At 59.7% G+C, this 55634-nt stretch carries 54 protein-coding genes, 1 tRNA gene, 1 pseudogene and 1 riboswitch (1 of these 57 running past the window's edge); of the genes and pseudogenes, 26 read left to right on the top strand and 30 right to left on the bottom strand.

From position 1 onward, the window contains the following. Together KGB27_RS05890 and KGB27_RS05895 are read right to left on the bottom strand one after the other, a co-directional pair. On the bottom strand, nt 1–879 hold an 879-nt coding region (locus KGB27_RS05890; protein WP_223553548.1), incomplete at its 3' end, for a dihydrodipicolinate synthase family protein. A gap of 29 nt (nt 880–908) precedes the next feature. Then, on the bottom strand, nt 909–1691 hold the full coding sequence (locus tag KGB27_RS05895; RefSeq protein WP_223481020.1) for an aldolase: 783 nt from the start codon (nt 1689–1691) through the stop codon (nt 909–911). A 158-nt stretch (nt 1692–1849) separates the two neighbouring features. Between KGB27_RS05895 and KGB27_RS05900 the strand changes: the two genes are divergently transcribed. After that, nucleotides 1850–2392, top strand: coding sequence for a helix-turn-helix domain-containing protein (locus KGB27_RS05900; protein WP_008039507.1), 543 nt, complete (start codon nt 1850–1852; stop codon nt 2390–2392). 121 nt (nt 2393–2513) lie between these two features. Here the strand turns inward: KGB27_RS05900 and KGB27_RS05905 are convergent, their stop codons facing one another. Continuing rightward, nucleotides 2514–3533 carry a DUF4917 family protein gene (locus tag KGB27_RS05905; protein WP_008025718.1) on the bottom strand — a complete coding sequence of 340 codons (1020 nt, stop codon included), beginning with the start codon at nt 3531–3533 and terminating at the stop codon, nt 2514–2516. A 156-nt stretch (nt 3534–3689) separates the two neighbouring features. On the opposite strand from KGB27_RS05905, the gene yiaY reads away from it, so the two are divergent. Then, on the top strand, nt 3690–4838 hold the full coding sequence (gene yiaY, locus KGB27_RS05910) for an L-threonine dehydrogenase (RefSeq protein ID WP_223436983.1): 1149 nt from the start codon (nt 3690–3692) through the stop codon (nt 4836–4838). Here yiaY and KGB27_RS05915 read toward each other — a convergent pair. Together KGB27_RS05915 and KGB27_RS05920 are read right to left on the bottom strand one after the other, a co-directional pair. Further along, the gene (locus KGB27_RS05915) at nt 4835–6001 is read right to left on the bottom strand and encodes an MFS transporter (protein WP_223553550.1); all 1167 of its coding nucleotides are present in this window, start codon (nt 5999–6001) and stop codon (nt 4835–4837) included. The two genes, yiaY and KGB27_RS05915, sit on opposite strands and share 4 nt — an antisense overlap. Before the next feature lie 15 nt (nt 6002–6016). Continuing rightward, on the bottom strand, nt 6017–7252 hold the full coding sequence (locus tag KGB27_RS05920) for an aminotransferase class I/II-fold pyridoxal phosphate-dependent enzyme (RefSeq protein WP_223553553.1): 1236 nt from the start codon (nt 7250–7252) through the stop codon (nt 6017–6019). A gap of 243 nt (nt 7253–7495) precedes the next feature. On the opposite strand from KGB27_RS05920, the gene KGB27_RS05925 reads away from it, so the two are divergent. The 11 genes from KGB27_RS05925 (at nt 7496) to KGB27_RS05975 (ending at nt 18670) form a co-directional block, all read left to right on the top strand. Further along, nucleotides 7496–8404, top strand: a complete 909-nt coding sequence (locus KGB27_RS05925) for a LysR family transcriptional regulator (RefSeq protein ID WP_008025723.1) — start codon at nt 7496–7498, stop codon at nt 8402–8404. 224 nt (nt 8405–8628) lie between these two features. Next, nucleotides 8629–9822, top strand: a complete 1194-nt coding sequence (locus KGB27_RS05930) for a CaiB/BaiF CoA transferase family protein (protein WP_223553555.1) — start codon at nt 8629–8631, stop codon at nt 9820–9822. Continuing rightward, nucleotides 9819–10745 carry a hydroxymethylglutaryl-CoA lyase gene (locus KGB27_RS05935; RefSeq protein WP_223553558.1) on the top strand — a complete coding sequence of 309 codons (927 nt, stop codon included), beginning with the start codon at nt 9819–9821 and terminating at the stop codon, nt 10743–10745. Before KGB27_RS05930 ends, KGB27_RS05935 begins: the two co-directional genes overlap by 4 nt. Nucleotides 10746–10920: 175 nt before the next feature. Beyond that, nucleotides 10921–12252 carry an MFS transporter gene (locus KGB27_RS05940; RefSeq protein WP_223553560.1) on the top strand — a complete coding sequence of 444 codons (1332 nt, stop codon included), beginning with the start codon at nt 10921–10923 and terminating at the stop codon, nt 12250–12252. A gap of 748 nt (nt 12253–13000) precedes the next feature. After that, complete coding sequence (locus KGB27_RS05945) at nt 13001–13735, top strand: hypothetical protein (protein ID WP_223553563.1); 735 nt, start codon at nt 13001–13003, stop codon at nt 13733–13735. A 23-nt stretch (nt 13736–13758) separates the two neighbouring features. Then, nucleotides 13759–14223, top strand: a complete 465-nt coding sequence (gene fos, locus KGB27_RS05950; RefSeq protein ID WP_223553566.1) for a fosfomycin resistance glutathione transferase — start codon at nt 13759–13761, stop codon at nt 14221–14223. A gap of 17 nt (nt 14224–14240) precedes the next feature. Continuing rightward, nucleotides 14241–14879 (top strand): LysE family translocator, encoded by a 639-nt coding sequence (locus KGB27_RS05955; protein ID WP_192420580.1) that lies wholly within the window; start codon nt 14241–14243, stop codon nt 14877–14879. Between the two features lie 87 nt (nt 14880–14966). Continuing rightward, nucleotides 14967–16316, top strand: a complete 1350-nt coding sequence (locus KGB27_RS05960) for a bifunctional diguanylate cyclase/phosphodiesterase (RefSeq protein ID WP_008036168.1) — start codon at nt 14967–14969, stop codon at nt 16314–16316. A 118-nt stretch (nt 16317–16434) separates the two neighbouring features. After that, a complete protein-coding gene (locus KGB27_RS05965) occupies nt 16435–16593 on the top strand; it encodes a KGG domain-containing protein (protein ID WP_008025734.1) in 159 nt (52 codons plus the stop codon). 73 nt (nt 16594–16666) lie between these two features. Next, nucleotides 16667–17170, top strand: coding sequence for a DUF4142 domain-containing protein (locus KGB27_RS05970; RefSeq protein ID WP_223553567.1), 504 nt, complete (start codon nt 16667–16669; stop codon nt 17168–17170). 414 nt (nt 17171–17584) lie between these two features. Beyond that, nucleotides 17585–18670, top strand: coding sequence for a type I restriction endonuclease (locus KGB27_RS05975; protein WP_223436967.1), 1086 nt, complete (start codon nt 17585–17587; stop codon nt 18668–18670). 54 nt (nt 18671–18724) lie between these two features. On the opposite strand, the gene KGB27_RS05980 is transcribed toward KGB27_RS05975, so the two are convergent. Further along, nucleotides 18725–19264, bottom strand: a complete 540-nt coding sequence (locus tag KGB27_RS05980) for an AidA/PixA family protein (RefSeq protein WP_223553614.1) — start codon at nt 19262–19264, stop codon at nt 18725–18727. A 126-nt stretch (nt 19265–19390) separates the two neighbouring features. Then, the gene (locus tag KGB27_RS05985) at nt 19391–19894 is read right to left on the bottom strand and encodes an inclusion body family protein (RefSeq protein ID WP_008036175.1); all 504 of its coding nucleotides are present in this window, start codon (nt 19892–19894) and stop codon (nt 19391–19393) included. Nucleotides 19895–20287: 393 nt separating this feature from the next. Between KGB27_RS05985 and tam the strand changes: the two genes are divergently transcribed. Continuing rightward, nucleotides 20288–21058 carry a trans-aconitate 2-methyltransferase gene (gene tam, locus KGB27_RS05990; protein WP_223553568.1) on the top strand — a complete coding sequence of 257 codons (771 nt, stop codon included), beginning with the start codon at nt 20288–20290 and terminating at the stop codon, nt 21056–21058. 277 nt (nt 21059–21335) lie between these two features. On the opposite strand, the pseudogene KGB27_RS05995 reads toward tam, so the two are convergent. From KGB27_RS05995 to KGB27_RS06005, 3 genes and pseudogenes are all read right to left on the bottom strand, one after another. Continuing rightward, nucleotides 21336–21593, bottom strand: a pseudogene (locus tag KGB27_RS05995) (type II toxin-antitoxin system HicB family antitoxin); the annotation flags it as partial. A 77-nt stretch (nt 21594–21670) separates the two neighbouring features. Next, nucleotides 21671–21940: a short-chain dehydrogenase gene (locus KGB27_RS06000; protein WP_223416122.1), complete on the bottom strand. Its 270-nt coding sequence runs from the start codon at nt 21938–21940 to the stop codon at nt 21671–21673. 615 nt (nt 21941–22555) lie between these two features. Next, a complete protein-coding gene (locus KGB27_RS06005; RefSeq protein WP_223553569.1) occupies nt 22556–22894 on the bottom strand; it encodes a hypothetical protein in 339 nt (112 codons plus the stop codon). Between the two features lie 455 nt (nt 22895–23349). On the opposite strand from KGB27_RS06005, the gene KGB27_RS06010 reads away from it, so the two are divergent. The 5 genes from KGB27_RS06010 to KGB27_RS06030 are packed head-to-tail and all read left to right on the top strand — an operon-like array spanning nt 23350 to nt 28425. Continuing rightward, nucleotides 23350–24828: a cytochrome c oxidase subunit II gene (locus KGB27_RS06010; protein WP_223553570.1), complete on the top strand. Its 1479-nt coding sequence runs from the start codon at nt 23350–23352 to the stop codon at nt 24826–24828. Nucleotides 24829–24871: 43 nt separating this feature from the next. Continuing rightward, a complete protein-coding gene (gene ctaD / locus KGB27_RS06015) occupies nt 24872–26647 on the top strand; it encodes a cytochrome c oxidase subunit I (RefSeq protein WP_223553617.1) in 1776 nt (591 codons plus the stop codon). After that, a complete protein-coding gene (locus KGB27_RS06020; protein ID WP_008036190.1) occupies nt 26644–27336 on the top strand; it encodes a cytochrome c oxidase subunit 3 in 693 nt (230 codons plus the stop codon). Before ctaD ends, KGB27_RS06020 begins: the two co-directional genes overlap by 4 nt. Before the next feature lie 6 nt (nt 27337–27342). Beyond that, a complete protein-coding gene (locus KGB27_RS06025) occupies nt 27343–28053 on the top strand; it encodes a heme-copper oxidase subunit III family protein (RefSeq protein WP_207286107.1) in 711 nt (236 codons plus the stop codon). 54 nt (nt 28054–28107) lie between these two features. Next, nucleotides 28108–28425, top strand: a complete 318-nt coding sequence (locus KGB27_RS06030) for a cytochrome C oxidase subunit IV family protein (RefSeq protein ID WP_007988247.1) — start codon at nt 28108–28110, stop codon at nt 28423–28425. 52 nt (nt 28426–28477) lie between these two features. Here KGB27_RS06030 and KGB27_RS06035 read toward each other — a convergent pair whose 3' ends face one another. The 13 genes from KGB27_RS06035 to KGB27_RS06095 all read right to left on the bottom strand — a co-directional run bounded on the left by KGB27_RS06035 (nt 28478) and on the right by KGB27_RS06095 (nt 43176). After that, entirely contained in the window at nt 28478–29032 is a 555-nt protein-coding gene (locus KGB27_RS06035; RefSeq protein ID WP_008036193.1) for a hypothetical protein, read from the bottom strand. A gap of 290 nt (nt 29033–29322) precedes the next feature. Beyond that, nucleotides 29323–29396: transfer RNA gene (locus tag KGB27_RS06040), tRNA-Gly, on the bottom strand. 180 nt (nt 29397–29576) lie between these two features. Next, on the bottom strand, nt 29577–30461 hold the full coding sequence (locus tag KGB27_RS06045) for an alpha/beta fold hydrolase (RefSeq protein WP_008036199.1): 885 nt from the start codon (nt 30459–30461) through the stop codon (nt 29577–29579). Nucleotides 30462–30774: 313 nt separating this feature from the next. Then, nucleotides 30775–31467, bottom strand: coding sequence for a pseudouridine synthase (locus KGB27_RS06050; protein WP_223436957.1), 693 nt, complete (start codon nt 31465–31467; stop codon nt 30775–30777). 57 nt (nt 31468–31524) lie between these two features. Then, entirely contained in the window at nt 31525–31719 is a 195-nt protein-coding gene (locus tag KGB27_RS06055; protein WP_223553572.1) for a cysteine-rich CWC family protein, read from the bottom strand. A 6-nt stretch (nt 31720–31725) separates the two neighbouring features. Continuing rightward, a complete protein-coding gene (locus KGB27_RS06060) occupies nt 31726–33213 on the bottom strand; it encodes a sensor domain-containing diguanylate cyclase (RefSeq protein ID WP_223553574.1) in 1488 nt (495 codons plus the stop codon). Nucleotides 33214–33406: 193 nt separating this feature from the next. Continuing rightward, nucleotides 33407–35173: an allophanate hydrolase gene (atzF, locus tag KGB27_RS06065; protein WP_223553576.1), complete on the bottom strand. Its 1767-nt coding sequence runs from the start codon at nt 35171–35173 to the stop codon at nt 33407–33409. Between the two features lie 25 nt (nt 35174–35198). Next, a complete protein-coding gene (gene uca / locus KGB27_RS06070; RefSeq protein ID WP_223553578.1) occupies nt 35199–38816 on the bottom strand; it encodes an urea carboxylase in 3618 nt (1205 codons plus the stop codon). A gap of 284 nt (nt 38817–39100) precedes the next feature. After that, nucleotides 39101–39742: an urea amidolyase associated protein UAAP2 gene (locus KGB27_RS06075; RefSeq protein ID WP_017336948.1), complete on the bottom strand. Its 642-nt coding sequence runs from the start codon at nt 39740–39742 to the stop codon at nt 39101–39103. Between the two features lie 11 nt (nt 39743–39753). Further along, nucleotides 39754–40479: an urea amidolyase associated protein UAAP1 gene (locus KGB27_RS06080; RefSeq protein ID WP_214381258.1), complete on the bottom strand. Its 726-nt coding sequence runs from the start codon at nt 40477–40479 to the stop codon at nt 39754–39756. Between the two features lie 13 nt (nt 40480–40492). Beyond that, nucleotides 40493–41281: an ABC transporter ATP-binding protein gene (locus KGB27_RS06085; protein ID WP_008036214.1), complete on the bottom strand. Its 789-nt coding sequence runs from the start codon at nt 41279–41281 to the stop codon at nt 40493–40495. After that, nucleotides 41278–42093, bottom strand: a complete 816-nt coding sequence (locus tag KGB27_RS06090; RefSeq protein ID WP_008025776.1) for an ABC transporter permease — start codon at nt 42091–42093, stop codon at nt 41278–41280. The genes KGB27_RS06085 and KGB27_RS06090 overlap by 4 nt, the downstream gene beginning before the upstream one ends. A gap of 15 nt (nt 42094–42108) precedes the next feature. Further along, nucleotides 42109–43176 (bottom strand): putative urea ABC transporter substrate-binding protein, encoded by a 1068-nt coding sequence (locus KGB27_RS06095; protein ID WP_008025779.1) that lies wholly within the window; start codon nt 43174–43176, stop codon nt 42109–42111. Between the two features lie 61 nt (nt 43177–43237). Continuing rightward, nucleotides 43238–43338: riboswitch (guanidine-I (ykkC/yxkD leader) on the bottom strand. Between the two features lie 276 nt (nt 43339–43614). On the opposite strand from KGB27_RS06095, the gene KGB27_RS06100 reads away from it, so the two are divergent. Continuing rightward, nucleotides 43615–43857, top strand: a complete 243-nt coding sequence (locus KGB27_RS06100) for a hypothetical protein (protein ID WP_008025780.1) — start codon at nt 43615–43617, stop codon at nt 43855–43857. Nucleotides 43858–44024: 167 nt separating this feature from the next. Next, nucleotides 44025–44492: a hypothetical protein gene (locus KGB27_RS06105; protein ID WP_008036217.1), complete on the top strand. Its 468-nt coding sequence runs from the start codon at nt 44025–44027 to the stop codon at nt 44490–44492. Nucleotides 44493–44551: 59 nt separating this feature from the next. Here KGB27_RS06105 and KGB27_RS06110 read toward each other — a convergent pair whose 3' ends face one another. Continuing rightward, nucleotides 44552–45655, bottom strand: coding sequence for an enoyl-CoA hydratase/isomerase family protein (locus KGB27_RS06110; RefSeq protein WP_223553581.1), 1104 nt, complete (start codon nt 45653–45655; stop codon nt 44552–44554). A gap of 132 nt (nt 45656–45787) precedes the next feature. On the opposite strand from KGB27_RS06110, the gene ung reads away from it, so the two are divergent. After that, nucleotides 45788–46480, top strand: a complete 693-nt coding sequence (ung, locus tag KGB27_RS06115) for a uracil-DNA glycosylase (protein ID WP_223553584.1) — start codon at nt 45788–45790, stop codon at nt 46478–46480. Nucleotides 46481–46607: 127 nt separating this feature from the next. Here ung and KGB27_RS06120 read toward each other — a convergent pair whose 3' ends face one another. From KGB27_RS06120 to KGB27_RS06135, 4 genes are read right to left on the bottom strand one after another with little or no spacing between them, the layout of a single operon-like run. Then, nucleotides 46608–47648 (bottom strand): AbrB family transcriptional regulator, encoded by a 1041-nt coding sequence (locus tag KGB27_RS06120; RefSeq protein WP_223553586.1) that lies wholly within the window; start codon nt 47646–47648, stop codon nt 46608–46610. After that, nucleotides 47641–49155, bottom strand: a complete 1515-nt coding sequence (locus KGB27_RS06125; protein WP_008034898.1) for a tripartite tricarboxylate transporter permease — start codon at nt 49153–49155, stop codon at nt 47641–47643. The genes KGB27_RS06120 and KGB27_RS06125 overlap by 8 nt, the downstream gene beginning before the upstream one ends. 1 nt (nt 49156) lies before the next feature. Further along, complete coding sequence (locus tag KGB27_RS06130; protein ID WP_008034905.1) at nt 49157–49615, bottom strand: tripartite tricarboxylate transporter TctB family protein; 459 nt, start codon at nt 49613–49615, stop codon at nt 49157–49159. A 58-nt stretch (nt 49616–49673) separates the two neighbouring features. Continuing rightward, nucleotides 49674–50651 carry a Bug family tripartite tricarboxylate transporter substrate binding protein gene (locus KGB27_RS06135; protein WP_008036010.1) on the bottom strand — a complete coding sequence of 326 codons (978 nt, stop codon included), beginning with the start codon at nt 50649–50651 and terminating at the stop codon, nt 49674–49676. 390 nt (nt 50652–51041) lie between these two features. Between KGB27_RS06135 and KGB27_RS06140 the strand changes: the two genes are divergently transcribed. Further along, entirely contained in the window at nt 51042–51713 is a 672-nt protein-coding gene (locus KGB27_RS06140; RefSeq protein ID WP_008034908.1) for a response regulator, read from the top strand. Continuing rightward, the gene (locus KGB27_RS06145) at nt 51706–53094 is read left to right on the top strand and encodes a sensor histidine kinase (RefSeq protein WP_223553589.1); all 1389 of its coding nucleotides are present in this window, start codon (nt 51706–51708) and stop codon (nt 53092–53094) included. The genes KGB27_RS06140 and KGB27_RS06145 overlap by 8 nt, the downstream gene beginning before the upstream one ends. Before the next feature lie 89 nt (nt 53095–53183). On the opposite strand, the gene KGB27_RS06150 is transcribed toward KGB27_RS06145, so the two are convergent. Both KGB27_RS06150 and KGB27_RS06155 read right to left on the bottom strand, forming a co-directional pair. After that, nucleotides 53184–54005 (bottom strand): HDOD domain-containing protein, encoded by an 822-nt coding sequence (locus KGB27_RS06150; RefSeq protein ID WP_008036012.1) that lies wholly within the window; start codon nt 54003–54005, stop codon nt 53184–53186. Between the two features lie 35 nt (nt 54006–54040). Then, nucleotides 54041–54982 (bottom strand): YgfZ/GcvT domain-containing protein, encoded by a 942-nt coding sequence (locus KGB27_RS06155; RefSeq protein ID WP_223437292.1) that lies wholly within the window; start codon nt 54980–54982, stop codon nt 54041–54043. A 150-nt stretch (nt 54983–55132) separates the two neighbouring features. On the opposite strand from KGB27_RS06155, the gene KGB27_RS06160 reads away from it, so the two are divergent. Both KGB27_RS06160 and KGB27_RS06165 read left to right on the top strand, forming a co-directional pair. Beyond that, complete coding sequence (locus KGB27_RS06160) at nt 55133–55387, top strand: succinate dehydrogenase assembly factor 2 (RefSeq protein WP_007944081.1); 255 nt, start codon at nt 55133–55135, stop codon at nt 55385–55387. Next, nucleotides 55371–55634, top strand: partial view of a protein YgfX gene (locus KGB27_RS06165; RefSeq protein ID WP_223553592.1) — the 5' portion only. 189 nt of this gene lie beyond the right edge of the window; the window shows 264 of its 453 coding nt (coding positions 1–264); the start codon lies at nt 55371–55373; its stop codon lies off the right edge, out of view. Before KGB27_RS06160 ends, KGB27_RS06165 begins: the two co-directional genes overlap by 17 nt.

Here is a 55634-nt window from a genome sequence, read left to right on the forward strand (position 1 = left end):
CGCGTTCAGCAGTGCCTGCAACTGACTCTGCCCAGCCTCACCCAACGGAAACACCGGCAATCGCGGATCGCCCACTTCCAGCCCGGTCGCACGCAAACCGGCCTTGATCGTCGCCGGCAACCCACCCTTCAAAATGAAGTCCAGCAACGGCAACTGGCGATAGAACAGTTCACGCGCCTTGCTCAGATCATTGGCCAAAACCGCTTCATACAAATCGAGATTGAGCTGCGCAATCAGGTTCGGCGCCGCCGTGCACCAGCCTTTCGCACCCGCTGCAAAAGCCTCCAGCGCCAGCGGATTGCAGCCGTTGTAGAACGGCACCTGACCCTCGCCGAGCCGTTGCAATTGGTGCATGCGCTGGATGTCGCCGGTGCTCTCCTTGACCATGGTCACGTTGTCCACGGCGTTGACGATGCGCAGGATCAGGTCGACCGACATGTCCGTGCCGCTGGTAGCCGGGTTGTTGTAGAGCATGATCGGTACGCCGATGCTGTCGCCGATGGCGCGGTAATGGGCGAGGATTTCCGCCTCGCTGAGTTTCCAGTAAGACGTCGGCAAGACCATCACCACGTCGGCGCCATGGGCTTCGGCGAAACGTGCGCGGCGCACCGCTTTGGCGGTGGTCAGGTCGGATACGCTGACGATGGTCGGCACCCGTTTGGCCACGTGCTTGATGCTGAACTCGCTGACCTGGTCCCACTCCGCGTCGCTCAGGTAAGCGCCTTCGCCGGTGCTGCCCAGCGGCGCGATCGAGTGTACGCCGTCGTCGATCAGGCGGTCGATGGAACGTCCGAGCGCGTCGAGATCTACGCCTTCGCCATTGGCGGTGAACGGGGTGATGGTGTAGCCGATGATGCCGTGAATCGTTGGGGTCGACATGGCGACGCTCCTCTTGAAAATGCGTGGGTTCAGTTCAGGCAATCGGCGTGTTGGCGCAGGTTCTGCCGAGCGTAGTAGTTGAACGCAGCGCCATGGCGCTTGGGTTTCGAGATCCAGTCGTGGGCTTCACGGCCCAGTTCCGGAATGATCGGCTTGATGGTCCCGGCGCTCATCGCCAACAGTTGCAGCTTCGCGGCGCGTTCGATCAGTTGCGCGATCACACAGGCTTCTTCGATGCTCGTGCCGGTGGACAACTGACCGTGGTGCGACAGCAGGACCGCGCGCTTGTCGCCGAGGGCGCCGGCAATCAGCTCGCCTTCTTCGTTACCGACCGGCACACCCGGCCAGCCTTCAAGAAACGCGCAATCGTCGTAGAGCGGGCAGAGGTCCATGTGGGAAATCTGCAGCGGCACTTCGAGCATCGACAGCGCCGCGACGTGCGTCGGGTGCGTGTGGATGATGCAATTCACGTCCGGCCGGGCGCGGTACACCCAACTGTGGAAACGGTTGGCCGGGTTGGGCATGCCGTGGCCTTCAAGCACTTCCAGGTCTTCGTTGACCAGCAGCAGGTTGCTGGCGGTGATTTCGTCGAAACCCAGGCCCAGTTGTTGAGTGTAGTAAGTGCCGGGCTGCGGGCCACGGGCGGTGATCTGCCCGGCCAGGCCGGAGTCGTGGCCGTGCTCGAACAGAATGCGGCAGGTCAGGGCCAGCTTTTGCCGGTCGGTCCACGTATTATCTGCCAGGGTATTTTGCATCTGGGTCAGCGCTTGCTTGACCAGTTGCTCTTTGGGTAATGCTAAGGTCTTGGCCATATCGGTGTCCTTTGGATGGTTCAATGGACGTCGGATTTGCCGTTCACTCGTTGCTCGCAAGGCCTTGGTGAATGCAAATGACACAAATGATGCTATATGACACTTTGTGTCATTGGCAAGGATGAATCGTCGCCTCCTTGATGGATTAATCGTTCTGCATGTCTATCCGTTTGAAATTACTGAGAAAAAAACTGGGCGTGACGCTCGAGGCCCTGGCTGAAAAATCCGGGATGACCAAGAGCTATCTGTCGAAAGTCGAGCGCGGGTTGAATACGCCGTCCATCGCGGCTGCGCTGAAGCTGGCCAAGGCGCTGAACGTCAAGGTCGAGGAATTGTTCTCCGAAGACAGCGTCAGCCTCGACAGCTACAGCCTGGTGCGCAGCCATGAGCGTCAGTCGCTGGCGGCCAATGATGAGAGCCCCGGCTATGCGGTGCTGGCGCATCAGGTGAGTGAGCGCAGTCTGCTGCCGTTCATCATTTATCCGCCGTTCGAATTCGCGGACAAAACCTTCAAGGAACACGTGGGGGAGGAGTTTCTGTTTGTCCACGAAGGGCAGGTGGAAGTGGACTTCATGAACGAGCGCGTGCTGCTAGAGCGCGGTGATGCGCTGCACTTCAATGCGCAGAAACCGCACCGGATCCGCTCAGTGGGCGAGGTTCAGGCGCAGTTGCTGGTGGTGGTGCATAGCGCAGAAGAGTGAGCTGCATAACACCGCATACCCCTGTAGGAGCCAGCTTGCTGGCGATAGCGGTGGGTCAATCAACATCTGCATTGACTGACCCACCGCCATCGCCAGCAAGCTGGCTCCTACAGGACCGGTGTTAGACCTCGACGGGAACGGTGAGCTTGGGACTTCCAAGCGCATGCGTCTTCGAATCAAAAAACCGCAGCTCTGATCCGGTCCCCTCAAACACCTTCGCGTAATGCCGTTTCTGATGCTGGATAAACGCCTTGCTGCGCGGATAAATCGAAATCGCCACCACCTTGGGTTTCGCCTGGCGCAACGCATGAATGATGTGGCTGTCCTGCTCGCCCAGCGCATGCCCAAAGATGCACAAGCCCTCGGCATGCCCCAATAACTGGTCATAGCAAAACGACAGATAATCCGAGCTGCGGATGGTCTTGAGCTTGTCTGCGCTCGGCCCTTCGTTCACAAACAGCGGCACGTCATCCAGCGTCTTGATCGTGTTGTTGATCGCAAAACTGCCCAGCAGCGTGCCTTCGGTCGACATCAGTTTGCGTGCCGTGCCGTCCTGATTGCGCACCAGATGCAAACCGCCGTGCAGGTACAGCAGACGGGTTTTATCGGTCGCCGTGGCGCTCAAATCAAACCCTGGCTCGGCACCCTGGAACAGGTCGGTGATCGCATCCGGCTGGTGCTGGATCGCCCAGTAGTTGAGCAAGTCGTAATTGGTGGTGAACACCGTCCGGTAACGACCCAGTTCCTGATTGATCGTCGCCAGTGTCGAAGGCACCACCAGTCGCCACGGGATGTGCACCGCGTGCACGGTGTTGATCAGCGCTTCCTTGATCGCGTAGTAGCGATTGCGCGGCGCGGCGGAGCTGACGGCCAGGGCCTTGTTCACCCGGCTGGTGGTTTTCAGCGCACCCAGCACCTGCTCGAAACTGCGCGTTTGCATTGCGTCGAACACGCTGAGTTCGGACTGGCTCAGGGGTTTTTCTTCGACGGTGCGGGCGTTTTCGAACAGCGAGTCGTAGCCGAAATCGTCCCAGACCGCGCGGCTGGCGCCGTTGCCCACCAGCAGGCCGCTGATCGAGGCGGTGGCGCGCAGGGCGTTCCAGTCTTCTAGTTGGGCATCGACATCCTGGAAATCGGTCATTGCGGTCGTCGTCTCAAAAAGCAAAAGGTCGGATGGGCGGCGACTTTATCACGACCCGGACTTGAGCCAGATCAAGTTAACGCCGCGCCGATGGGTCGATCCTGTGGGTATCCGCCGGATCGAACCACCGATACGGCCCAGACCTGGAGATTCGCCATGAGCAGCACGTTTTTCATCCCCGCCGTGAACGTCATGGGTATTGGTTGCCTGGACGAAGCCATGGACGCCATCGGCAAGTACGGTTTTAAAAAGGCGCTGATCGTCACCGACGCCGGGCTGGCCAAGGCGGGCGTGGCTGCGATGATCGCCGAAAGGCTGGCAATGAAAGACATCGACTCGGTCATCTTCGACGGTGCCAAGCCCAACCCGAGCATCGCCAACGTCGAGAGCGGGCTGGGCCTGCTCAAGGAAAGTCGCTGTGATTTTGTGGTGTCGCTGGGCGGTGGTTCGCCCCACGACTGCGCCAAAGGCATCGCGTTGTGCGCGACCAATGGCGGGCAGATTCGCGATTACGAAGGCGTCGATCAATCCGAGAAGCCGCAACTGCCGTTGATCGCCATCAACACCACCGCCGGCACCGCCAGCGAGATGACGCGCTTCTGCATCATCACTGACGAAACCCGTCACGTGAAAATGGCCATCGTCGACCGCAACGTCACGCCGCTGCTATCGGTCAACGACCCGGCGCTGATGGTCGCCATGCCCAAGAGCCTGACCGCCGCCACCGGCATGGACGCGCTGACCCACGCCATCGAAGCCTACGTGTCCACCGCCGCCAACCCGATCACCGATGCCTGCGCGCTGAAGGCGATGACGCTGATCAGCAGCAACCTGCGCCTGGCCGTACGCGATGGCAGCGACCTGGCCGCGCGGGAAAACATGGCTTACGCACAGTTCCTCGCGGGCATGGCGTTCAACAATGCGTCCCTTGGCTACGTGCATGCGATGGCCCACCAGTTGGGTGGTTTCTACGACCTGCCCCATGGCGTCTGTAACGCCGTGCTGTTGCCGCATGTGCAAAGTTTCAACGCGCTGGTGTGCGCCGAGCGCCTGACCGACGTGGCCCACGCAATGGGCGCCGATATTCGCGGCTTCAGCCCGGAAGAGGGCGCGCAGGCAGCCATCACGGCGATCCGCAGCCTGGCCAGGGATGTGGAAATCCCCGCCGGGTTGCGTGAACTCGGTGCCCGCCTCAACGACATCCCGACGCTCGCCAGCAACGCCTTGAAAGACGCGTGCGGCGTGACCAACCCACGTGCAGCGGATCAGCGGCAGATCGAAGAGATTTTCCGCAGCGCGTTCTAAGCGGTTTTACGGCCGGGTGCGATGATCACGCAGAGCATCGCGCCCAGGGCCAGCAACGTGCATAACAGTGACAACGGCCATGCCTGCTGGCTGGCGATCAGGCTCGCGATACCACCGATGACGGCAGCCATCAGTTGATGGATGAACCCGCTCAACGCCATCGCATACGCACCGCCGACCGGCGAACCGTCGTTGGCCAGCGCCAGGCTGATCGGGTAATTCAACGACTGGCCGAACACCGCTACGCAGTAAGGCAACCAGAACAACAGCGCAATCGAAGTGCCGGCGATGCTCCCCAGCAACATCACCGCACTGCCGGCCAGCACCAGCCCCACCCCCGCCGTCATCATCCGACGCTGACCGGTGCGCAGCACCAGACCGTTGACCGCCAATGCCCCGAGAAAATACCCCGCGCTGATGGGCCAGCCCAACAGCCCGTATTCCACGGCCGACCAGTTGAACGGTCCTTGCAGAATCAGCGGCGCCGCGGTGTTGAAGGCGATGATCACCCCATAACCCAGCCCGCCGGTGAGCGCCGGCAGCAGGAAGGCCCGATCACGCAGAATGCGCCAATAGCTCGGCCACGCGGACGACTGAACGGTGTCTTCCACCCGCACCGGGAACGTGACCCGTGCCACGACCATCGCCAACAACAGACTCACACTGCCCAGCAGGTAGAAAATCGCCGGCCAGCCCAACGCGACCTGGATGACCGACCCCAGGTACTGGCCGATCCCCAGCGCCACCACGAAAGAAATCGAAAGCCAGGACAGCGCTTTGGCCAACAGGTCGCCACGAAAACTGTCACGGATCAACACCCGGGCCATGACCGAAATTCCGCTGGCGCCGATGCCCTGAACCAGTCTGAAAAAGAGAAAGGATTCCAGCGTCTGGCCCAAGGGCAGCGCAAGGTTGCCCACCCCATAAATACCAAGCGCCGCCAGCAGCACCGGTTTTCGGCCGATGCGCTGAGCAAGGCTGCCCCAGAACAGCATCGGCAGCGCCATGCCGATCAGATACACGGCCAGTCCCCACGAAACCTGCGAGGCGTCGGCAGACAGATACCGAGCCATCTCCGGCAGCGCCGGCAGGTAAATGCTCATGCCTAACTGCGCGAGAAAAACCGTGCTGCAGGTGACGAGGAGGGTGGTGCTGCTCTTCATGAATGTTCCCTGGCTTCAGTCGCTGACATCTGCGGCGTGTGAGTGCAACAGCTCGGTCACGCGTTCACAAAACTGGCGAATCAACACCGGCTCCATGTCGGCACGCAGAGTGATTCTGATCGCAGCATTGCCTTGTGCAACCACCGGAAAAAATACGGCTGAGGTAAAGAATCCGTGATTGGCCAATTCGATGGCAACGCTATTGGCCAGCGACGCTTTACCGCAGCGAATCAATCGAATGGCCATGTTGCTGCCGCATTGTGCGGTTCGAATCAGCGTGTCAAAGAGCCGGATATTAACCTGAAGTTTTTCCTGCAATGCAGCGAACTCCAGTGTGCGATGCAACTGGATGGACGCTCTGCCCGCACCAATCGCTGCACTGTTCAGACTTTGCGACCAATTGCTGGGGCCGCCATAACGCTGAATGAGGGTCTTGTGCCGGTCGCTGCCGAGCATCACCAGTCCACCACTGGCGCCAAACGATTTGGCCAGGGACGCGACGATCAGGCTGTCTTCATCAAGGGCGTTCATCCAGGGACGGACGAGACCGGCACCGAAGGTTCCAACCGCTGAAAGTGCGTGGGAATCATCCAGATAGAGAAACAGCCCATAGCGTTCCTTAAGGTACAAAAGGCTGTTCATGTCTGCGACTCCGCCCATGCTGTACGCACCGTCGGCGATGTACGCAACGTTGGCGTGTCGTTTACACAGGTCTTCGACGAAATCCATATCGTTGTGCGGGCACGTCACCACCCGGGTTTCATCCGCACACGCCGATTTCAAGTGGTTCATCGAATAATGGGCCAGTCGGTCGAACGCCATCAGCGGAGGCCGGTTTTGCGTAAATACACCACTGGCGAGCATTGGCAGTATCCCTGCACTCGCGGCGCTGCATGACAGGGTGCTCAGGCAGGTAGCGCCGAACAACTCCGACAGTTCGCTTTCGTACCGTTCCAAAGCGGCCAGTTTGCAGCGGTTTTTTGAGTTGGCAATGCGCAACGTGCCGACCTCCCGCAACGCAGTCATGGCGCCTTCAAGCAGGGCGGGATGATGATCCAGTCCTAAATAGGACGTGGTACAGAAGTGATGGAACGAGCGCCCGAACTGGTCAACCATCTGGTTTGGGCTTTTGACCTCAACATTCAGCCCCGCAATTTTCCCGGCTTCAGCGGTCTCCCAGTCGTGATCGGCTAGCGAGACGAGTTTTCGATAGTTGGTAAAGGTGTTTGCCGCGTGCGCTGTCTGGTCCATGTGTGCGTTTCTTTCCTTGAGTGCGAAGCGATCCATTGCTTTGAAGCAAGCGGTGTACGTTTCCAGACTTTACAGCGTGTGGTCAGGGGCTTTGAATCAGCCGTTTCCGGTACACCTGAGTGTTACAAGAGATAAGTGTGTAGGGCGATGCCTCGTGAGGTTGTGGGTCAATTGCTTTGCCGAGTTGCACAAAAACCGGGCTATCCTCCCGATTCAGCCACTCCCCAAACCATCGAGCCCTCCATGCTGCAAAAAAGCCTGATCCGCCGTCTCGATCTGATGACCCTTCAGCTGTTTGTCGCCGTCCACGAAGAAGGCACGCTGACCCGTGCCGCTGCGCGCGAAGCGATTGCGGTGTCGGCGGCGAGCAAGCGGTTGATGGAGTTGGAGGAGGCGCTGGGCATCAGTCTATTTGTGCGTCAGGCCAAAGGCATGACCCTGACACCGGCCGGCGAAACCCTGTTGCACCATGCTCGGCAGATGTTGTTCAACGTCGAGAAAATGGGCCTGGAGTTAGGCGAGCACAGTCACGGTATTCGCGGCTATGTGCGGATGCTCGCCAACCTGTCGGCGATCATTCAATTCCTGCCGGAAGACCTGCGGGACTTTTCCGAACGTCATCCGCAGGTCAAGACCGACCTCGAAGAACGCCCCAGCAGCGGGGTGATTCAAGGCGTGCTGGATGGCGTGGCGGACCTTGGGATTTGTTCCAGCGACAGCGATGTGAAAGGTCTGCACAGCGTGCTGTATCGCCAGGACAAACTGGTGGTGTTGATGCTGCCGGATCATCCCTTGGCCAGCCGTTCCAGCCTGGCGTTCGCCGATACGCTGGACAGCGATTACGTCGGCCTGCACGCCGCCAGTTCCATCAACATGCGCACCCACGCAGCCGCGCGTCAGGCGGGCAAAGTGCTGCGGCTGCGGATTCATGTGCCGGGGTTCGATGCGATGTGCCGGATGGTCCAGGCCAACATGGGCATCGGGATTTTGCCGCAGAAGGCTTACGAGTTGTTTGGTCGGGCGCTGGGGTTGCATGCGGTGCCGTTGACGGATGACTGGTCGGATCGGGCGTTGATTATCGTCGTGCGCGATGAAGCGGCGTTGTCGCCGGTGAGCCGGATGTTGTTTGAGCAGTTGCGCGGGCAGGGTTGAGATTATTGTTGGCAGGTCCGACCCCTTCGCGGGCAAGCCTCGCTCCTACAGGGATCTCGCAAACCTGTAGGAGCGAGGCTTGCCCGCGAAGACTGATCTGAGGTCGCGACAATCTTCCAGAGCGTTCGCGTTTGGCGAACGCCCGTTGCCAACTGAAGGTTGGATTCCATTCCCCTCGCTCCTCTAGCCTTGGCGCATATTCCAAGAATAAGAGGTACCCCGCGATGACTGCCCCCCTGAGCGCAATCAAAGTGATCGAAATCGGCACGCTGATCGCTGCGCCGTTCGCCGCGCGCATGCTCGCCGAGTTCGGCGCCGAAGTGATCAAGATCGAAGCCATGGGCCAGGGCGACCCGCTGCGCAAATGGCGCAAGCTGCACGAAGGCACCTCGCTGTGGTGGTACCTGCAATCGCGCAACAAGAAGTCCTTGGCGCTGAATCTGAAATCCCCTGAAGGCATTGAACTGGTCAAGCAACTGGCGACCAGCGCCGACGTGCTGATCGAAAACCTGCGCCCCGGCGCCCTGGAAAAACTCGGTCTGGGCTGGGACGTGCTGCACGCGCTCAATCCCAACCTGACGCTGGTACGCATTTCCGGTTACGGCCAGACCGGCCCCTACCGCGACCGCCCGGGTTTCGGCGCCATCGGCGAGGCCATGGGCGGCATTCGCTACACCACCGGCACCCCCGGTTCGCCGCCGGCGAGGGTGGGTGTCAGCCTCGGTGATTCCCTGGCGTCTTTGCACGCGGTGATTGGTGCGTTGATGTCGCTGCTGCGGGTCAAGACTGGGCAGGGCGGGGGGCAAGTGGTCGATGTGTCGCTGGCCGAAAGCGTGTTCAATGTCATGGAAAGCCTGGTGCCGGAATACGACATGCTCGGTCATGTCCGTGAACGCAGCGGCGGCGCCTTGCCGGGCATCGCGCCGTCCAACACCTACCTGACGGCCGATGGCGCCTACGTGGTGATCGCCGGTAACAGCGACCCGATCTACAAACGATTGATGGAAGTGATCGGTCGCCGCGATCTGGCCGAAGCGCCAGAGTTTGCTCACAACGATGGCCGCGCCTTGAAAAGTAATGTGCTCGACGCCGCCATCACCCACTGGACCAGCAGCCTGCCCATCGATGACGTGCTGGCGGCACTGGAAGCCGCTGAAGTACCGGCCGGGCGCATCTATTCCGTGGCCGACATCGTCGCCGACCCGCACTATCAGGCGCGGGACATGCTGCTCAGCGCCGACCTGCCCGGCGGCGCGAAAGTGAAGATGCCGGGCATCGTGCCCAAACTTTCCGAAACCCCCGGGGGCGTGAACTGGTCGGGGCCAAGCCTGGGCCAGCACACAGACGGGATTCTCGCGGGGCTGGGCCTGACGGATGCGGACATCGAACGCCTGAAAACTGAAGGGGTGGTGCAATGATCACTGATTTTTCCGAGAGCCTGATCGTTCAGGAAGTCTCCCCGCGCGACGGCCTGCAGATCGAACCGACCTGGGTGGAAACGGTCGACAAAATCGCGTTGATCGATCAGCTGTCACTGGCTGGATTCAGCCGCATCGAAGCCGGCTCGTTCGTGTCGCCCAAGGCCATTCCCGCACTGCGCGATGGCGAGCTGGTGTTCAAGGGCATCACCCGCCAACCGGGGGTGATCTATGTTGCGTTGATCCCCAACCTCAAGGGCGCGCAACGGGCGTTGGCGTGCCGCGCCGATGAGCTGAACCTGGTGATGTCCGCCAGCCAGACCCACAACCTGGCCAACATGCGCATGCGTTGCGAAGCTTCATTGGCGGCGTTCGGCGAGATCGTGCAATACGTGGGAGACACCAAGGTTCGATTGAACGGCAGCATCGCCACCACTTTCGGTTGCCCGTTCGAGGGCAAGATCGATGAGGACCGCGTGCTGCAAATCGTCGATGAATATCAGGAACTCGGGATTCAGGGCGTCACCTTGGCCGACACCACTGGCATGGCCAATCCACGGCAGGTGGATCGGCTGGTGCGGCGGGTGTTGCAGCGGGTTTCGCCAGCGGATCTGACCCTGCATTTCCACAACACCCGCGGCCTCGGCTTGTGCAACGTGCTGGCGGCTTACGAGGCGGGTGCCCGACGCTTCGACGCGGCCCTCGGCGGGCTCGGTGGTTGCCCGTTTGCCCCCGGCGCCTCGGGCAATATCTGCACTGAAGACCTGGTCAACCTGTGCGATGAAGTCGGCATTCATACCGGCATTGATCTGCCGTTGTTATTGAAGCTTTCGCGAGGATTGCCCGCGCTGCTCGGCCACGAAGTCCCCGGCCAACTGGCCAAGGCCGGCCGCAATTGCGACCTGCACCCGGTGCCTTCCTGACCCACCCAACACCCCTGTAGGAGCCGGCTTGCCGGCGATGAGGCCGGAAAATCCAATATAGGTGTCTCCTGACCCACCGCCATCGCCAGCAAGCTGGCTCCTACAGAAAACAGCATCCCAACCAGACAACAAAAACAATCGGACACCTACGGGAAGTCCGCCTGGAGAAAGCACCATGAGCCTCAATGTACTGGAGGCGGGCGCGAGCCCGTCCGTTAGCCACGACGAAGAAAAAGCCCTGGTCAGCAAAGTCGCCTGGCGCCTGATGCCGCTGATCATGGTCTGCTACCTGTTCGCCTTTTTCGACCGCATCAACATCAGCTTCGCCAAGTTCCAGTTGCAGGCCGACCTGAGCCTGAGCGACACCGCATACGGCCTCGGCGCCGGGCTGTTCGTGGTCGGTTACGTGATTTTCGAAGTACCGAGCAACATGATGCTGTACAAGGTCGGCGCCCGACGCTGGATCGCCCGAATCATGATGTCCTGGGGCCTTGCGACGGCGGCGATGGTCTTCGTCAACAGCGAATGGCAGTTCTACGCGTTGCGCTTCGTGATCGGCGCGATGGAAGCGGGTTTTGCGCCGGGAGTCCTGTATTACCTGACGCTGTGGTTCCCGCAGCATTATCGTGGGCGCATCACCTCGATGCTGTTCCTGTCATCAGCATTTGCCGGGCTGGTCGGCGCACCGTTCTCCGGGTTGGTGCTGCAACACCTCGATGGTTTCCTGGACATGCGCGGCTGGCATTGGCTGTTTCTGCTCGGCGGCGTGCCCTGCATCGGCCTCGGTTTGCTGGTGCTGACCTTGCTCAAGGACCGCATCGAAGACGCCCATTGGCTGACACCGTCGGAGAAGACGTTGCTGGCCAGCCGCATCGCCCACCACGAACCGCACAAGAGCGGTGGCTCGCTGCTCGCCGCGCTGCGGATTCCCGGTTTTCTCACGCTGGGCCTGATCTACTTCCTGATTCAGGTGGCGTCCTACGGCTTGAACTTCTGGGCACCGCAACTGATCCGCAGTGCAGGCACCGAGAGCCCGGTGATGATCGGTTTGCTGACGGCGATTCCGTACATCTGCGGCGCGATCAGCATGGTGGTGATCGGGCGGTTGTCCGACTCGACCGGCGAGCGGCGCAAGTTTGTCGCCGGGCTGGTGGCGGTGGGCGCGCTGGGGTTCTTCTGTGCCGGGATCTTCGCCAACCACACGACCTTCCTGATCGTCGCGCTGGGCTTGCTCGGCGCCGGGATCATCGCCTCGATTTCGAGCTTCTGGACCCTGCCACCGAAACTGCTGGCCGGTGCCGGCGCAGGGGCTGCGGGCGGGATCGCGGTGATCAACACCCTCGGCCAATTTGGCGGCATCGTCAGCCCGGTCATGGTCGGGCGCATCAAAGACTTGACCGGCAGCACCACACCGGCGCTGTACGTCATCGGCGTCTGCGCGCTGATCGCGGTTGCGCTGTTGTTGTGGGGGTTGCCGCAAAAACTGCGCACGCTCGACAAGTTTTAGGGAAGTCCACAACCCTGTAGGAGCCGGCTTGCCGGCGATGGGTCCCTCGAAAACCGCATTGCAACTTCAGACCGCCATCGCTGGCAAGCCAGCTCCCACAGAACCGCAGCGTGCAGGCAGTAACGATCGCTCCCAAAGCACGCACAACCCTGTAGGAGCCGGCTTGCCGGCGATGGGTCCCTCGAAACAGCATTGCAATCTCAGACCGCAATCGCTGGCAAGCCAGCTCCTACAAGACCGCAGCGTGCAGGAATTAACGATCGCTCCCAAAACACGCACAACCCTGTAGGAGCCGGCTTGCCGGCGATGAGTCCCTCGAAAACCGCATTGCAACTTCAGACCGCAATCGCTGGCAAGCCAGCTCCCACAGAACCGCAGCGTGCAGGCAGTAACGATCGCTCCCAAAGCACGCACAACCCTGTAGGAGCCGGCTTGCCGGCGATGGGGCCCTCGAAAACCGCATTGCAGCTTCAGACCGCAATCGCTGGCAAGCCAGCTCCCACAGGACCGCGGCGTGCAGGTAATAACGATCGCTCCCAAAGCACGCACAACCCTGTAGGAGCCGGCTTGCCGGCGATGAGTCCCTCGAAAACCGCATTGCAACTTCAGACCGCCATCGCCAGCAAGCCGGCTCCTACAGGATCGGGGCGCTCAAGTAGTGCGTTGAACCGGTTGAATGGGCGGGTAGAGGAGGCGATAGTGCGCACCTGAAATCATCTGGTTTGTAGAAACACTCAAGGAACAGGGAATGACATTGAAGTCTGGATGGATGAGTTGTGTGGCGCTGTGCGGTCTGGTGATGACAACGCAGGCGTTCGCTGATTGCGAGAAGCCGTTCCTGGCAGGCGATTTCGGCTATTCGGTGTGCAAAGACTGGCCGGCTTATCCGGGGCTGACGATTACGGCCTTGTCGCAGTTCGAGTCGGGATATTCGGCAAGCGATTACGGCCCTCAAGGTCGATACGATCTCAACCTTGCCGTTGTATCGGCTGGCGCTTCGAAACCGCTGGCGACGTATCAACAGTCTGCGGCTTTTGAGTCGGATGCCGTTGCCTTTGAGGACCTGCAACTCGATACCGCACGTTACAAGCTTACGCCGGACCTGAGAGCGTTTGGCGTGCGCGCCACATTCAATGGCTCGTCACGGGTCAATCCCGTGAGTGAAAAGTTGCTCTCGCTCTATGTGAAAGAGGGTGACCGGTTGCGTCCGGTCCTGGATAAGCTCATCACCTATGAGTACGGCGGTGAATGGGATGGCAATTGCGCCGGAGAGCTTTATCAACACACCCGCACGCTCGAAATCGGCAAAACCAGCTCGCAGGGCTACGCGGATCTGATAGTCAAAACAGTGACCACCCGCGAAGTCGGCAAGGGCGAGGGGGAGGCTTGTGTAGCCAAAACCATAACAGACAAACCGGTGCTGACGACGCTTCGATACGACGGTAAAAGCTACGTCCTGCCTCAAGGCTTCAAAGGTCTATAACGCCGATCAGAGGTCAATCACCCATGCTAACCGGCCTCAACCACCTGACCCTCGCCGTCACCGACCTCAACCGCAGCGTGGCGTTCTATCACGACCTCTTGCAACTTCAGCTAAGCGCCACATGGGGCTCCGGCGCCTATCTCTCGCTACCCGGCCTGTGGCTGTGCCTTTCCCTCGATCCTCTGCGCAACACCGAGCCCGCCACCGACTACACCCATTACGCCTTCAGCATCAGCGCATCCGGCTTCCCGCCATTCGTTGAGCGCCTTCGTGCCGCCAACGTCCGCGAATGGCGCGAAAACCGCAGCGAAGGCGCGTCGTTCTACTTCCTCGACCCCGACGGCCACCAGCTCGAAGCCCATGTCGGCGACCTGGCGTCGCGATTGGCAGCCTGTCGTCAGCGGCCGTACGCAGGAATGAGGTTCTTCGACGATCAGTCAGTCGATTCCCCGGGACCTGATATAGACTTGCGCCCATTCACCGGATAGTACAAAAGGATTTCCCGATGACCCCATCGCTGCTCATGGCCGTTCTCGCCTCGGGCTTTATCTACGGCATCACGCCCGGGCCCGGCGTTTTGGCGGTGTTCGGTATTGGTGCAGCGCGTGGGCGAAGGGCAGGGGCAGGCTTTTTGTGCGGGCATTTGCTCGGGGACGTGGTTTGGTGCAGCACCGCGCTGATCGCGATTGTCGGTGCGCGGGAAATCGGCAGCACCGCGTTTGACGTGTTGGGCGTGCTCAGCGGGCTCTATCTGTTCTGGCTCGGTTTGCGCGCAGTGCGGGCCAAACGCAGCAGCGCCGAAGTGCCGCAAGGCCCGGCGCGGCAGCCGTTCTGGCACGGCATTCTGTTCGGTCTGACCAATCCCAAAGCCTATCCGGTGGCGGTGGCGACTTTTACGGCGTTGCTGTCCAGTCGTGCGGAACTGCTGCATTGGTCGATGTTGCCGTGGCTGATCGTTCTGAGCTTCGTTGGCGGTTTGATCGCCTACGCTATCCTCATTGGCATCGTCGGTGCACGGCAGGTGCGCAGCCTGTATCAACGGCATGAACTGGCGATCACCCGGTTGTGCGGGGTGATGTTTATCGGTTTCGCCATCAACGCCCTGGTGCATGCCTTGCCGGGGTTGATGCCGAACAAGGCTTGAAACTGATCGCAGGGACGCGTCAGCGGCATCATCACTGGTCAGGGATGGTTCTTTATTGCTGCATTGCTCGGACATGCTCTCTGCACCATGGCAACCAGAAATTCCGCGCCGTCGGCGAGTTACATCGATCTACTGCTGGACGCCGTTTGCGCGGTCGATAAACAGGGTCGCTTTGTTTTTGTCAGCGCGGCCTGCGAGCGCATTTTCGGCTACACGCCTGACGAGTTGGTCGGCCAGCCGATGATCGAACTGGTGCATCCCGCCGACCGCCAGCGCACCCTCGACGCCGCGCGGGAGATCATGGGCGGCGACCCCAAACTCAACTTCGAAAACCGCTACGTGCGCAAGGATGGCCGGGTGGTGCATATCCTGTGGTCCGCACGCTGGTCGGAAGTCGATCAACTGCGCATCGCCGTGGCCCGTGACATCACCGAACGCAAGCAGGCCGAGTCCCGACAAGCGGCGCTGTACGCGATCTCCGAAGCGGCCCACGCGGCGGAGGATTTGTTGGCGTTGTTCAAACGCATCCACCTGATCATCGGTGAATGGCTGCCGGCGCTGAACTTCTCCGTGGCGCTGTATGACGAGCATTGCGCGCAGCTCAATTTCCCTTACCACGTCGACGACAACGAGCAGCAACCCGAACAGCCTGGAACGGTGACCGGACGCTTGTGTGCCGAAGTGATCCGCAGCGGTCAACCGATCCTGCTGACCCCGAATCAGGAAAACACCCCCGCCGGATTCGAGGCGCTGGTCACGGGCCAGCATTCGCCGTGTTGGCTGGGCGTGCCTTTGAACTCCCAGAAAGGCACCATCGGCGCACTGATCGTCAAAAGCGTGGCGGGCGGCGAGCGCTACACCGAGCAAGACAAGGAACTGTTGCAGTTCGTGTGCGCCCAAGTCGCCACCGCCATCGAGCGCAAGCAGTTACATGCCCGGCTGCAGCGCATGGCCCAATACGATCAACTGACTCAACTGCCCAATCGCGAGTTGCTCCGGGACCGGCTGAAAGCCTCACTGGCACTGGCCAAGTCGGAAAGCGGGCGCATGGCGCTGCTGTACGTCGACCTCGACCGCTTCAAGGAAGTCAACGACACCCACGGCCATGCAGTCGGCGACATGCTGCTGCAAGCGGTCGCCAATCGCCTGAAAGGCTGCGTGCGGGAAACCGACACCGTGGCGCGCATCGGCGGCGATGAGTTCGTGGTGCTGCTGCACACCATTCAGGCCTCGGAAGATGCCGACAGCGTGGCGGGCAAAATCCGTCATATCCTGGCGCAACCGCTGCGGCTGGATGGGCACAGCCTGAACATTCAATTGAGCATCGGCGTCGCGCATTTTCCCGAGCATGGCACGGAAGAAAAGCAATTGTTCCGCCATGCCGACGAGGCGATGTACACAGCCAAACGCCAGCATCACCTGCGACTCGGGGCCTGAAAACCACGGCACCGTTCGTCGCGTCGATCCCGTTTTTTTTTAAACCTTTGCGGTGATGGAAATTCAGATCCTATGCGGGCTCCTGCTCGCTGCGATCATCACCAAGAGGTAGAGAATCATGCCTAACTCAAGAAACTCGAACTCGGGAAGTTTCGCCAACGATCGAACGAAGGCGTCTGAAGCCGGTCGCAAAGGTGGGAAAACGACCACCACGACTGTCGATAAAGAACCTTTGAAACCCGACATGGGCCGCAAAGGTGGCCAGAAATCCAAGTAGTGGTGAAAGTGGTTTTGATTGAGAGGCGGGAGCGAAAGCTCCCGTTTGAATTTATAGAGAGGAGGGCGCGACCATGAGCCAGATGGCCACCCGATTATGCAGCACCGGATTTGCCACGTTACTGGGCCTGTGTGCCAGCAGTGCCTTTGCCCAGTCCCCCGCCGAATTCATCAACGATGCCTCGGCCAAAGGCATGGCCGACATCGAAGCCAGTCGCCTGGCGCACCAGAAATCCGAATCGAAAGAGATCAAGGACTTCACCATCATCGTCATCAACGACCGCACCACTGCGAACCAGCACCTGGCGAAAATCGCCAGGCAACTGGATCTGCCGGTAGCGCCACGGGAAGAGGTGGTCGACAAGGCCAAAGCCTTGATGCCGCAAGTGCATGAGGGCGATTCTTTTGATCAGGCATACGCCGCCAGCCAGGTGAAAACCACGCAGGAAGCCATCGAACAACTGGAGCAGGAGGCGCAGACCACCGACATACCGGAAATCAAAGCCTTCGCTGAAGAAACCCTGCCCAAACTGCAGAACCACCTGCAAATGGCCAGGGCGCTGCAAGCAGATTGCTGACGCGCTTTCTGTAGGAGCCGGCTTGCTGGCGATCCAACCGCCGCGGTGTGCCAGGCACACCGCTTTCGCGACTGAATTGCCCCGCGCACTCAACAGTCGTTCAAATCCTGTTTGTGCTTGCCCTTGGTCACCAATCCCTGCACCTCGTTTGCGCTCATGGAGCGATAGCCTCGACGCAGCTTCTGCGAGTTTTTGCGAACTTCATTGCCGTGTCCCTTATAGGAATGCGTCTGAATTGGTGACAGCGCGGGCGGGATGAAAATTCTGATTACCTGTTCGGATTCCATGAGGGCGGGGGAGGTTGTTCGCTATTCCTGGGCGGAATCTTTCTTTGTGCCGGTTTGTGTCTAGTATCAATGGCAGTCAATTTGCCAGCATGCAAACACACGGATCGAAACCAGGAAGGGGTTACGCATGGAATTTTTCGAAAAGTTAGCAAGTTTAGCCGCCAAAGTCCGCTTACAGAGTGCTGCAATTCAGACGGAGGAGGCGACGAAGAACGCTTTTGTCATGCCCTTTATCAGCACGGTGCTCGGCTACGATGTCTTCGATCCGACCGAGGTGACTCCCGAATTCGTCTGCGATATCGGAACGAAGAAGGGAGAAAAAATTGACTACGCAATCATGAAGGCTGGCGAGGTGCAGATCCTGATCGAGTGCAAGAAAATAGGTGAGCCGCTACACATCAATCATGCCTCCCAGCTGTTTCGTTACTTCCATGTCACCAGCGCTCGTATATCTATCCTCACCAACGGACAGGTCTATAAGTTTTTCACTGACCTGGACGCGCCCAACAAAATGGATGAGAAGCCATTTCTCGAACTCGACCTTCTGGACATCGATGAGTATTCCGTCCCCGAATTGATAAAGCTCACCAAATCAGCGTTCGATGTGGATTCGATCATCAGCGCTGCCGGTGAGTTGAAGTACGTCAGCCAAATCAAAAAAGTCATCGCTTCTCAGGTCAGCAAGCCAGACGACGATTTTGTGAAAGTGTTCGCTTCGCGGGTCTACGACGGGGTGATTACTCAAAAAGTCCGTGAGCAGTTCCATGAGCTGACGAGAAAGGCTGTGGTGCAATTTCTCAATGACCAGATCAATGACCGGCTCAAGTCGGCCATGAGCGGAGCCATTCAGCCCACGCTTGCTTCTTTACCGGTTACTTCCGGTGATGCTGAGCAACCGGATCTACGAGACGAGTCAGAAGACAAGGTTCTGACAACTTTGGAGGAACTGGAGGGTTATCACATCGTCCGCGCCGTGGTCCGCTCAGTCGTGGATGCCAAGCGGATTGTTCAACGCGATACCCAGAGTTACTTCGGCATCCTGCTGGACGACAACAACCGCAAACCGATCTGCCGTCTGCACTTCAATCGCTCACAGAAGTACATCGGCATATTTGACGAAGAGAAGAATGAAACCCGGCACGCTATCAACTCTGTTGATGACATCTACGAATATTCGGATCATTTGAAGAAGACGGTTGGGTATTACGATTAGCCAGCTGATTGCAAAAAAAACCGGCCCTTCAGGTCGGTTTTTTTTGATATTTCTTCAATCCGAGAGTTTCACTTCAACCGCCCAACTGAAATACCCCAATGCCTCGCAGTTTTTATCAACCAGCATGAAATGCAGCTCACACGCCTCAACTCCGGCGGCGAGTCGGGTGCATGCCCAATAATGATCATCGGCTTGGTGAGTACCCGGTTCAGTCGGGTTTTCAGTGTCGGGTGCCGGCACTGTCAGGTCGCCCCGCACCACCAGTTCCGGCGCCGACAATACGCCGGCGTCACCCACAGACATCTCGTAAAACACCACACTGTGCTCAGCGAGCAAGCTGACGGTTCTTCCGCGGATATGGAAAGTCGCATCGCTGCCAGCGGTCAACGTAATTAGGCTGTCATTTGTTGTACTTTGTGGTTCTGACGATCCGTTGATGCTGAAGACGAATCCATCGGAAATGGGTGTCGGATTTTCCGCCTCAAGACTCGGGTTCGGGTAGCGTAGAAGCAGTGATTCGGCATCGACGATCAGCAACACATTGTTGGCAGTCGCGACGCTTGAGGAAGGAGATTTGATCGGTTCGGAAGTCATCATGGATTCCTTTCATGATGGTGACACTTGACGGTAGCCGCTTCGGTTTATGCAAGGCATTCCGTTCCTGTCGAGGCGGCAACGCAGTCAGCAAAAGCCCCTCGTTGCCAAGGGGCCTGACGCTCGTCAGTTGCGGATGGTAATGAACGGGTCCCACGAACAGCAGCCGACGATCTTGCACTCGCGATCCACGATCAGGAAGTGGAAGTGATAGGTCACGCTGCCGCTGGACAGGGTTTCCGAAGACCAGTAATGGTTATCGACTTTCTGGCAGCTGGGCACTGATGGATTGCTGGTGTTGGGCACGGCTACGCAGGCAGTAGCCTTGCGTGGCGTGGGTGTGGAGATCAAGTCAAGGCCGACATTGCCGATGAATTTATAGAAAATCACCGCGGTCTCGAAGCTCTGCGACAGGCTGGTTTCACGCCAGCGAATCAGGTCGCCCACCTGGGCTTTCAAGTTGAGTTCGCCACCGGCCTGGCCGCTCACCACGTTGTTCTGGTTGGTCACCATGTACACGTGATTGACGTCGATCAGTGTCGGCGCAGCAGGGTTTTTGCTGATGTTCGGGTAGTTTTTCAGAATGGTTTCGGTGTCGATGGAAACCAGTACATCCGTGACTCGAGACATAGTGAAACTCCTTGTTCATAGTGAATGCCTGGCATCTTTCCAGGCTCAACAACGCTTGCTTGCCTTGCGGTCGTTGCGCAAACACTACGGACGGAACCCACCTGTCACGGGCATGAGCTGGCCTTGCTCCTTGAGTACAAACCAACGGGTTCGGGTTCCTTCCGACGGGCCGCGATTGGACTATAGAAGTGAAACTCTGGCTGTCAAAACTGCTTTGATGATGGCTCGACGAACGGTCGATTTGGTTATGAATTCTGATCATTTGGCGATAAGAAACGACCTGCATATCCTTCGAACATCCAAAAGTCGGATAGGGAGGGGGGCGTGGGGCGATGTATCGTAGCGAACCGGTTGTCGGCCAAGGCCCGGACAACGATTCGACAGGAGAACGCAATGAGTTGGTCCGCCAAGCAATACGTCGCTTTTGAAGATGAACGCACACGTCCGGCCCGGGATCTGCTCGCGGCGATCCCGCCCGTTGACGCACGCTCGGCCATCGACATCGGTTGCGGCCCTGGCAACTCGACCGAACTGCTGGTGGAGCGCTTCACCAGCGCCACGGTGCGCGGCGTCGACAGTTCGACCGACATGATCGAAGCCGCCCGCAAGCGCTTGCCGCAGGTGCAGTTCGACACCGTGGATATTGGCACCTGGAACGAGAGCGGCCCGTTCGACGTGATCTTCGCCAACGCGGTGTTGCAGTGGCTGCCCGATCACGCGAATTTGCTGCCGGCTCTGGTGAGCAAGCTTTCTCCCGGTGGCAGCCTGGCGATTCAGATGCCCGACAACCTCAACGAACCGTCCCATCGCCTGATGCGCGAAGTCGCTGCCGATGGCCCGTGGGCCAGAAAATTGGCCGACGCCGCCGGGCAACGCACGGAAATGGCCAGTGCCAGCGACTATTACTCGATGCTGCGACCGCACTGTGCGCGCGTCGATGTGTGGCGCACCACCTACCATCATCCGCTGGCGGGCGGCGCTTCGGGCGTGGTCGAGTGGTTCAAGGGCAGCGGCTTGCGGCCGTTTCTCGAACCGCTGGATGACGCGGAAAAGGCGCAATACCTCAAGCAATATCACACCGCTATCGAACAGGCGTACCCGACGCTGAGCGATGGTTCGGTGCTGTTGCCATTCCCGCGATTGTTCATCGTCGCCACCCGCTAAATGCGGAAAAGGGACGGATAACGCTGAACGTCATCTGTCCCTTCGCTTGGTGCTCAAGTAATCGAAAAGAAACGACGCAAAGCCGAATAACCCGATCATTGAAATGATCATGAGCCCCAACTCTGAATTGTCCATGCTGATCTCTGCGTGAAAGGTGAGAGGGCAGGGTAGGTGGTTTTTGGGCGGGTTTGAGGGGGCGCTACGGCTTCTTTACTGGGTGGTGGGGATCTATACGGAAACTATACGTGGGGCGCCGAAGTGCTCAGCGTTGAACGTTGGATATGGAGATCTCTACTTCTTCCCAGACACATTCAGCGTACTTCGGATTGGCTGTGTGCAGCGTGATTTTGCTGGCAGGTGGAATCGGTAAACCGTTTTCAGCCAGTATTTCGAAATGACCCTGAATGGCTTCGCGCGCCATAGCCACTGCATCGTCCAGATCTTCGCCGGCGGAAAAACAACCCGGGACATCCGGGATATCCACGCCCCACGCGTGTTTGCCATCGCCAATTGAAATCGCTATCGGATAAAGCATGTTCACTGCTCTCTTGCTGATTCAGCTACTGACGCTAAAAACGCAAAGGGCGCCCCGAAAGGCGCCGCTGTTTAGCGTCAGGACGGTTCCGCATCCATACGTCGCGCAATGACATCCATCACGTCGCAGCCATCGCGCAGCGGAATGGCGCAGAGCAATGCGAAGTCGCTGAGAATCACCGAGTCAGTGGATATTTCACCACGCATCGCGAGGTTTTCCAGGACCTGCGTTACCGCGCCGATTCTGTAGCGGGCGGAGCTGAGAAGGGAATGCAGCGGTTGGGTGGTGTTTACGTAGAAGGTGGGGAGGTCGTCGGCGTTGCTGGTCAAAGCCATATATTCATTCATGAGTGATTACCTTGAAGTGAAGTTATGTCTTCCACCACTCGATGTCGCCAAACAACGGGTGGCAGCTGTACGCGGGTTGGCGAACCGGACAAGGTACAAACCGGCAGACCCGAAGGTCTCCCACGCACAGCCACCAAAAAGCAGGTAGCCGCGTGCGTTCAGAAAAGCTCCGAGCGGGCTCGGAGGTTTCTGTACCTTGCTATCGAGTCGCCAAACCCGATACGCCATTTGGGCGCGTTCGGACTATAGGTCTCATGACAAAGGCACAGCAATGGACAAGTCTACGGACAATTCCCAGAGTCGTGTAGGACCTTGCCTATTCAGCTATTGGCCACTTTTTGGCCACCAGTATTCGTGTACTTGACCCCTGGTTTTTCAGGTGTTGATTGGCCGTTCAGGATGAAGTGTCAGTGTCCCAACAAGTCCCGCCCATAAAAAACCTTTACTGGCCCGAGAAAAACGCTAACAAAGCATCGACTTTATGTGAAAACGTTAATTTATTCCTATGCCCCACCCGACACCTTATCGTCGCGACGCGTTGATGAGGCAGGGGGCAGACGCCACTCTTTCCGTCCGCCCCTTTCGCGCATTTGAGGACCGAAAATCCCTTAGCCGCTAATCAATCAACTGATCAATCAAAACCGCGTTGCTGTAGATCAGGCAGCCATCACTCGCTCGATGTCCCACCAGATGAAACTGGCCGCGCTCGTTGTGGATATAGACGCGCATCTGGCAGTCGGACAAAGGCCCGTACCCCCCTGGCAAGATCAACTCCAGGGTGCTCATGTCGACGTCAACCATGGCTTCCTTTTCATGGGTCTCCTGCAAGCGTTCTTCAGCCTCTTCCAGGCCCCGGTGGAGGGGGCCATCGACGTAAAAATGGATTTCACCTATTGGGGTCGATTTTTGTGCGCCGTTGAATTTGCACCAGCCTTCGATCGTCAAGGCACTCATGACGAAATCTCCGTTGTGGACGGCTGGACGTTGTAGCTCTTAGCCGTCATGGGTCTGACCGCTATACCCGACAAGGACCGTCTTCAGTGGCATTTTCAGCCGATCCCTGCCTGCGTAACACAGATACTAATTATAGCTGGCCACCGCGTTTCGCTTACTCGATGTCTCTGCGCGCCTTATTAGTCTGAAGGGGTGTTACTGAATAGAGACAGTTAGATATAGCGAATAGGTTTTAAGTAATCCGCTTGATGTCGAGGTTGGAATATCCAGGTGCGCGGGCCTTGTAGCAACAGCGTCTGTAGCGGCCATGAACTATACTTCCAGCGAACTTTGCCACGACGAAAGGTGGTATTGGGTCAGCCTGTTTTGGCGTCGGATGAGTCGTGATTAGACGCTGCTGTTCTGTGGGGATGCTTATGCATGCCAATGAGTGACAGGAATAGGAAGAAGGCAAAATGGCAATGGCAATTATTCTTGTCCTGATCGTTATTGCATCCGTGCTCTTCCATTTATTAGCGCCCTGGCATGCGGCACCACCCGCTTCCAATTGGGGTTCAATAGACACCACGCTGTTCATCACGCTGGTCATCAGCGGGATATTTTTCATCGCCATCACCGTGTTCATGGCGGTGGCCGTCATGCGTTTCCGTCACAAGGAGGGCGTCAGGGCCGCCTACCAGCCAGAAAATAAACGGTTGGAATTCTGGCTGATTGTCGTGACGTCGATCGGGATTGCCGGGATGTTGGCGCCTGGTCTTGTTGTTTATAACGACTTCATCCGGGTGCCCAAAAATGCGTATGAACTAGAGGTGGTCGCCCAGCAATGGCAATGGGCTTTTCGTTTTCCGGGCCAGGACGGGAAGTTGGGGAAGTCGGATATCAAGCTTGTTGATTCGGTCAATCCACTCGGTCTTGACCCCAAGGACCCTGTTGGGCAGGACGATGTAATAGTCAGAAGTAATGAAGTTCGTCTGCCGGTCGATCAACCGGTGAAAGTCTTGTTGCGTTCCAAAGATGTTCTGCACAATTTTTATATACCGCAGATTCGCAGCAAGATGGACATGGTGCCGGGAATGGTGTCGTACTTCTGGTTTACGCCAACTGTCATGGGCAAGTATGAAGTGCTGTGTGCCGAGTATTGCGGCGTCGGTCATTACAACATGCGCGGCAATATGATCGTGGTAGACCAGGCCGCCTTCGCTCAATGGCTGGGCAGCCAACCGACCTTTGCGCAGACATTGACCACGGCCGCCAGGCCCGGTCGGGACAGCGTATTGGAAAAAGGTCGCCAACTGGTCGAGCAATACGGCTGCCATGCCTGCCATAGCCAGGATGGCAGTGCCAGTCTCGGCCCGGGATGGAAGGGCTTGTACGGCCGCACCGAACAACTTGCCGATGGCAGCAGCGTGCAGGTCGATGAGGCTTACCTCAAAGAGTCGATCCTCGATCCGAAGGCCCGCCTGGTGCAAGGCTACCCGCCGGTGATGGTGGCCTATACTCTCAAGGATGATGAATTGGCTGCTCTCATCACCCTGATCAAATCGCTGGGTGCCGGGCAGCCAGCCGAAGAACCGTCTACCGGCGACGTGTCGGGCTCAGGTGACGATCTGGTGACACAGGGACAGCGGCTGGCGCAGTCGCTCGGTTGTCTGGCCTGCCACAGTGTCGATGGCAGCAAGGGTATCGGCCCCGGTTGGCAGGGCCTGTATGGCAAGGCAGAAACCCTTGCCGACGGTACGAGCATCAAGGTCGATGAGGGCTATTTGAAAGAGTCGGTTCTCAATCCCGCTGCCAAAATCGTCAAGGGCTACGCAGCTGTCATGCCGCCCTTCACGCCGAGCGACAAGGAGCTGAACGCCCTGATCGCTTTTATCAAATCCAAAGCGAATGCTGACGCTGAATCGAGCAAGGCTGAGCCAGGGAAGTCGCCGTAAAGCCGCCAGAAACACACTGAAACTTCGGCCGGAGGATGACGTGATGGCCTATGCGGAGCAAGCCGAAACAGAGGCACTGCACGAGCCGAAAAGTTTCCTGACCAAATACATCTGGAGTCAGGACCACAAGGTCATTGCCGTTCAATATTCCTTGACGGCGCTGTTCGTGGGTCTTATCGCCGTGGTGCTGTCCGGCTTGATGCGCATGCAGATCGGCTTCCCCGGCAGTTTGGCGTTCATGGACGCCAGTGCTTATTATCAGGCGATGACCATGCACGGCATGATCATGGTTATTTATTTGCTGACGGCCTTGTTTCTGGGGGGCTTCGGCAACTATCTGATCCCGCTGATGGTGGGCGCCCGCGACATGGTCTTCCCCTACGTCAACATGCTCAGCTACTGGTTTTACCTGCTGGCAGTCGTAGTGTTGCTCTCCAGTTTCTTTGTCCCGGGCGGCCCCACCGGTTCGGGCTGGACGCTCTATCCGCCACAGTCCATTACTCAGGGGACACCGGGAGTCGAGTGGGGCATCGTCCTGATGCTCGTCTCTCTGGCGATTTTTATTGTTGCCGCCACCATGGGCGGGTTGAACTACGTCACCACGGTGTTGCAGGCGCGCACCCACGGCATGACGTTGTTCCGCATGCCGCTCTCGGTGTGGGGAATCTTCATGGCCTCGATCATGGCCTTGCTGGCGTTCCCGGCGTTGTTTGTCAGCGCCGTCATGATGCTGTTCGACAAACTGTTGGGCACCAGTTTCTTTATGCCGGCGATCATCTCGCTGGGGCAGCAACTCGATCATCAAGGGGGCAGCCCCATCTTGTTCCAGCACCTGTTCTGGTTCTTTGGCCACCCGGAGGTCTACATCGTTGCACTCCCGGCGTTTGGCCTGGTCTCGGACCTGATCAGCACCCATGCGCGGAAAAATATCTTCGGTTACCGAATGATGGTGTGGGCCATTATCGCGATTGGCGTACTCAGCTTTGTGGTCTGGGCGCACCATATGTATGTCAGCGGAATGAACCCGTACTTTGGCTTTTTCTTCGCCGTCACCACCTTGATCATCGCGGTGCCGACTGCATTGAAGGTCTACAACTGGGTGCTGACCCTGTGGCACGGCGACATTCATCTGACCGTGCCGATGCTGTTTGCCCTGGCCTTTATCGTCACCTTCCTGGTCGGTGGCCTGACCGGGTTGTTTCTCGGCAATGTGATCGTGGACATTCCGCTCTCGGACACCTATTTCGTCGTCGCCCATTTCCATATGGTCATGGGCGTCGCGCCGGTACTGGTGGTGTTTGGCGGCATTTATCACTGGTTTCCGAAAGTCACCGGGCGCCTGTTGAATGACACGCTGGGCAAGTTGCATTTCTGGATTACCTTCCTGGGCACCTACGCCATCTTCTTCCCCATGCACTACCTGGGTTTCCAGGGCATGCCGCGCCGTTATTACGCTTATGACAACTACGCGTTCATCCCGCAGTCGGCGCAAGAGTTGAATGCTTTCATTACGGTGGTGGCCTTGACCGTCGGCGTTTCCCAGCTGCTGTTTGTGTTCAACCTGGCCTGGAGCACATTCAAGGGCAAGCCCGCTGGCGGCAACCCGTGGGGCGCGGCCAGCCTGGAGTGGCAAACGCCGAACACTCCGCCGATACACGGTAACTGGGGCGCGAAGCTGCCGGTCGTGCATCGTTGGGCCTATGACTACAGCGTACCGGGGATCGAACAGGATTTCGTGCCGCAAACAGTCTCCGCCGAGCAGCTGGAGCAGATGCGGCAGCTCAGTGCCGGACCTCGGGCAGCGGACGTTAAAACATGAACAGACTGCTGTTGAAAAACGCCGACGGCGCGGACCCCAACGGCAGCTGGAGTCGTGATCCCGAAGGGATTCAGTCCGCTGAAGGTGCCAATCGAAACCAGACCGCAAAAATAGGCCTGCGCCTGTTTCTGGTCGTGGTGAGTTCGTTGTTCTTTCTCTTTCTGCTGGCCTTTATCGCCCGTTCACAAATGTCTGACTGGCTACCCCTGACAGAGCCTTTGGCGCCGTTAGCCAATCCATGGCAACTCTGGGTGAATTCGGCATTTCTGGTGTTGAGTTGCATCGCGTTGCAGTGGGCGCGCATGGCCGCTCGCCAGGCTCGGCTGAACGCAACGGTCATTGGCTTTGTAGTGGGAGGCGTATTTGCAATTGCCTTTCTGGCGGGGCAGTTCTGGGTCTGGCAGCAGTTTGTCGCCTGGGGCTATTTTGTCGCCAGCAACCCGGCCAATAGCTTCTTCTACCTGTTGACCGGTGTGCACGGGCTCCACCTGCTGGGCGGGTTGTTTGCCTGGGGCAGGACCGTCGCCAGATTCCTGAGTCGCGTGCCGTTGCCGCAACTCAGCGCCAGCGTCGAACTCTGTGCCATCTACTGGCATTACTTGTTGGGTCTGTGGATTGTGTTATTCGCTTTGCTGACCAGCACGCCACAGACTTATGAAGCCATCGCCAGACTCTGCGGCTTGAGGTGATCAGCCATGGCATCGCATCCACAAGCTCCAGGCGAAAGTTCATCCAATCCCCTCGGCTCGCCGTCTGCACCAGGATGGCAAGGCATCGCCAATGACTGGGCCTCGGACAAGGAGGCTTTCAAGCAGGTCCCTTGGGGCAAGGCGATGATGTGGATATTCCTGCTCAGCGACACGTTTATATTCACCTGTTTCTTGACCGGCTACATGTCGGTCCGCATGACCATCACCACGGCCTGGCCAAACCCCAGTGAAGTGTTCGCCTTGACCATCGCCGGTCGAGAAATCCCGCTGATTCTGATCGCCATCATGACGTTTGTGCTGATCAGCAGCAGCGGCACCATGGCCATGGCCGTGAACTATGCCTATCGCCGTGATCGCGCGAAAACCACCGCCCTGATGTTGGCGACCGCTGCCTTGGGCGTAACCTTCGTCGGCATGCAGGCATTTGAATGGAGCAAGCTCATCGCAGAAGGGGTACGTCCCTGGGGGAACCCCATGGGAGCGGCGCAATTTGGCGCCAGCTTTTTCATGATTACCGGTTTTCACGGGCTGCATGTGTCCATCGGCGCCCTCTACCTCAGCATCGTGGCGAGGAAAGTATTGCGGGGAGATTATGAGCGCTCCGGAAACTATCAAAACGTCGAGATAGCCGGGCTGTACTGGCACTTCGTGGATTTGGTGTGGGTGTTTATTTTTGCGTTTTTCTATTTATGGTAAGTCCGGGACGCTGTTCATGAAGGGGAGAGCAGGATCCGCAGAGGAGCACTGATGATGGCGCATGCTCAAGGTCAGCAACATCCGATCAGCCTGTACCTGAAAATCTGGGGGCTGTTATTCGTCCTCAGTACCCTGTCGTACCTGGTCGATTACTTTCACTTCCACGGCTACCTTCGCTGGGCCCTGATCATCACCTTCATGTTGCTGAAGGCCGGTTTGATCGTCTCCATCTTCATGCACATGGCCTGGGAACGATTGGCCATGGTCTACGCCATCCTGGTGCCACCGTTGTGTTTGCTGGTGCTTGTCGGACTGATGGCCACCGAGGCGGACTATGTGTTTCTCAGCCGGGTGATTTTCTTCGGTCAATAGGAAACGCCCGGACGACCTTGAGCCTCCAGGGACTGATCGGCAACAGATGCCGTTATATCGTTCGTTTGAACTGATGCCACCTGTGCAGCCAGGCGACTGTCCAGTGAGGGGCTGCCGTGCCCGTACCGGCGATCTTCAGCAGTGGATGGTGTCCGATAACCCCGTCCAATACCGGCTCCTGGTTCGGCTCGACGTCCACAAAGAAAATGTGTTTTCCCTCTTCTACCACCTGTTTAAAACTGCGGAAGTGAGCGTTTGGCACCTGAATACCAAAAAAACCGCCTTCCCAGATGCAGAAGCCGAATATAACAACGGCGAGAAAGATAAAAGGCATCCAGCCTGCGACGGATTCGGTCCAGCCCAGCCAGTAGGCGCCGCCAAGGACCAGCGCGGCGAGTGGCAAACCGATCACCGCACCGATTTCGCCAGAGTGAACGACATCCTGCTCCATCAGCGAGTTGATCTCGTGCAGGTGATGTTGTTCAACATCAGCCACATGTTCGCTGAGCACATGGATTTGTTCGGAGTTGATGCCGTTGGCTTCCAGTTCATTTTCAACGGCTTCAAGGTCGTCGAGATTGTCACTGATGTAATAGTGTCGATTCATGCCACACCTCCCATCCCGTGCTTGCCGTAGACCTCCTTTGTCTTGCAGCCGTTTGCCGGAATTTGCAGTCGGTTTCGGTACCCGTGGGCAACGCTTCTCACTTCGTTCAAGCCATGAAAAAGTATAGCACCGCATGGCGTGCGGGCAGGGTGGGGGCATTGGGTCGGCTGGCCTTGCGGCAGGCTCGCAGGGCTCCAGATTCAGGGCACAAAAAAACCGGTCACTTGGACCGGTTTTTTGTGTTTCTGCATCCCCCGTCAAAACCATCCTGACGTGAGACAAAATTCGATTGGAGCGGGTGAAGGGAATCGAACCCTCGTTATCAGCTTGGGAAGCTGGAGTAATGCCATTATACGACACCCGCTCAGAGCGGCTGACTTTGTACCAGATGTGCGCATGAAAATGAAGTTTTTCTTTGCGCGTGAGGGCTTTGGCACAGGTGAAACAAGACATCGGACCGGGTGGCGGTCGTTCGCGGGCAAGCCTCGCTCCTACAGATTGGCGTTAACGCTATAGGGCGAAGCTTGCTCGCGATGACGCTGTTTCAAATGGACAATGCATGGTGGTCCTGGACGTAGTGGTAACGCGGTCGGCTTGCCTGTTGCTCAGGTTTCAGGAAACCCAGCAACGCATTGCGACTGTCTCGGCAGGCGGCTTTGTGTTCCATGTCGAGAAAGTGGCCCGTCGCATCCAGCGTCGTGAACGTGGCGTGTTGCACGTGGTTGGCGAACAAAGCCGCGCCATCGGCGGCGGTGTATTCGTCCCATTCGCCGTTCATGAACAGCACCGGCACGTTGATTTTCTCTGCCGCCTTGAAGAAGCACTGGCGGTCGCTGTGCAGCAGGTCGCTGATGTGGAAGTGCATCTGCCCGTATTCATGGTCGGCCAGGCTGCTGACGTGACGGTAGTTGAAGCGCTTGAACAGGGTCGGCAGGTGTTTGCCGATGGTGCTGTTCACCAGGTTGCCGACCCGGTCGCCGTCACGGCTGCCGAGGTAGTCGACGCCGCGCTCGAGGTAGTCGAGCATGTGCGCGTTGATCTCCGGGGAGAACGAGCTGATCACGGCTTTTTCGATCCGTCGCGGTTGTTGGGCGAGGGCGACCAGGGTCGCGGCGCCGCCCCAGGAAAACGACAGCACGTGTTCGGCGGCGAAGTGGTCGATCAGCTCCAGGAGGATCTGCCCTTCGACTTCCTTGGTCAGCAATTTTTCATGCAGGTTGTGGGCTTTTGACTTGCCCGCGTAGGGCTGGTCGTAGCAGACCACATTGAACTGCGGGTGGAGGTTTTTCACGGTTTGTGCAAACGACGCAGTCGTGGCCATCGAGCCGTTGACCAAGATAATAGTCTTCTCTGCGGCGTCTGCGCGATAGAACTCCGTGTAAACCCGATACTGACCTTGTATATCCAGCACAGCGATTTCTGGCCTCATGTCATAAGACTCCTGGCAAGCGGGTATGCGCGCAAATGAGATTGCACGAGCTTTGTGACAGGTAGGCATATGCCTGGAATTTGAAGGCCCATGTCGATCCATTGCAGTCCGGTCGACGGGTGTTGTTATTGGCGGGCAGTCTGTCGGTCTGAGGCGGAACCTTGAGGTTCTCTAACCGACAAAAAGTTTCTTAGACGTATGTTGTGACTCGTCAGTCACATTTCGGCTGACGACCTGATTCAAGCAGGGGAGTTGGCATCGCGCAAGTGCCATTCGTAAATTGTTCGACAACTTCTGCTGAGCGGTAGGCTGCTTAGATCAATCCGATCTCTTCATCGCTCAAAGGGCGGTATTCGCCCGGTTTCAACGTGCTGTCGAGCACCAGCGGACCCATGCGTTCGCGGTGCAGGCGCAGCACTTTGTTGTCGAAGTGGCCGAACATCCGCTTCACCTGGTGATAACGACCTTCGACGATGCTCAGCCGTGCTGACTTCGGCCCGAGCAGCGCCAGCTCGGCCGGCAGCGTGGTGAGGTCTTCGAAGGCGAAGTACAGACCTTCGGTGAATTTCAAAGCATATTCCGGGCCGATGTCTTGCTCGGTCTCGACGTAGTAGACCTTGGGCAATTTGGTCTGCGGCTGGGTCAGGCGTCGTGACCAGCTGCCGTCGTTGGTGATCAGCATCAGGCCGGTGGTGTTGAAATCCAGGCGGCCGGCGATGTGCAGGTCTTCCTTGTCCGGCTCGTCGAACAGATCGAGCACCGTGGGGTGCTCCGGGTCGCGGGTGGCGCTGACGCAACCGGGGGGCTTGTGCAGCATGAAGTAGCGGGCGGGTTTGCCGAGTTGCAGCACTTCTTGATCGACTTCGACGCGGCTGAACTCCAGCACCTCGGTGTGAGGGTCGCTGACGATTTTTCCGTCGACCCGCACGCGCTTTTCCACCAGCAACAGGCGAACCTGCTTACGGTTGAAGCGGGGCAGGTTGCTGAGGAAACGGTCAACGCGCATGAAGTGAGATCGGCAAGAAACGGGCCGCGCATCTTACGTGATCGGCCACAAGGATGCTTACAACTGCGCCTCCACCTGCGCGCAGCGCGGGCACAGGCAGGATTTGTCGCGCAGTTCGGGCGGCAGTGCTTCGAGTACCGCCGGGTCGATGCTGACGCCGTAGCACCAGCAGGCCCGATCGGCGGTTTGCGGGTCGGCCAGGGTGCAGTCGTTGGAGGCGCCGCAGGCCGGGCAGAATTCAGGCTTGTTCATGTAGGACTATGCATAACTGGTGTGAGGCATTTCCGCGCAGGTACGGTTACGGCCGGATTGCTTGGCCCGATACATCGCATGATCGGCGCGGGAGAGCAGGGTGTGCAAGGTGTCATCCGGTTGCAGCGTGGTCAAGCCAATGCTGACCGTCAGCTGCAAGGTGTGACCGTTGTAGGCATAAAGCTGTTCTTCGACATGCTGGCGAATTTTCTCGGCAATCATCAGACCGGTCTCACCGTCCGTGTCCTTGAGCAGCACGATGAATTCTTCGCCGCCCCAACGGCAGACGATGTCGGAATGGCGCAGGCAACTCTCCAGATCCCTTGCGAAGCCGATCAGCACCTGATCACCGGCGAGGTGACCGTAGGTGTCGTTCAAGGCCTTGAAATGGTCCAGATCCAGCAGCAACGCTGTCAGCGGTTTCGGTTCGCGTTGGGCTTCGTGCATGGCTTGTGCGGCCAGCAGATCGAAGCCGCGACGGTTCGGCAGTTCGGTCAGGCTGTCGAGGGTCGCCTGCGCCTGGATCTTGCCCTGATAACGCTTGATCACCCGGTTGAGCAGGGCCAGCACAGTCAGGGTCACGAGCAGGCAAATCAGCAGGTTGAGGTACAGCGACTGGCGGATTTCGCTGAGGGCGCCGTCTTCGCGTTTGTCGACGAACAGGTACCAGTTCAGTTCCGGAATGAAGCGCACGTTGAGGAAATGGCCCTGGCCCTGGACGGAATATTCGTAGCTGCCGCTGTGGGGTTTGGGCAGCTGGTTGACCAGGCCTTTCATGCTTTCCAGGTCGTTGAGCTTCTGGCCGATATGCGCGCCCTGCGGGCCACCCTCGGCACCGGTAAGCACCAATCGGCCGAAGCTGTCGACGAAATACACACTGCGTTGATAGCGCTGTTGATACTTGTCGATCAGCTTGATCACCGCATCTACCGTCAGGCCGACGCCTGCCGCGCCGATGAAACGGTTGTTGTAGTCGTAGACCTTGTAGTTGATGAAGAACGTCAGGTTGTCCTTGTTGGCCAGGTCCGGGTCGACGTTGATCTCGTAAGGGGCAGCCATGTCACGCACGCGAAAATACCAGGCATCGCGCGGCTCAGTGACCTTGACCTGCTTGAGCACGCCTTTGGCGTGGTAGTAGGTGAGCGTGCCGTTGGAGACGAAAAATGCGGTGTAGGCGCCGTAGTGGGTCATGACCTCGTTGAGGTAGCGGGTCATCTGGTCGGGGTCGTGTTCGCCGTTGACCACCCAATCACGCATGAAGGTGTCGCGGGACATCATCGAGGAAATCAGGATCGGTCTGACAAGGTCTTTCTGGATTTCCGAGTAGACCGTGTCCGAAGTCAGCGGCAGCTCGGTGTTGACGATGTTGTCGCGGATCGAGGCGCGCGAGGCGTAGTAGCTGAGAAATGACGTGGCGAGAAAACCTGCGCCCAGCAGCGCGATCAGCGTGAGGACCAGCGAACGTTGCGAATACAGCGGCGAGTGAAGCAGCATGGCGATTCCGTTGGCAGTGGCCCGTTGGGGAGCATTCTAGTGGCACTGCGGGGAAATAACTGCGGGATTTGTGGGGTGAATCGGCGAGGGTCAGGTGCGGTGGCGTCCGGACTGACGCCTTCGCGGGCAAGCCTCGCTCCTACAGGTTTACGCAATCCCCCGTAGGAGCGAGGCTTGCCCGCGAATCGAAAGATCACCTCGAATCTGTCAGGTACGCACGCCATCCCCCCAAATGACTGATATCCACCGCACCCTCCAACCCATACGCCTCACAGATAAACCCACTCTCCCAGCGCCCATCCGCCAGTTGCACCTTGCCCAACCCCAGCGGCGCCGGAATCCCGGTCAAAAACGACCCCAACTCACAGCTCGGCAACTCCCAGACCTCCACCGCAATCGCTACGCCGCCATCCTTCACCCGCACCATCCCCGGACGAAACGGCGGGCCACCGGCCAATGCATACAGTTGATAGTCCGGCGAACTGAATGTCGCCTCGACCAACGTCGCGCCGCGCCGCTTCAACTGCCAGTTCAGCGCCAGCCCATCGAGATGCGCGCCGCACACCACCAGCCTTGCACGATCGTTGCGCGCAACCGTTGCGGGCGCAGGAGAACGACGCTGAAACGCATCCGCCACACTCAACAAATACTGATCGGTAAACGCCCGGCCAAACACCGTCACGCCCCACGGCAAACCATTGCCCATGAACCCGCTCGGCACCGCGACGGCGGCGTAGTCCAGCAGGTTCATGAAGTTGGTGTAGTAACCCAGTTCCGAATTGCGCAGCACCGGCTCAGCCTCAAGCTCTGCCAGTGTGACGGGGCGGCCGATAGTCGGCGTGACCACGCAATCGAGTCCTTCCAGCGCCTTGTCGCACAGCGCTTTCAAGGCTTGCAGCCGATATTGGGCGCGGAAGGTTTGCACACCGTTCACCGCCGGTGCCTTGGCCAGCACCGCACGAATCACCGGCAATACCGCTTGAGGATTTTGCTCCATCAACTCGCCGGCGACGCTGTAGCGCTCCGCCACCCACGGGCCTTCATACAGCAGGCGCGCCGCTTCAAGGAAAGGCGACAAATCCAGTTCCACGGCTTCACCGCCCAATGCCTTGAGCCGGTCGATGGCATCACCGAACAACAGCGGACCTTCAGGGCAACCGAAGAACTCCAGGTCCTGCGCACGCGGTACGCCGAAGCGGAAAGGGCGCGGTGTGCCGAACGCCGAGCCGTCATTCCACAGCGGATTACGGCGACTGTATTCGTCCCGTGGATCGAGATGCGCGGTGAGCGCCAGCAACTGACTGGCTTCCCGAGCCGTCGCGGTGAAGGTCGTGACGCAATCGAGCGTACGACACGCCGGCACCACGCCCGCCGTGGAGATCAACCCTTTGGTGGCTTTCATCCCCACCAGATTGTTCAACCCCGCCGGCACTCGCCCCGAGCCCGCCGTGTCCGTGCCCAACGAAAAACTCGCCACGCCCAGTGCCACCGCCAGCGAGGAACCGGCACTGGAACCGCCCGACGGATATTCCGGCAACACGCTGTTCGGGCACGCGCCATACGGCGAGCGGCTGCCATTGAGGCCGGTGGCGAACTGGTCGAGGTTGGCCTTGCCCAGCGGAATCGCGCCCAGCGCCAGCAATTGCTCGACGATGGTCGCCGACTGCTGCGGCACATAGGCAAATGCCGGGCACGCTGCCGTGGTCGGAATGCCCGCCAGATCGATGTTGTCCTTGATCGCGAACGGCACGCCGTACAGCGGCAGGCTGTCGATATCGCGGCCGTCGAGCGCGGCGAGATACGGCTCCAGTTCTTCAATGCTGAGCAAATGAATGAACAGGTGATAGTCCGGGTTCAGGGCGGCGGCTTTATCGCGCAGGTTCAGCAGCAGCTGTCGCGGTGTGATGCTGCCGTCGCGGTAGGCGCTGCGCAGGGCGTCGAGTTGCAGATTGATGGTCATGAAGTGAGTCCTTTGCAAAATGGGTTCAGTCGAGTTCCAGCACCACGACGCGCTGTCCGGCGCGCACGGCCGAACCCGGTTGCACGCGGATTTCGCGCACCACGCCGGCCATCGGTGCCAGCAGCGGGATTTCCATCTTCATCGACTCCAGAATCACCAGCACATCGCCGGCAGCGACGCGGCTGCCGGTCTCCACCTGGACCTGCCAGAGGTTGCCGGCGATGTGGCTGTCGACGCTCAATTCGCCACTGGCCAACGGTGCGTCTTCGGTCGTTTCCGGGGCCGCTTCCTCACTGTCGAAGTGGGCCTGGCCGCTGGCGATCCAGCGCTCGCGCTCGGCGTTGAACGCGCCTTTCTGTTGATCCCGAAAAGCTGCAATGCTCGAGGACTCTTTGGTCAGGAACGCCTGGTAATCCGCGAGGTTCAACTGGCTGTGTTCGATGTTCAAATCGAAGCGCCCGAGGGGGAAATCCCGACGGATGCGCAGCAGTTCATCGGCGCTCACCGGGTAGAAACGGATCTGGTCGAAGAAGCGCAGCAACCACGGTTTGCCATCGAACGCGGCGACTTCGCGGTAGCGGTTCCACATCTGCAACGTGCGACCGACGAACTGATAACCGCCGGGGCCTTCCATGCCGTACACGCACATGTACGCGCCGCCGATGCCCACCGAGTTTTCCGCAGTCCAGGTGCGGGCCGGGTTGTATTTGGTGGTCACCAGGCGATGGCGCGGGTCGAGCGGGGTGGCGACCGGCGCGCCGAGGTAGACGTCGCCCAGCCCCATCACCAGATAGCTGGCGTCGAACACCGTGCGCTGCACTTCATCGAGGTTCGGCAGGTCGTTGATGCGGCGGATGAACTCCAGATTGCTCGGGCACCACGGTGCGTCCTTGCGCACGGTGGTCATGTATTTCTCGATCGCCAATTGGCAGGCCGGGTCGTCCCAGGACAGCGGCAGATGGACGATGCGCGAAGGCACTTGCAGGTCCTTGGCGGCGCACACCGCGTCCCATTCACCGGCGACGATACCGAGCAGATCGGCCAGCGGCAGTTGCTCGGGTTGGTAGTGCACTTGCAGCGAGCGGATGCCCGGTGTCAGGTCGATCACGCCGTGCAGGTGTTTGCTTTCCAGGGCTTGCATGAGGGCGTGGGCGCGGAAGCGCAGGACCAGGTCCAGTTCCGGTGCGCCGATCTCAAGCAACAGGTGCGTATCCCCCGACAGTCGCGCAACCAACCGCGTATCGTCCTGACCAATCTCCATAACAACAGGGGACTGTAGGAGCCGGCTTGCCGGCGATGGGGCCCTAATAGACACCGCATTAACTTCATCGCCGGCAAGCCGGCTCCTACAAGGGTTCCATTTCAAGGCTAGGGTGCGGGCGGTTTTGATATCGACTGGCTGGAACTGCACTTTGTCCCCGGCCTTGAGCTGACCGAGTTGCCAAAGATCCGCCTCGATCACCGTCACCGGGCACACAAACCCGCCGAGGCTCGGGCCGTCCGGCCCCAGAATCACCGGCATGTCCCCGGTGAAATCCACGGCGCCAATCGCATACGGATTGTCGTGGATATTCGACGGGTGCAGCCCCGCCTCACCGCCGTCAGCACGCACCCATTCTGGCTTCGGCCCGATCAGGCGCACGCCGGTGCGACTGGAGTTGAAATGCACTTCCCACTGAGTCTCGAAAAACGTGCCGATGTAGTTTTCGGTGAAATATTCCGGTGCGCCATGCGGGCCGTAGATCACCCGGATTTGCCGCACGGCAGGCAATTCAGCGATTGCAGACAGTTGCTCACCGACGCTGTGATCGGTCAACGCCGGCACATGCAACACATCGCCGGCCCGTAATGCGCGACCACCATGGCCGCCAAACTGTCCAAGGGTGAAGGTGCTTTTGCTGCCCAGATAATCCGGCACCTGCAGCCCGCCGCGCACACACAGATAGCTGCGGGCGCCTGCGCCGGCAATCGTGCCGAGACTCAACGTGGCACCCGCCGGAATCAACAGCGCCGTGTTCATCGCCACGGTTTCGCCGTTCAACGTCAGCGGAATCACTGCTCCGGTGACCGCCACCACCGCGTCGCAATTGAAACGCAGCAACGGCCCGCTCATGGTGGTTTCCAGCGCGGCGGCGCCTTCTTCGTTACCCAGCAAAAGGTTGCCCAATCGCAATGCACGACTGTCCATCGGCCCTGACGGCGGCACGCCCACGGCCCAATAACCGAGTCGCCCCGGATAGTCTTGAACGCTGGTCTGCGTACCGGCGCTGAGCACTTCAAAAGTGTTGGCCTGATACACCAGGCCTTCGAGGCAGCGGGTCCACGGTTGGCCGCTGGTGAACGGCGCGTCGAGCAAAATCTGCCGCAGGTAATCGCGGTTGGTTTCCACGCCGTAGAGCTGGCTGTCGCCCAGTGCTTGATGCAAATCCGCACGCGCTTGTTCGCGGGTCGGCGCCCAGCAGATGACCTTGGCGATCATCGGGTCGAAGTACGGCGGTATCTCGCAACCGGCCTCGACCCAGGTGTCGATCCGCAGCTGTTTGCCGTCGGCGGTGGGGAAGTTCACAGCCGTCAGCAAACCTGGGCTCGGCTGAAAATCGCGCCCCGGATCTTCGGCATACAGCCGCGCCTGAATCGCATGGCCCTCGGCTTTCAAACCTTGGCTCAACACGCTCAGCGGCGGCAAATCACCCGCCGCCAGTTCCACCATCCAGCGCACCAGGTCCACGCCCCACACCTGTTCGGTGACGCCGTGTTCCACCTGCAAACGGGTGTTCACTTCCAGAAAGTAGAAGCGCTGGTCTGCGCTGTCGAACACAAATTCCACGGTGCCGGCGCTGCGGTAGTTCACCGCTTTTGCCAGTTTGATCGCCGCCGCGCACAGCTCATCGGCCATGCCGTCAGGCAGGTTCGGCGCCGGGGTTTCTTCGAGGACTTTCTGGTTGCGCCGTTGTACCGAACAGTCGCGCACACCGAGGGCGATCACTTCACCGCGACCGTCGCCGAACACTTGAACTTCCAGGTGTCGGGCGCGTTGGATGTACTTCTCGATGAACACGCCGGCATCGCTGAAATTGTTTTGGCCGAGGCGTTTTACGGCTTCGAAGGATTCACTCAACTCGTCAGCACTGCGACACACGCGCATGCCGATGCCACCACCGCCGGCAGTGCTTTTGAGCATCACCGGATAGCCGACTTGATCGCCGGCGATCAATGCCGCGTCGAGGCTGTCGAGCAGCTCGGTGCCTTCGAGCATCGGCACGCCGTGTTGCTTGGCCAGGGCGCGCGCGGTGTGTTTGAGGCCGAACACGCGCAGCTGTTCTGGCGTCGGGCCGATGAACGCGATATCGGCAGATGCGCAGGCTTCGGCGAACGCGGCGTTTTCCGAGAGGAAACCGTACCCAGGATGGATCGCCGTGGCGCCAGTGGCTTTGGCGATGGCGAGGATTTTATCGACCGCCAGATAGGTGCCGGCGGCGGCGCCTTCACCGAGGCTGTGGGCTTCATCGGCATGCAGGATGTGCAGGCTCGCGGCATCGGCTTCGGAATAAACGGCGACGCCTTTGACGTGCAGTTCACGCAAGGTGCGCAGGACGCGGCAGGCAATGGCGCCACGGTTGGCAATCAGGACTTTTTCGAACATGGCATAACCCCTGGAGGGGATGCGGGCCGTCCCGCAGTTTTTCGTTGGGCGCCGGGGTCGTCCCCGGCGGAAAATCACAAGTCTTCAGAACACCGCTGAACCCTGTGGGAGCGAGACCGGCTTGCCGGCGATTGCGGTGTATCAGACACATCAATGCCCACTGACACACCGCAATCGCGAGCAGGCTCGCTCCCACAGGGTTTAGTGGTGTCTGGAATCTTTGAGGCACTGCCCGGAACGGGCCTGGCACAGGGCAAACAACCAGCGACGCAGACGGTTCAGTTTCAGTTCCATACCAGCAGCTCCGCAGGCGTAGGGTTGTAGGCATTGCACGGGTTATTCAGTTGCGGACAATTGGAAATCAGCACGATCACGTCCATCTCCGCCCGTAAATCCACGTACTTGCCCGGCGCCGAAATACCGTCCTCAAACGTCAGCCCGCCATCCGCCGTGACCGGCACGTTCATGAAGAAGTTGATGTTCGGCCCGATGTCGCCCTTGCCCAGTCGCCCGTCGTGGACGCAGGCGCGCAGGTAGTTGTCGCGGCAGCTGTGCATGTAGCGTTTTTCCAGAGCGTAACGCACGGTGTTGCTCTCTTGCGCGCAGGCACCGCCGAGGGTGTCGTGGCGTCCGCAGGTGTCGGCGACGATGGTCAGCATCGGTTTGCCGAGGTTGGAATAGAGCACGCTGCCGGTGCTCAGGTAGACGCTGTTCTGCCGGCGCAAGGTGCGTTGCACGTCGTAGCGTTCTTTCGGGTTGGCGACGCTGTAGAACAACGTATCAACCGCCTGATTGCCTTCCAGGTCGAGGATGCGCAGGGTCTGGCCGGCCTTGACCTCCATCAGCCACGGTTCGCCGGCGGGAATGGTGGCGCGGTAGACCGCTGTTTCTGGATGCTTTTGAGCGGTAGCGATTGCGAGTGACATGGCAGCGATCCTCAGGCGAACAGGCGGTCGGTGTTGATGAAGCCGCGCTCGTTTTCCGGGCGCGAGGTACGGCAGTGTTCGGCGACACTGGCGTCGGCGTTCATCCAGCTCAGCTTCAACGGTTTTGGTGCGTATTCCGGCGACGGGTCCATCGGATGTTGCAGGGCGGTGAGCACCACCAGCGTGTCCATCGGCGCGTACAACTCGATGTAGTCGCCGGCCTTGGAGTTGCCTTCGACGAAGTGGAAACGCCCGGCTTCGTCGACGTTCACGCGGCTGAACAGGTTGAGGGTCATCAGCAAGTCCGACAGGCCCAAACCCCATTTGCCGAGTTCCACCAACAGGTTGTCGGTGCCGTTGCGGAAGAAGCCGTTGCGCAGTTCCTGATAGCGGCCCGCGCCGTATTTTTCCGCGACTTCTTCAGCGCACAGCACACCGCCGAGGCTGTCGCTCCAGCCGCAGGTGTCGGCGGTGATCGCCACCAGCACGCGGCCCATGTCCGAATACAGGCAATGACCGGTGGTGAGCTTGGCGGTGTGTTGGCATTTGAGGCTGTCGGGCAGGTTCAGGCGTTCGGTTTTTTCGTTGGCGTTGAGCAGCGTCAGGCTGACGTTGGCGCCACCGCGCAGGTCGGTCAGGCGCAGCAATTGGCCGCGCTTCAGGACGAAGGAACGATGGCCGCCGCCGGGGAGCATTTCCTCGGCGAAGGGGGGGAACAGTTGGGTCGAATCAGTCATGTGCAAAATCCTCTTAAGCGGTGCGAAGCGCGCCTGCCAGTGTTTCCGGCAAGGCATCGACGGCGGCGCGCGTGGCGCGGCGGTCGCTGTTCAAAGGGATGTCGTAAGTGATGCGCGCGCCATAGGCGCCGGGGGCGTGCGGGTCGACGCGAACCTTGTCGAATACGAGCAATCGCGTGCCGAGGCTGAAACCTTCGGACAGGTCGTGGGTGACCATGAACACCGTCAGTTGCGTCTCGCGCCACAGCTCCAGCAGCAAGGCGTGCATGTCTTTGCGGATGCCCGGATCGAGCGCGCCGAACGGTTCGTCGAGCAGCAACACGCGGGGTTTCATGATCAGCGCCTGGGCGATGGCCAGCCGTTGCTGCATGCCGCCGGAGAGCTGCGCCGGGTACTTGTCCAGCGAGTGACCGAGGCCGACCTTTTGCAGCAGCACCGAGGCCTGTTCGCGAGCGTCTTTTTTGGCGTTGCCGAACAACCGCCCAAGCAGCGGCGAGCGCGGCAGTTCGAGGCCGAGGGCGACGTTGTCCAGCACCGTCAGGTGCGGGAACACCGAGTAGCGCTGGAACACCACGCCACGGCTCGAATCCGGTTCGCCGGCCAGCAGTTGACCGTCCAGCAGAATCTCGCCGCGACTGGCGCGTTCCTGGCCGAGCAACAGGCGCAGGAAGGTCGATTTGCCGCAGCCCGACGCGCCGACCAGGGTGCAGAACTCACCCTCGTTGACGTTCAGGTTCAAGCCTTCGAGCACCACTTGATCGGCGTATTGCTGCCAGACGTTTTTTACCGTGATGAAGCTCATGCGCGGGCTCCTTCATACCAAGGGAACGCACGTTGAGTCAGGCGCTTGAGGCCCCAATCCATCAGCCAGGCGAGCAGGGTGATCCACACCACGTACGGCAGGATCACGTCCATCGCCAGGTAACGGCGCACGAGGAAAATCCGGTAGCCGAGGCCGTCGGTGGAAGCGATGGCTTCGGCGGCGATCAGGAACAACCACGCCGAACCCAGCATCAGCCGCAACGAGATCAGCAGGCGCGGCAACAATTGCGGGAGCACCACGCGCAGCATCAGCGTCCAGGTCGAGGCACCGAGGGTCTGGGCCTTGATCAGCAACTCGACCGGTATTTCCCGGGCGCGCTGTTCCAGATCCCGCGCCAGGCACGGGGTGATGCCGATGACGATCAGCATCACTTTCGATAACTCCCCCAGTCCAAAGACGATGAACAGAATCGGCAGGATCGCCAGCGGCGGCACCATCGACAGCACCGTCAGCAACGGTGACAACGGCGCGCCGAACAGCGGCAACGTTCCGGCGGCGATGCCGAGGCACAGCCCGGCCAACGCGCTGATGCCGAGGCCGATGGCCAGGCGCCGCAGGCTGGACGCGGTGTCTTGCCACAGCACGTATTCGCCGGTGCGGCTGTCGGCGGTGAACGCCAGGCGCTTTACCGCGTCGGTCATTTGCACGGCGCTCGGCAACAGCTTGTCGTTAGGGTTGTCCAGCAGCCGTTCGGCCGAGCCCATGAAGTAGGCGAACAGCACCAGGGCGAACGGCAGGATCACCAACAACAGGCGACTCGGGCGATCCGGGTGGCGATTGATCAGGCGCATGGCCAGGTCCTCTTGTTACAGCTTGGCGTCGGCAGCCATCTGCACGTAACTCGGATCGAAGCGAAGCTTGAGGTTGCTCTTGTCGCCGCTGGTCACGCCGTTGGCGAAGGCCATGCCGACTGCGCTGGTGTCCTTGGCGCCTTCACCGAGCAAGCCGTGCTGGAAGGAAAACTCCGCGACCTTGCGCATGGTTTCCGGCAGTTGCTTGCTGGTAGAGAACGCCAGGGCTTCTTGCGGTGTGGCGAACAGTTTGGTGGTGTCGAGTTGCGCCTGGAAACCTGCGAGGTCAGTGCCCGAGGCCTTGGCCATGTGTTCGAGCGCAGCCTTGCTGGCGGCGTTTTTCGCGTTCATCAACTCGACCACTTCGAACCAGGCGCCGGTCAGTGCCTTGCCCAGAGCGGGGTTGTCTTTGAGGGTGGCGCTGTTGACCACCATCATGTCCATGATCTCGCCGGGGATCTGGCTGGAATTGAACACTTCGGTCACGCCCGGCTTGGCCTTGATGTCCGAGAGCATCGGGTTCCAGGTGGTGACGGCGTTGACCTGCTCCGTGTTGAAAGCGGCGGAGATGTCGGCGTCGGAGGTGTTGACCACTTTCAGGTCTTTCTCGGTGAGGTCCACCGAATCAAGGGCCCGGGCCAGCAGGTAATGGGACACCGACAGCTCGACCAGATTGACGTCCATGCCCTTGAGGTCGGCGACTTTCTTGCCGTCGCCCTTGAGCACGATGCCGTCGTTGCCGTTGGAAAAGTCGCTGACGATCAGCGCGGTGCTGTCGACGCCACCGGCCGCCGGAATGGTCAGCGCGTCCATGTTGGTCATGGTGCAGCCGTCGAACTGGCCGGCGGTGTATTGGTTGATGGATTCGACGTAGTCGTTGAGCTGCACCACATCAATCTTGATGCCGTACTTCTTCGCCCATTTGTCGACGATGCCTTGGCTGCCGGCGTATTCCCAGGGCATCCAACCGGCGTAAATGGTCCAGCAGACGCTGAAGTGGTCTTTTGGCGCGGCCTGGGACGAGACGCTCACGATGGCTGCGAAGGCAGCGGCGAGGAGGGCGGGTAAACGAAGTCGGGACATGGTGGTTCTCCAGTTGATCAAGGGCGGGCAGGAGTCAACGCGGCACCGCGAACGGTGGCTTGTCTCCCGGGCTTTTGTCCCGCCGTGTAACCTCAACTGGAGGTCGCCAACTCTCGGACCAGTCACTCGCCTTAGCGAGCCGGAACCCTAGTCAGCCATTGCAAATTGTGGTGCCGCGAACCTGTGATGACTCCTGCACGGGTTTGCTAAAGCGAGAGCCGTGCCAAGTCGCCCGAAGCGCTCTGGGCCGGGGGATTGCCATTTTTCGGGAGGGCGCAAGGGCCGTTCGCTGCTTTGTGATGGTGCGCCCGTGCACTGAGATGCAGCGTGGCTGGCCGCTGATCCGAAGGTCAGGCGTCGTCCGGCACTCGCCGTCGGATTGCCAGTCAAAACAGGTGTCAGCCGGCTGTATCGGCTGTGGTCTTTCAGGAGGCCGCCATGTTTCGTCGACTGTTACTGGGCGTTGTGCTCGGTGTCGGGTTGTCCGGCTGCTACTACTACGCCGGCACCTACGACGTGTATTCCACGCCTTATTACTACCCCGGCTATGCGCCGTATTCCTACTATTACGGCCCGCGTTATTACTATGGTCCGCGCTTTTACGGTGGTTATCGCTACTACTATTGGGGCGGGCATCACCCTCGTTATTACGGCGGTGGATACCATGGGCGGCACCATTAATCAGCGGGTGAATAGATGAAAAACCTTTCATCGGCTAGATGTTTCAACTTGTTTCAAGAGCGCACCGGATGTCGAAAACGATGTCTGATCTTTCGACAGTCACCGAATAATTGACTGTCGCTCGCCAGCGTCGCTGGTGTGGCTCACTCGCGGTCCAGGAGGCCGCCATGCTCTGTCGAAAACAGCTCCGCCCAATTCTTCTGATGGCTGTATTAGGATTGTCACTTGGCGCGTGCGTGCCCTATGCCGATGGAGGAGGCAGCTACTACAGTTCCGAGGTTTACACGTCCCCCGCGCCGTACTACTCAGATGGCGGCGGTTACTACTCCAGTGGCGGTTACTACACCTCGCCGCGCCGGTATTACTCACCACCGGCCCGCTATTACCAGCCAACGCCGCGGTACTACCACCAGCCGCGGGTGTATCAACCGGCACCGCGTTATTACCAGCCTTCGCCACGAAGCGATTACCGGGCGCACCAGGGGCGCGGTTGGGACGGCAATGGCCGGGGCGGCTGGGATGGCCGTAACCGTGGCAATTGGAACAATGATTACCGTGGTGGCGGACGCAATCACGGTGGACGAGGTGACCACTACGGTCGCGGCGATCACTCTGGCCGAGGCAGCCACCGATAACATGAGTTGAATGCAATACCTGTGGGAGCGAGCCTGCTCCCACATTTCGTTTTGTGACCTTACAAATCCGCCAACGGATGCCGACCTTCCCACACCTTGCGAAAATGCGCCTCCACCACCGCATCCGGCACGTGATTGATATCAGGCCAATGCCAGTGCGGTTTCTGGTCCTTGTCGATCAACCGCGCACGCACACCTTCGCTGAACTCCGGATGCCGGCAGCAGTTGAGGCTCAAGGTGTATTCCATCTGGAAAACCTGAGCCAGCGACATATGCCGGGCGCGGGCGATCTGTTGCCAGATCAGATGAGCAGTCAGCGGCGAACCTTCACTCAGGGTCCGCGCCGCGCGGCTAAGTACCAGGTCCGTGCTATCACGCTGTTGGCTGATGGCTTTCCAGGCGCATCGTACATCACTGACATCCAGCAATTCGTCGATCTGCTGGCGGCGCGGCAGCCACTGGGCTTCGGGCATTCGCGCCAGCGCTTCCTGCTGCAAGGCCTTGAGCAGGCTGTTGAGCTGCATCGGCGTCTGTTCCTGCCAGTTCAATTGCAGCAGGCCTTCGATCAGCTCTTCTTGCTGTTCATCGAGCAGGAAGCGGTCGGCCAGGCCCAGATCGATCGCATCGCGACCGTTCATGTGCGCGCCGGTCAGGCCGAGGAACAAGCCGAGCTTGCCGGGCAGGCGCGACAGAAACCAACTGGCACCGACATCCGGATACAAACCAATGCTGATTTCCGGCATCGCCAAACGGCTGCTCGGCGTGACAATACGGATGTTCGCGCCCTGCAGCAGGCCCATGCCGCCGCCGAGTACATAACCGTGACCCCAGCAGATCAACGGTTTCGGGTAGGTGTGCAGGCTGAAGTCCAGCCGGTATTCCGCCGCGAAGAAAGTTGCGGCCAGCGGGGGCACTACGCCGGGGTGCGCGCGACAGGCTTCCACCAGGCTGCGCACTTCGCCACCGGCGCAAAAGGCCTTGGCGCCATGACCGCGCAATAGCACGCAGACGATTTGCGGATCCTTGGCCCAAGCGTCCAGTTGATCGCGCAGGGCGTTGATCATCGGCAAGGACAGGGCGTTCAGGGATTTTTCGGCATCCAGGCTGGCAACGCCGATGCGGGCGCCGTCGGTGCCGGTGAGTTCTTCGAAGTGCAGATTCATCGTGACCTCGATCGGGAATTTGAGCGTTCAGTATGATCGCAATGCAGGAAAGTGCCGGATCTGCGTCAGATCAATTGACAAGCGTGATGGGCTTTCCTAGGGTTCGCCCCATTGTTTTTGCCGGATGTAACCATGACTGCTGACGACCGTATCAAACTCGAACCGAGCTGGAAGGAGGCACTGCGTGCCGAATTCGACCAGCCCTACATGGCAGAGTTGCGCGATTTCCTGCAACAGGAGCGTGCGGCCGGCAAGGAGATTTATCCACCGGGCCCGATGATTTTCAACGCGCTCAACTCGACGCCGCTGGACAAGGTCAAGGTCGTCATTCTCGGTCAGGATCCGTATCACGGGCCAGGCCAGGCCCATGGCTTGTGCTTCTCGGTGCAACCGGGCGTGCCGGCGCCGCCGTCGCTGGTGAACATCTATAAGGAGTTGAAACGCGACCTGAACATCGACATTCCCAATCACGGCTATCTGCAGAGCTGGGCCGATCAGGGCGTGTTGATGCTCAATACCACCATGACCGTCGAGCGCGCCAATGCCAATGCGCACAAGGACAAGGGCTGGCAGTTTTTTACCGACCGGATTATTGAAGTGGTCAGCCAGCAGCAACCGCATCTGGTGTTCATGCTGTGGGGCGCCCATGCCCAGAGCAAACAGAAGCTGATCAACGCGACCAAGCATCTGGTGCTGACGTCGGTGCACCCGTCACCGCTGTCCGCTTATCGCGGTTTTCTCGGGTGCGGGCACTTCAGCCGGACCAACAAGTTTCTTGAGCAGAATGGCGAGACGCCGATTGATTGGCGGTTGCCGCCAGTCTAAAAAGCTTCGCGGGCAAGCCTCGCTCCTACAGGATTTGTGTCGAGCATATAATTCACATACGACACAAACCCTGTAGGAGCGAGCGGGCGGCGATCCGACTTGCCCGCGAAGGGAGCGACTCGGTCTATCAGACCGAATCCGGATTCCGGTTCCAATACTTGAACAACGGCTCCGCCAGAAACAACACAAACAACAACCGCATCACCTGCATCGCCGTCACCAGCGGCACCGACAATTGCAGGGTCTCCGCCGTCAGGCTCATCTCCGCAATCCCGCCGGGCATCATGCCCAGGGTCAGCGAACGCAAATCCAGATGTGTCAGCGCACTCAATCCCAAGGCTGCCGCCGTGGCGATCAACATGGTCAACACCGTACCAATCAACGTCCGCCCCATAAACGAAGGCGCACGCCGGAAAAACTGCCGATTGAAATGGCAGCCCAAGCCACTGCCGATCAGCCATTGGCCAATCTGGCTAGCGCCGTTGGGCAAACCAATGTGCAGATCCCAACCAATGCTCACCGCCGCGCTCACCAGCAACGGCCCGAACAGCCACGGGTTGGGTTGACGCAAACGCTCCCAAATCCACGCCGCCAAGGCGCCCGCTGGAAATAGAAGGGCCAGCCACCACCAGTTGACGGCCGTCGGATGAAAAACCGGTGCGCCGTCGCCCAGCAAATACTTGAACGCCGCCGGTACGCAAAGCACCACCACCAGCACCCGCAGGCTTTGCCCGGCCGCTACGCGACTGAGCACCGCGCCATTGCGTGCGCCGAGGTTGACCATCTCCCCGGAGCCGCCGGGCATGCTGGAAAAAAATGCGGTGGCGCGATCCTCACCGGTACGGCGCATCAACCAGACCCCGACCACGGCGGACAGGCTGGTGATCAACGCACCGAAGAAGATCAGGCCAAAGTGGCTCAACACCTGCTCCATCACCACCGGGGTGAAGTGCAGGCCGATGCCGATGCCGACGACCCACTGGCCGACCTTGCGGCCGCCAGGGATTTCGGCCAATTGCCAGGGCGTCAGGCAACGCACGAGGATGATCGCCAGCAACGAGCCGACCATCCACGGCAGTGGCCAGCCGATCTGGCTGGCCAGGTAACCGCCCAGCGCGCCGACCAGCGGCGTACCCCACCAGGCCTTGAAGGGTGTTCGATCAGACATCGGCGACCGCGCGACGAGCGACCGAACGTTTGCGCCAGATCCGCAGGATCGGCACCAGCAACATCACCACGATCAACGCCCAGACACCCAGCGTGATCCCGCTCGACCAGAGAATCTCCAGCGAACCGTTGGAGATCGACAGTGCACGGCGCAGATTCTGTTCCATCAAACCTCCGAGAATGAAACCCAGCAAAACCGGCGACAACGGGAAATCCAGCTTGCGCAGAATGTAGCCGAAGATGCCAATGCCGATCATCAGGAACAGGTCGAAGGTGGTGGCATGCACCGCGAACACGCCGATGGCGGTAATGATCGCGATCATTGGCACCAACGCCCAGTTCGGTACGGCGAGGATGCGGGTGAAGATGCGGATCATCGGAATGTTGAGGATCACCAGCATGATGTTGGCAATGAACAACGACGCGATCAGGCCCCAGACGATGTCCGGTTGCTGTTGGAACAGCAGTGGGCCCGGCGTGATGTTGTACAGCGACAACGCACCGATCATCACCGCCGTCGTGCCCGAACCGGGAACACCCAGGGTCAGCATCGGCACCAGCGCACCGCAGGCTTCAGCACCGATGGCGGTTTCCGGAGCGGCCAGACCGCGCTTGTCGCCCTGTCCGAATTTGCCGCTTGGGCCGGCGATACGTTTCTCGGTCATGTAGGCCACGGCGCTGGCAAGTGTTGCACCGGCGCCAGGCAAAACGCCCATGATGAAACCCAGCACACCGCACCGCATGTTCACCCAGAACACCGACGCAGCTTCCTTGAAGTTGAACATCATGCGGCCGGTGGCTTTGAACGCTTCCTGGCCGCGATGGGTTTTTTCCAGCAGCAACAGAATCTCGCTGATGGAGAACAGGCCCAGCACCAACACCACGAACTGAATGCCGTCGGTGAGGTGGATGTTGTCGCCGGTGAAGCGGTAGACACCGCTGTTGGCGTCGATGCCGACGGTCGACAGGAACAGGCCGATCAGCGCCGCGATAAAGGTCTTCAGCGGTCGATCACCGGCCATGCCGCCGAGGCAGACAATCGCGAACACCATCAGGACGAAATATTCCGCCGGACCGAAGGCAATCGCCCATTTCGCCAGGATCGGCGCGAACACCACCATCCCGCACGTGGCAATAAAGGCACCGATGAACGAGCTCCACGCCGACAGCGACAGCGCGACACCGGCCATGCCTTGACGGGCCATCGGGTAGCCGTCGAGGGTGGTCATGACGGTGGACGCTTCGCCCGGAATGTTCAGCAGGATCGAACTGATCCGGCCGCCGTACTCGCAACCCAGGTAAACCGCAGCCAGCAGGATCAGTGCCGATTCCGGTGGCAGCCCGAGGGCGAATGCAATCGGGATCAGCAACGCCACGCCGTTGATCGGACCGAGGCCGGGCAGCAGGCCGACGACGGTGCCGATCAGCGTGCCGCTGAGTGCGGTGACCAGGTTGTAAGGGGTCAGTGCGACGCCGAAGCCGTGACTCAAATAACCAAGCGTATCCATTTCAGTTCTCCAGAACGTCGAGCAGACCCAGAGGCAGCGGCACGTCCATCACTTTGTCGAACAGCAGGTACAGACCGATGCTCATCAGGCTGATGATCACTGCGCTTGGCAACCAGCGTCCGCCGTAGAGGCGCGCCATCGGAATGCCGATCAAAATGCTGCTGAGGATGAAGCCCAACGGTTCGAACAGGCCGGCGAACACCAGCAGCAGCACCACGCAGCGGCCGATCTTGTGGAGGGTTTCACGATCCAGCGGCGGGTCTTCTTCGGAGTGTTTGATCGGGGACGGGCGAAACACCATGTAGATCAAGCCCATTCCCATCAGCCCCAGCATCAGCAAGGGGAAGGCGCGAGGGCCGATCGGTTCGTAGGAAAAAGGCGCCTGGTAGGGCCAGGCCATCAGCACCAGGCTGGCGCAGGCCAGCAGCAGCACCGATGCGAAAATGCGTTGTACGAGCATGGGGAACTCCTGTGCCGCGACCCCGCAGTGCGGGGCCGCAGCCGCTAGACAGAGGCGATCACTGAATCAGGCCGAACTCTTTGGCCAGCACTTTGTAGTCCGCGACCTGCTTCTTCACGTAGGTGTCCAGTTCCGGGCCGGTCATGGCGAACGGAAAGAGTTCACGCTGATCGCGCAGCTTGGCGAAGTCATCGGACGCCAGCAGTTTGTCGAAGGAGTCTTTCCACCAGGCGTAGTCTTCATCGCTGACTTTTGGCCCGAGGTAGAAACCGCGAACCACTGGCCAGACGATGTCGTAGCCTTGCTCTTTGGCGGTCGGAATGTCTTTCATTTCCGGCTCGTCCAGGCGCTTATCGGAGAACACCGCCAGCAGGCGCATGTCGCCGCTCTGGATGTGCGGCATGGAGTCGGAGATGTCGGTGCTGCCGACCTGGATGTGGCCGCCGAGCAGGGCGGTGGCGATTTCGCCGCCACCTTCGAGGGCGACGTAACGCAGATCGCGCGGGTTGATCCCGGCGGCCTTGGCGATCAACGCGGTTTGCATCCAGTCCTGGCTGCCGACGGTGCCGCCGGAACCGATCACCACTTTGCTTGGATCTTTCTTCAGCGCCTGAACGAGATCGTCGAGGGTCTTGTAAGGCGAATCGCTTTTCACCGCGATGGCGCCGTAGCTGGTGCCGACCGCTGCCAGCCAGCGCACGTTGGTTTCATCGAAGCGACCGAACTTGCCCTGGGCCAGGTTCAGCAACGAGCCGCTGGACCACGCCACGAGCGTGCCGGCGTCGGCCGGACGCTGAGCGACCACCGCGTTGTACGCCACTGCGCCGACACCGCCGGGCATGTAGGTCACGCGCATCGGTTTGCTCAGCAGTTTCTCGTTCATCAGCGCGCTTTGCGCCAGTTTGCAGGTCAGGTCGAAACCGCCGCCGGGCGAGGCCGGGGCGATGCATTCCGGGCGCTTGGGCTCGGCCATCAGTTGGCCGGCAAACAGCATGCAGCTGGCGGCGAGGGCGAAACGGCGCAGTGATCGATTCATTGTTGTCTCCACGGGAGTTGTTGTTTTTGGGGATGTTTCAGGTGCGGCAGTTTCGCGTCGCGCAGCCGTTGGTGGCGCTGACAAACGTAAACGACGGGAATTGAAAAAAGAGATGAGGCGGGCAAACCTGGAGCTGTGTGGACAGCATGGCGAAGTACCTCGTTATTGTTCTTATTGGCGAAAACGCATCGAGGCGTTTTTCGGGAGCTACATTTCAAAGCACGATCGATGGCTTTCAGTCGAAACCATCCGTGGGCCGACTCTAACGGTCGAACCTTTCACTAACCTTTCAGCGGACTTTCACGGTTTTCGGGCTTCACAGCGGCGGATGCGGCTGTAAACTCCGCGCCAAAGAATGGCGTCGAACATCCCTGAATGAGGTAAAGATCCATGCGTGTTCTGCTCGTCGAAGACCATCTGCAACTCGCCGACAGTGTCGCCCAGGCGCTCAAGAGCACCGGGCTGACCGTGGATGTGCTGCACGACGGCGTGGCCGCCGACCTGGCGCTGAGCAGCGAGGAATACGCCATGGCGATCCTCGATGTCGGCCTGCCGCGCATGGATGGCTTCGAGGTGCTGGCGCGCTTGCGGGCCCGGGGCAAGAACCTGCCGGTGCTGATGCTGACCGCCCGCAGCGACGTCAAGGATCGTGTGCATGGCTTGAACCTCGGCGCTGACGATTACCTGGCCAAACCATTCGAACTAACCGAGCTCGAAGCCCGGGTCAAAGCCTTGCTGCGTCGCAGTGTGCTCGGCGGCGAACGCCAGCAGACCTGCGGTGTGCTGGCTTACGATCTGGACACCCGACGCTTCACCCTCGGCGACGAATTGCTGACCCTGACCTCCCGCGAACAAGCGGTGCTCGAAGCGCTGATTGCGCGTCCCGGTCGGGTGATGAGCAAGGAGCAACTGGCTGCCCAAGTGTTTGGTCTCGACGAAGAGGCCAGCCCTGACGCCATCGAAATCTACGTCCACCGCTTGCGCAAGAAACTCGACGGCCAACCGGTCGCCATCGTGACGTTCCGCGGCCTCGGCTATTTGCTGGAAAGCCGCGATGCATAAGCCCAGCAGCCTGCGCTGGCGGTTGTTGTGGAACCTCGCGCTGTTGCTGGTGGTGTTGATGCTGGCCAGTGGATTGAGCGCGTACTGGAATGGTCGCGAAGCCGCCGATACCGCGTATGACCGGACCTTGCTGGCTTCTGCGCGAACCATCGCCGCCGGGGTGTCCCAGCGTGACGGAACGCTCAGTGCCGATGTGCCTTACGTGGCGCTGGATACGTTTGCCTACGACAGTGCCGGGCGAATTTTTTACCTGGTCAACGACATTCACCAGAACCTGATTTCCGGCTACGAAAACCTTCCAGCTCCACCACCGGGAACGCCGCGCACCGATGACTATCCGGCGTTGGCGCGTTTCTACAACGCGACGTATCGGGGGCAGAACGTGCGGGTGGTCAGCCTGCTCAAACCCGTGAGCGAGCCGAACATGAACGGCATGGCGGAAATTCGCGTGGCGGAAACCGACGAGGCACGCGTCAGCATGGCCCGTAGCCTGGCGGCAGACACGTTGTTGCGGCTGGGCATGCTGGCGGTCGGCGCGTTGCTGATGGTGTGGTTTGCGGTGAGTGCGGCGTTGCGCCCATTGGAACGCTTGCGCACGGCGGTGGAAGAGCGCCAGTCCGATGACTTGCGGCCGCTGCCGCTGGTGGAGGTGCAGCGAGAATTGTGGCCGTTGGTGCGTGCGCTCAATCACTTTACCGAGCGCCTGCGCGGGCAGTTCGAACGTCAGGCGCAGTTCATTGCCGATGCTGCGCATGAACTGCGCACGCCACTGGCGGCGCTCAAGGCGCGACTTGAACTCGGCCTGCGTTCGGGCGAGCCCGAAACCTGGCGCAATACGCTGGAAACGGCAGCGCAAGGCACGGATCGTTTGACCCATCTGGCCAACCAATTGCTTTCGCTGGCGCGTGTCGAAAACGGTGCCCGGGCGATTGCCGAGGGCGGTGCACAATTACTCGATCTGAGTCAGCTGGCCCGGGAGCTGGGCATGGCGATGGCGCCGCTGGCCCATGCCCGCGGCGTCGCGCTGGCGCTGGAAGCCGACGAACCGGTGTGGCTGCGCGGTGAGCCGACGCTGCTGAACGAGCTGTTGAGCAATCTGGTGGACAACGCGCTGGCCCATACGCCGCCCGGCGGCAATGTGATCCTGCGGGTCTCGGCGCCGGCGGTGCTGGAGGTCGAGGATGACGGGCCGGGGATTCCGCTGGAAGAGCGTGATCGGGTGTTCGAGCGCTTCTATCGGCGCAACCAGCAAGTGGCCGGGTCGGGGTTGGGGTTGGCGATTGTCGGCGAGATCTGCCGCGCGCATCTGGCACATATCAGCCTGCACGATGGCGAGCAGGCGGGGTTGAAGGTGCGGGTGAGTTTTATCGCGGGAGAGTGATGGTGTTCGTACTGGCCCCTTCGCGGGCAAGCCTCGCTCCTACAGGTATTACGATGCTTTTGTAGGAGCGAGGCTTGCCCGCGAAGCTTTTAATAGAACATCGACCGCGATTCTTCCAGATCCCTGCACATCGACTCATTCTCCGGGTCGATTCCCAGCTTCTTGAAGGCCGGCACGCCGAGCGGGTCGATACGGGCGATGGGGTGGTCGGTGTCCTTGTGGCAATACAAACTGGCCACTTGCACCAGATCCACATAGTCGACGCGTTCGGACTCGCGCTTGAAGTCCAGATACAGCCCCGGCAATTGCACCAGCATTTCCGGAAACTCCCAGACCCTGAGCAGTTTGTCGCCGAGCAGCGGGTGAATGTGGTCGATCACATGGTTCAGGCTGACCGGGTCCGACAGCAGCTCGTAGTGGTCTTCGGCGTAGGTCAGGATCGGCAGTACGCCAATCTGATGCACCAGTCCGCCCAGCGCCGCCTGATCGGGCTTGAGCTGCGTGTAACTGCGGCACAGCGCGTAGCTGACCCCGGCGATTTCCAGGCTTTTGCGCCAGACATCGCGCATCTTTTTCTCCACCACGTCAGAGCGCGCATGGAAAATCTGCTCCATGACCAGACCGATGGCCAGGTTGCTGCTGTAATTGACGCCCAGGCGCGTGATTGCCGTGTGCAAGTCAGTGACTTCCTGGGTCGCGCGCAGCAGCGGGCTATTGACCACTTTGATCAGGCGTGCCGACAGCGCCGTATCACGGCCAATCACTTTACTCAGGGTGCTGACACTTATTTCCGGGTCTTCAGCGGCCTTGCGAATCTGCAGGGCCACTTCCGGCAACGTTGGCAGAACCAGGTCATCGTTATCGATGGCCTCAACCAAATCCTGTTGGACCTTATCCGCCAAATCGCTCATTTCTTTTCTCTAGGGTGTTGCAACAAGTACTGCTGTTAACGCTGGATTTCGCGATCGCGATCCAGTTCATAAGGCAAGTCAAGCAGATGCAGGGCCGGCCCTTCGATCGCGCCGAGATGGACGTCGCCACCTTCCGCCGCTTCGGCTTGCAAGACGGCCAGGAGTTCAATGTTTTGTCCGGCGTGCGCGGCAATCACCACTTCGCCGATGGAACTGCCGTGTGTCGGGGAAAACAAGGGTGTGCCGGGTTCAGGTAATGCACTGGCGTCCAGCTTCAGACGATACAAGCGGCGCTTGAGTTTGCCCAGGTACTGCATCCGCGCAACGATTTCCTGGCCGGTGTAGCAACCTTTCTTGAAGCTCACGCCGCCGACGGCCTGCAGATTGAGCATCTGCGGAATGAACAATTCGCGTGTGCCCGGCATCACCTGGCCGATCCCTGCGCGGACCTGACCCAGCAGCCATTGATTGAGATCGCCCTCGGTCAGCAAAGCAGATAACCGGCCCTTGATGACGTCGGCCTGATCGGCGGCAACCCAGAGTTCGGCGCGGTCCGGTGAAACGCGGATGGCGATCAATCCGTCATTGCGCGCCACGCTGTCGGTGTCCGCCGGCAGTTCGAGACCCAGGCCGATCAGGGCGGCATCGCCATGGTCAACGCCGAAGCGGACCCAGGCAGCGCTTTCATCGGTCAATTTCGATTTGGAGAACACCGCGTACTTCTTCAGGTCCGCCAGTTGCGGCTCCAGCAGCTCGGTGGCCATGGCCATGAGCACGCCATCACCTTGCAGCAGAATGCGGAAGCTCGATTGCATCCGGCCTTTCTGGGTGCAGCGCGCGCCGAGGCTGGCCTGGGTGTCGCTCAGGTAATTGAGGTTGCAGGTCAGCTGGCCTTGCAGAAATTTGCTGGCATCCGCGCCGCGGACCGCGAGAACGCCTTCGTGAGACAGGGTGCAGAAAAAAGCAGAATCGGCCATGGGAGATCGCAGGGTAAAAGAGTCTGGGGGACATCATAAGGGGGCGCCCATGAAATGGGTAGTTCACAAAAGGTCGACAGTGCCCGACCAAAGCCGACTGTTCGATGGTGTCCGGGGCTGTATACTTGCCGCCTATTTGAGGAGCGCTCCATGGTCGAAGATGTTGAACTGAATCGCCTCTACTGGCACAGCCGCCGCGGCATGCTTGAACTTGACGTGTTGCTGGTGCCGTTCGTGAAAGAGGTCTACCCGCACCTCAATGATGTCGACCGCGATTGCTACCGCAAGCTGCTCGAATGCGAAGATCAGGACATGTTCGGCTGGTTCATGGAACGTGCCGAGTCGGAAGATCCGGAGCTGCAGCGCATGGTTCGCATGATCCTGGATCGTGTCCAGCCCAAGTAATGCGTTCGAATGCCGCTGGCATGCCTCTGGGCAGTTGCTGGCGGCGTATCTGTTGACCCAGCTGTTCGCGCTGGGTTCGTTGTTTCTGCTTGCCATACCGGTCTGGGCCAGCTTGCTCGGCGCTTTTTGCTGCCTGGCTCATGGCGTTTGGGCATTGCCACGCCAGATTCTACTGACACACCCACAGGCGTTTCGCGGCTTGCGTCGTGATGCGGATGGCTGGCAGTTGTGGAATCAGGTGGCGGGT

Origin of the sequence: Pseudomonas sp. BF-R-01 (genome assembly GCF_019946615.1) — a bacterium.
GTDB classification, from domain to species: domain Bacteria; phylum Pseudomonadota; class Gammaproteobacteria; order Pseudomonadales; family Pseudomonadaceae; genus Aquipseudomonas; species Aquipseudomonas migulae.

Excerpts from the sequence above, each read along its gene's own strand:
- KGB27_RS05895 (WP_223481020.1), bottom strand. The coding sequence starts at position 1,691 with ATGGCCAAGACCTTAGCATTACCCAAAGAGCAACTGGTCAAGCAAGCG.
- KGB27_RS05900 (WP_008039507.1), top strand. The coding sequence starts at position 1,850 with ATGTCTATCCGTTTGAAATTACTGAGAAAAAAACTGGGCGTGACGCTC.
- KGB27_RS05905 (WP_008025718.1), bottom strand. The coding sequence starts at position 3,533 with ATGACCGATTTCCAGGATGTCGATGCCCAACTAGAAGACTGGAACGCC.
- yiaY (WP_223436983.1), top strand. The coding sequence starts at position 3,690 with ATGAGCAGCACGTTTTTCATCCCCGCCGTGAACGTCATGGGTATTGGT.
- KGB27_RS05915 (WP_223553550.1), bottom strand. The coding sequence starts at position 6,001 with ATGAAGAGCAGCACCACCCTCCTCGTCACCTGCAGCACGGTTTTTCTC.
- KGB27_RS05920 (WP_223553553.1), bottom strand. The coding sequence starts at position 7,252 with ATGGACCAGACAGCGCACGCGGCAAACACCTTTACCAACTATCGAAAA.
- KGB27_RS05925 (WP_008025723.1), top strand. The coding sequence starts at position 7,496 with ATGCTGCAAAAAAGCCTGATCCGCCGTCTCGATCTGATGACCCTTCAG.
- KGB27_RS05930 (WP_223553555.1), top strand. The coding sequence starts at position 8,629 with ATGACTGCCCCCCTGAGCGCAATCAAAGTGATCGAAATCGGCACGCTG.
- KGB27_RS05935 (WP_223553558.1), top strand. The coding sequence starts at position 9,819 with ATGATCACTGATTTTTCCGAGAGCCTGATCGTTCAGGAAGTCTCCCCG.
- KGB27_RS05940 (WP_223553560.1), top strand. The coding sequence starts at position 10,921 with ATGAGCCTCAATGTACTGGAGGCGGGCGCGAGCCCGTCCGTTAGCCAC.
- KGB27_RS05945 (WP_223553563.1), top strand. The coding sequence starts at position 13,001 with ATGACATTGAAGTCTGGATGGATGAGTTGTGTGGCGCTGTGCGGTCTG.
- fos (WP_223553566.1), top strand. The coding sequence starts at position 13,759 with ATGCTAACCGGCCTCAACCACCTGACCCTCGCCGTCACCGACCTCAAC.
- KGB27_RS05955 (WP_192420580.1), top strand. The coding sequence starts at position 14,241 with ATGACCCCATCGCTGCTCATGGCCGTTCTCGCCTCGGGCTTTATCTAC.
- KGB27_RS05960 (WP_008036168.1), top strand. The coding sequence starts at position 14,967 with ATGGCAACCAGAAATTCCGCGCCGTCGGCGAGTTACATCGATCTACTG.
- KGB27_RS05965 (WP_008025734.1), top strand. The coding sequence starts at position 16,435 with ATGCCTAACTCAAGAAACTCGAACTCGGGAAGTTTCGCCAACGATCGA.
- KGB27_RS05970 (WP_223553567.1), top strand. The coding sequence starts at position 16,667 with ATGAGCCAGATGGCCACCCGATTATGCAGCACCGGATTTGCCACGTTA.
- KGB27_RS05975 (WP_223436967.1), top strand. The coding sequence starts at position 17,585 with ATGGAATTTTTCGAAAAGTTAGCAAGTTTAGCCGCCAAAGTCCGCTTA.
- KGB27_RS05980 (WP_223553614.1), bottom strand. The coding sequence starts at position 19,264 with ATGACTTCCGAACCGATCAAATCTCCTTCCTCAAGCGTCGCGACTGCC.
- KGB27_RS05985 (WP_008036175.1), bottom strand. The coding sequence starts at position 19,894 with ATGTCTCGAGTCACGGATGTACTGGTTTCCATCGACACCGAAACCATT.
- tam (WP_223553568.1), top strand. The coding sequence starts at position 20,288 with ATGAGTTGGTCCGCCAAGCAATACGTCGCTTTTGAAGATGAACGCACA.
- KGB27_RS06000 (WP_223416122.1), bottom strand. The coding sequence starts at position 21,940 with ATGAATGAATATATGGCTTTGACCAGCAACGCCGACGACCTCCCCACC.
- KGB27_RS06005 (WP_223553569.1), bottom strand. The coding sequence starts at position 22,894 with ATGAGTGCCTTGACGATCGAAGGCTGGTGCAAATTCAACGGCGCACAA.
- KGB27_RS06010 (WP_223553570.1), top strand. The coding sequence starts at position 23,350 with ATGGCAATGGCAATTATTCTTGTCCTGATCGTTATTGCATCCGTGCTC.
- ctaD (WP_223553617.1), top strand. The coding sequence starts at position 24,872 with ATGGCCTATGCGGAGCAAGCCGAAACAGAGGCACTGCACGAGCCGAAA.
- KGB27_RS06020 (WP_008036190.1), top strand. The coding sequence starts at position 26,644 with ATGAACAGACTGCTGTTGAAAAACGCCGACGGCGCGGACCCCAACGGC.
- KGB27_RS06025 (WP_207286107.1), top strand. The coding sequence starts at position 27,343 with ATGGCATCGCATCCACAAGCTCCAGGCGAAAGTTCATCCAATCCCCTC.
- KGB27_RS06030 (WP_007988247.1), top strand. The coding sequence starts at position 28,108 with ATGGCGCATGCTCAAGGTCAGCAACATCCGATCAGCCTGTACCTGAAA.
- KGB27_RS06035 (WP_008036193.1), bottom strand. The coding sequence starts at position 29,032 with ATGAATCGACACTATTACATCAGTGACAATCTCGACGACCTTGAAGCC.
- KGB27_RS06045 (WP_008036199.1), bottom strand. The coding sequence starts at position 30,461 with ATGAGGCCAGAAATCGCTGTGCTGGATATACAAGGTCAGTATCGGGTT.
- KGB27_RS06050 (WP_223436957.1), bottom strand. The coding sequence starts at position 31,467 with ATGCGCGTTGACCGTTTCCTCAGCAACCTGCCCCGCTTCAACCGTAAG.
- KGB27_RS06055 (WP_223553572.1), bottom strand. The coding sequence starts at position 31,719 with ATGAACAAGCCTGAATTCTGCCCGGCCTGCGGCGCCTCCAACGACTGC.
- KGB27_RS06060 (WP_223553574.1), bottom strand. The coding sequence starts at position 33,213 with ATGCTGCTTCACTCGCCGCTGTATTCGCAACGTTCGCTGGTCCTCACG.
- atzF (WP_223553576.1), bottom strand. The coding sequence starts at position 35,173 with ATGACCATCAATCTGCAACTCGACGCCCTGCGCAGCGCCTACCGCGAC.
- uca (WP_223553578.1), bottom strand. The coding sequence starts at position 38,816 with ATGTTCGAAAAAGTCCTGATTGCCAACCGTGGCGCCATTGCCTGCCGC.
- KGB27_RS06075 (WP_017336948.1), bottom strand. The coding sequence starts at position 39,742 with ATGTCACTCGCAATCGCTACCGCTCAAAAGCATCCAGAAACAGCGGTC.
- KGB27_RS06080 (WP_214381258.1), bottom strand. The coding sequence starts at position 40,479 with ATGACTGATTCGACCCAACTGTTCCCCCCCTTCGCCGAGGAAATGCTC.
- KGB27_RS06085 (WP_008036214.1), bottom strand. The coding sequence starts at position 41,281 with ATGAGCTTCATCACGGTAAAAAACGTCTGGCAGCAATACGCCGATCAA.
- KGB27_RS06090 (WP_008025776.1), bottom strand. The coding sequence starts at position 42,093 with ATGCGCCTGATCAATCGCCACCCGGATCGCCCGAGTCGCCTGTTGTTG.
- KGB27_RS06095 (WP_008025779.1), bottom strand. The coding sequence starts at position 43,176 with ATGTCCCGACTTCGTTTACCCGCCCTCCTCGCCGCTGCCTTCGCAGCC.
- KGB27_RS06100 (WP_008025780.1), top strand. The coding sequence starts at position 43,615 with ATGTTTCGTCGACTGTTACTGGGCGTTGTGCTCGGTGTCGGGTTGTCC.
- KGB27_RS06105 (WP_008036217.1), top strand. The coding sequence starts at position 44,025 with ATGCTCTGTCGAAAACAGCTCCGCCCAATTCTTCTGATGGCTGTATTA.
- KGB27_RS06110 (WP_223553581.1), bottom strand. The coding sequence starts at position 45,655 with ATGAATCTGCACTTCGAAGAACTCACCGGCACCGACGGCGCCCGCATC.
- ung (WP_223553584.1), top strand. The coding sequence starts at position 45,788 with ATGACTGCTGACGACCGTATCAAACTCGAACCGAGCTGGAAGGAGGCA.
- KGB27_RS06120 (WP_223553586.1), bottom strand. The coding sequence starts at position 47,648 with ATGTCTGATCGAACACCCTTCAAGGCCTGGTGGGGTACGCCGCTGGTC.
- KGB27_RS06125 (WP_008034898.1), bottom strand. The coding sequence starts at position 49,155 with ATGGATACGCTTGGTTATTTGAGTCACGGCTTCGGCGTCGCACTGACC.
- KGB27_RS06130 (WP_008034905.1), bottom strand. The coding sequence starts at position 49,615 with ATGCTCGTACAACGCATTTTCGCATCGGTGCTGCTGCTGGCCTGCGCC.
- KGB27_RS06135 (WP_008036010.1), bottom strand. The coding sequence starts at position 50,651 with ATGAATCGATCACTGCGCCGTTTCGCCCTCGCCGCCAGCTGCATGCTG.
- KGB27_RS06140 (WP_008034908.1), top strand. The coding sequence starts at position 51,042 with ATGCGTGTTCTGCTCGTCGAAGACCATCTGCAACTCGCCGACAGTGTC.
- KGB27_RS06145 (WP_223553589.1), top strand. The coding sequence starts at position 51,706 with ATGCATAAGCCCAGCAGCCTGCGCTGGCGGTTGTTGTGGAACCTCGCG.
- KGB27_RS06150 (WP_008036012.1), bottom strand. The coding sequence starts at position 54,005 with ATGAGCGATTTGGCGGATAAGGTCCAACAGGATTTGGTTGAGGCCATC.
- KGB27_RS06155 (WP_223437292.1), bottom strand. The coding sequence starts at position 54,982 with ATGGCCGATTCTGCTTTTTTCTGCACCCTGTCTCACGAAGGCGTTCTC.
- KGB27_RS06160 (WP_007944081.1), top strand. The coding sequence starts at position 55,133 with ATGGTCGAAGATGTTGAACTGAATCGCCTCTACTGGCACAGCCGCCGC.